Below are 48725 nucleotides of genomic sequence, written 5' to 3' on the forward strand. Positions count from 1 at the left end.
TTAGATATTTTATATTAAGATATTAAGTCAGTTAGTGGGCATGTTGATAGGTCTAATATTTCAGGTTTTATTTAAATAGGTTACATTGAACTATGGGGTAAAGAGGATGATCCGCAACATCATATCGAGATGTTTTAATTCACCAAATGATAGATAAAAGTGCGTATATTAATACTCCTGAATGAAATCATGAGGTTGTTAGATATTTACGCTAAGCGACGGTTGAAAATAAGCAAGACGTTTCTCTTTATTAAAAAACAAAAGAAGGGCTGTGATTTATGTCACAGTCCTTCTTTAATGACTTTATTAAGCGTCTTACTGTTTTTTTAATGCACATAAGGTAAAATTATCAAATGGAGGATTAAGATCAACTTTATTTTTCCTTTGGATCACTTGACTTGTTTTCCTTATTTTTTTTATCATTTTTATTACGATTGTTGCTTGAATTTGTGGGATCAACAGCAAATTTGTCAAAAAGGTCATCTAAACTTGTTTGACGGTTGACTTTTAAGCCCATATTCATTACCTTCTTTCTAAAGTTTCGCCCTTAGAATAACAGGTTTTGAGTAAAATTTCAATTGGAAGGAGGAGCCCAATGGCAACTGAACACATTGAAAATAAATTGAAATTACTTCCTGATTTACCAGGTTGTTATATGATGAAAGATATTAATAGCAAAATTATTTACGTTGGTAAAGCTAAAAATTTGAAAAATCGAGTACGGTCATATTTTAAAAGTTCACATGAAGGTAAAACAGCTCAATTAGTTTCTGAAATTCGTGATTTTGAAACGATTATCACTTCAACTGATAAAGAAGCGTTTTTATTAGAAATTACGTTAATTCAAAAGTATAAGCCTTACTATAATATTAAATTAAAACAGGGAACTGGCTATCCTTATATTAAAATTACCAATGAAAGGGATCCCCAATTAATTTTAGTCAGTCAAGTAAAAAAAGATGGTGGTTATTACTTTGGACCTTATCCAAATGTTTACGCTGCAACTGAGACACTAGAACTTTTAAGAAAAGTATATCCATTACGGCGATGCAATGGATACCAAAAAAGACCATGTTTGTATTATCATATGGGACAGTGTTTGGGAGCATGTTTTAAGGAAGTTCCCCGCGAAAAATATGATGCTCAAATTAAGAAAATTAAGTCCTTTTTAAACGGAAATGTTGGTCCAATCAAAAAAGTTTTACGTAAAAAAATGGAAAAAGCCTCTGCTGACATGGAATTTGAACGAGCAGCTGAATATCGAGATCAAATTAAATATATTGCAATGACAGTTGAAAAGCAAAAAATTATTTCAAATGATAATACTCCGCGTGATTTGTTTAATTTTTACATGGATAAAGGATGGATTTCAATTCAGGTTTTCTTTATTCGGCAAGCAAGATTAATGAAACGCGAAAAAAGACTCTTCCCGTGTGTTGACACTCCTGAATCGGAATTTACATCTTTTATTTTGCAGTTTTATAATCAAAAAAATCGCGTATTACCAAAAGAAATATTAGTGCCAGCAGGTGTTGATAAAAAGATTTTAAGTGAAATTATCGGTGTTCCAGTCCGGACTCCTCAACGGGGACAAAAACGAGATTTAATGCAAATGGCTCATAAAAATGCACGGTTAGTGTTAGAAGAAAAATTTAGATTACTTGAATTGGATAACCGTAAAACAATTGGTGCAATGAATGAAATTACGGATGCATTAGGTTTGTCTCATGGACATCGAATTGAGGCCTTTGATCACTCTCACATTCAAGGTCAAGATCCTGTTTCAGCGATGGTATGCTTTATTGATGGTCAACCTGATAAAAATGAATATCGTAAATATAAATTAAAGACCGTTGAACATGCCGATGAAGCTGCAAGTACACGAGAAGTAATTTATCGTCGCTATAGTCGCTTATTAAAAGAACATGCTCAATTACCAGATTTAATCTTGATGGATGGTGCTCAAATTCAAGTGGAAGCAGCCGTTGATGTCTTGCATAATCAACTTGGAATTGATATTCCTGTTGCGGGAATGGTCAAAAATGAACATCATAAAACAGCTGATTTAATGAATGAAGCAGGGCAAAAATTACAATTAGATCCTAAAAGTCAAGGCTTTTACTTATTGCAGCGAATTCAAGATGAGGTACACCGCTTTGCAATTACTTTCCATCGGCAATTGCATTCAAAAAATTCATTGGCTTCAAGACTTGAAAAAATTCCAGGAGTTGGACCTAAAACGCGCACTAAATTATTAAGAAATTTTCATTCTATTAAAAAAATTACCCAAGCAAATGTAGAGGATTTACAAAAGCTCGGGATCTCTAAAAAAGTAGCACAAACAATTAAATTAAGTGCAGAATCAATCGAAAATGGAAAAACGATGTAATTTTAATTAGAATTCATGGAAAATGTATGATACAATTTTAATCGTTGGCTTACAAATTTTAATCTTAATTGGATGGAGTGAAAAATTTGGAAAATAATAACACTGCTGCAAAGTTACGTTGGTATAACATTGCCTTACTTTCATTTACTGTTGTTTGGGGCTTTGGAAACGTTGTTAATAACTTTGCAAATCAAGGCCTTACGGTTGTATTTTCATGGATTTTAATTATGCTCCTTTACTTTGTTCCATATACTTTAATGGTGGGACAATTAGGTGCAACTTTCCAAAATTCAGGTGCAGGTGTAAGTTCATGGATTAATGAATTATTAGGAAGTAAGTGGGCTTATTTAGCAGCTTGGACATATTGGGTTGTGCATGTTCCTTATTTAGCACAAAAGCCACAAGTAATTATGATTAGTTTAAGTTGGCTTTTTAAGGGCAATGGAACATTTGTGAATGATACTTCTGCACTGGTTGTTCAAGGATTAAGTTTAGTAATGTTTCTTGGTTTTGTTTTATTAGCTTCACGTGGGGTTGATGCATTAAAGAAACTCGGAAATGTTGCGGGTGCTTTGCTATTTATTATGTCATTACTATTTATTGTTCTTGGAGTTAGTGCACCATTTATTGTACATACTCCAGTAGCAACTCCTGATATGACAAATATTCATAGCTACATTCCAAAATTTGATTTTCAATATTTAACAACAATTTCAATGTTAGTTTTTGCAGTTGGTGGATGTGAAAAAATTTCTCCATACATCAATAAAACACGCAATGCATCAAAAGAATTTCCTAAAGGAATGATTGCTCTTGCAATTATTGTTGCTGTTTCCGCAATTTTAGGATCAATTGGAATGGGAATGATTATTAACGCTAACCACATTCCAAACGACTTAATGTCAAATGGAGCATTTGAAGCATTCCAAATTTTAGGACAACATTATCATGTTGGTAATCTATTCATGTGGATTTATGCAATTACTAACACATTAGGTTCAGCAACTGCATTAGCAGTTTCAATTGATGCTCCTTTAAGAATGTTATTAGATGAAGGTGACGAACGTTACATTCCAAAGGTATTACTTAAAAAGAATAAAAAAGGCACATTTGTAAATGGATATAAGATGGTTACAATTTTAGTATCAATTATCATTATTGTACCTGCATTAGGAATCAAGGGAATGTCAAACTTATATAACTGGTTACTTAATTTGAATTCAATTTGTATGCCAATGCGTTATTTGTGGGTATTTTTAGCTTATATTCTCCTTGTAAAACAAATGGATAAATACAAATCAGATTACGTATTTGTGAAAAGTAAGCCAATCGGATACATCTTTGGTATTTGGGCATTTGTCTTTACTGCATTTGCATGTATTTTAGGAATGGTGCCAAAGGCTAACATGGTATCTGATTCATCGTCATGGTGGTTCCAATTAGGAATGAATATTATTACACCAATTGTTTTGATTGCATTAGGGTTAATCTTACCATTAATTGCAAAAAGAACTAATAAAGTTAATGAAGCTTAGTTAAAAAATGAAAGTACGATTGAGAAGTCGTGCTTTTATTTTTTTTAGAAAATTGATATAGTAAAAACGAATGAATCTGAATTCAAAAATTAATAATTTATATAATAGAAAGAGGAACAAGATGTTTGTTGATCAAGTCAAAATACAAGTAAAGGCTGGAAAAGGCGGAGATGGAATGGTTGCATTCCGACGTGAAAAATATGTTCCTAATGGTGGTCCAGCAGGTGGTGATGGTGGTCGTGGCGGAAGCATCATCTTAAAAGTTGATAAAGGCTTGCGGACACTAATGGATTTTCGTTATCACCGAATTTTCAAAGCTAAACCCGGTCAAAATGGAATGAATAAGAGTAAATATGGTAAAGCTGCTGATGATTTATACATTGATGTTCCAGAAGGAACAACTGTAACAGATGTTAATACTGGCGAAGTTTTGGGTGATTTAACTAAAGAAAATCAAGAATTAGTGGTTGCTCAAGGTGGTCGTGGTGGCCGGGGAAATATTCATTTTGCTAGTCCTAAAAATCCAGCACCTGAAATTGCTGAAAATGGTGAACCTGGCCAAGAAAGAGAGTTAAAACTTGAATTAAAAGTATTAGCTGACGTTGGTTTAGTTGGCTTTCCTTCTGTGGGAAAATCAACTTTACTTTCAACCGTAACTAGTGCCAAGCCTAAAATTGCAGAATATCATTTTACAACGTTAGTTCCTAATCTAGGAATGGTGCAACTAGATGATGGACGTGATTTTGTAATGGCAGATCTTCCAGGATTGATTGAAGGAGCTTCTCAAGGAATTGGATTAGGAATTCAATTTTTGCGACATGTTGAAAGAACGCGAGTTATCTTGCATTTAATTGATATGTCTGGCATGGAGCAACGCGATCCATTTGAAGATTTTCAAAAAATTAATGCGGAATTAAAGAAATATGATCCAGACTTATTAAAACGTCCCCAAATTGTAGTAGGAACCAAGATGGATATGCCAGATGCAAGTAAAAATTTGGTTGAATTTAAGCAGAAGTTAAAGACAGATGATTCATTAGAGCAAACGCCTCAAGTAATGGCAATTTCTTCATTAACACATCAAGGCTTACAAGAATTAATGACGGCTACTGCTAACTTGTTAGATCAAACTCCTCATTTTGAAACTAAAGCAGAAAAACAAATGCAAGTAAATCAAAATCAAGTTTATAAATTGGAAGAAGAGCCTGCCTTTACGATTACACGTGATGATGATGCTACCTGGGTATTATCTGGTAATAAGTTAGAAAAACTCTTCAAGATGACTAATCTTGAACATGATGAAAGCTTGATGCGCTTTACACGCCAATTACGTGGAATGGGTGTTGATGATGAGTTACGCAAACGGGGAGCTAAAACTGGAGATTTAGTGCGGATTAATGATTTTGTTTTTGAGTTTGTTGACTAAGCAAACTCAAGTTTTAAACCATTAATTTTAAAACCAAAAATAGGATATTTTCCAGTTGAAGTTTTAACAAATATTTTAGTGTGAGCAGGAAGTGGCTTACAAACCACTTTAAGTTCATTTAATTTTAACGCATGTGAATGCAAAGAAATCAAATATAAAGAATCTTCCTTTTTATCAAAGCGAATATTTGATATTGGAAGATTCTTTTTTTGTTCGCAGTAAAAACACTGATAATTTGGATTAAAATCAGCAGTTGCTTCAAGTAAATTTTTCACATTCAAAAAATCATCTCCAAGAAATTGTTGTTTTTAATATTTTAGATGATATGTAGACTTGAAGACAAGTGATTTGGATTTATTAAATAATTTATTCATTCTAGCTTTGTTTTTTAACATGAATGATAGTAAAATTATATATTGATATGAATTAGTTCACTAATTTTAGTGAACTTTTATTTTTTGAATTATATTTAAAAATGAGGGTTGATTTCATGGAATTAGAATTTTTAGGAACTAGTGCAGGCTCCCCTTCAAGATTCAGAAATGTAACTTCAGTTGCACTAAAACTTTTAGACGAGATCAATGAAGTTTGGTTATTTGATGTTGGCGAAGGAACGCAACATCAAATTTTAAAAACATCTATTCGTCCACGAAAAGTCACAAAAATCTTTATTACACACTTACATGGAGATCATTTGTTTGGTTTACCAGGCTTTTTAAGTAGTCGCTCATTTCAAGGCGCTGAACAAGCCACTCCATTAACAATTTATGGACCTCAAGGAATCAAGCAATTCGTTGAAACTTCGTTAAAAATTTCTCAAACGCACCTATCATATCCGTTAAATTATGTAGAGCTTGGAAATGAAGGAATTCTTTTTGAAAGTGATCGTTTTAAAGTTTCATTCAGATATTTAGATCACCGCATTCAAAGTGTAGGTTACCGAGTTGAAGAAAAAGACTATCCTGGTGAATTAATGGTTGAAAAACTACAACAAGAAAAAATTCCGGCTGGTCCAATTTATGGGCGAATTAAAGCAGGTGAGACTGTTACTTTACCAGATGGACGGGTAATTGATGGTAAAAATTATATTGGTAAACCTAAAAAAGGACGAACTGTAGCAATTTTAGGTGATACTCGTAAAACTCAAAGTATTAATCAATTAGCCCATAATGCGGATGTTCTTGTACATGAAAGTACTTTTGGTAAAGGCGAAGCTAAACTTGCACGTAAATATTATCATTCAACATGTATTCAAGCTGCTCAAATTGCTAAAGATGAGCATGTTAAAGAACTTTTATTAACGCATATTTCAGCACGATATGTTGGTCCCATGGTTAAAAAACTACAAAGTGATGCGCGAAGCATTTTTCCAAATACAAAAGTTGTTCGTGATTTTGATGTAATTAATGTTCCATTTACTGAAAGAGAGGACAATTAAGTGAGTTATCGTGATTTAAAAAATCTTGAAAATAAAATTGTGTTAGTAACAGGGGCATCAAGCGGATTAGGAGAACAAATTGCATATCAAATCGCTAAAAAAGGTGGAATTGTAGTTGCATGTGCTCGTAATTTAGAAAAATTGAAAAAAGTTGCAAAAAATTGTACAGAATTCAAGGGGAAAAAAGCATACGCAGTTCAATTAGATATGCAAAAACCTAATCGGATTGAACAAGTGGTTAATCAAGTTGAACAAGAAGTTGGGCCAATTGATGTTTTGATTAATGATGCTGGTTTTGGTTTTATGGAAAATGCAATTGATTTTGACATGAAAATTGCAGAAAAAATGTTTCGGGTAAATGTGTTAGGATTAATGTATATGACAAAATATACTGCATTGCAAATGGCTCACCGAAATCAAGGAGCAATCATTAATATTGCGTCAGTTGCAGGTAAAATTGCGACTCCTAAATCGTCAGTGTATTCGGCGACTAAAGCGGCTGTTTTAGGTTATTCAAATGCACTTCGATTAGAATTAAAACCATTAGGAATTTCGGTATTGACAGTTAATCCTGGACCAATTCGGACCAATTTTTTCAATACAGCAGATCAAAGTGGTGATTATTTAGAAAAAATAAATGGAGTTGTTTTAAATCCAGAACTGGTCGCTGAAAAAATTGTAAATACAATTGGAACAAATAAACGTGAATTAACATTACCAGCTATCTTTAAAGTTGCTAATTTAGGATATACTTTATTTCCTAAAGTAGGAGATTTTTTAACTGCAACAGTATTTAATAAAAAATAATTGTATATTAGGAGAGGATACAAATGAAAAAGAAGCTTAGTTTAATTGGAACAGTTGTCTTAATACTAGTGGTTGCTATTTTTTCAATTCTAAATATTCAAAATGTTTCGGTAAACTTTTTTGGCGCAAGTGTCAAAATGCCACTGGTTATTTTGATTATTTGTTCAGTACTTGTAGGTGTTTTAATTACGGTACTATTTACTTCGGTTTCGTCATTTAAAAATAAACGTCAAATTAAGCATTTGAATAATCGAGTAGAAGATTTGAAAAAACAAGTTGCAACTACAAATAATAAAGAAGCTAAAAAGGAAGAGTAATTAATTGATTGAGTCAAAATATCAATGGAAGTTAATTTCAAATAAACTTAACGGCGAGGAGCTTGAAGATTTGCATGAACGTACAGGCTTGTCGCCAATTATATTAAAAATACTTGGGCAACGTGAACTAACTTCATCACGTAAAATTCAAGCCTTTTTAAATCCAGATGGAAGTAATTTTCATGATCCATTTTTATTAAATGATATGGATACGGCTGTAGAACGGATTCAAACTGCGATTATGAATGGTGAAAAAATTTATGTGTATGGAGATTATGATGCAGATGGGATTACAAGTACAGCAGTAATGTATGAAACCTTGCTACAATTAGGTGCAGATGTATCATACTATGTTCCCAGTCGTTTTGAAGATGGATATGGTCCTAATTTGGATGTTTATAAGCAACTTCAAAATGAAGGCATGCAGTTATTAATTACTGTAGATAATGGTGTTTCAGGATATGATGAAATTCAATATTTACAAGAAAATGGGATTGATGTAATTGTAACAGATCACCATGAACCCCCTGAAAAAATTCCAAATGCCTTAGCAGTTGTTCATCCTAATCATCCTCAAAGTCAATATCCATTTAAAAAATTGGCAGGAGTAGGAGTAGCCTTTAAAGTCGCATGTGCTTTGTTAGAGGAAATTCCTCAAGAATTACTTGATTTAGTGGCAATCGGCACTGTTGCTGATGTGGTTTCTTTGACCGATGAAAATCGCGATTTAGTTTCATTTGGATTAAAACAACTACAAGTAACTTCGCGATTAGGATTACAAGCATTATACAAAAGTGCAGGAGTTAAAGCAGCTGAAATTACTAGCGATACAATTGGCTTTGCAATTGCTCCAAGATTAAATGCTTTGGGAAGAATTGAAGACGCTGCTATTGGAGTTCAGTTATTAACCACATTAGATGAAAGCGAAGCTAAAAAGTTAGCTGAAAAAACGCAAAAATTAAATGAACATCGCCAAGAATTGGCAGCACAAATTACTAAAGAAGCAGAAAAACAATTAGAAGATCAAACTCATAAAGTTAATATTGTATGTGGAAAAGATTGGCACGAAGGAGTTTTAGGAATTGTAGCAAGTCGTTTAGCTGAAGAAACGCAAAAACCGACAATTGTTTTGACCGAAAATGATGATCAAATATTGAAAGGTTCAGCGAGGTCAGTTAAAGGATTTAATTTATTTAAAGCCTTTGATTCACATCGAAAACTATTTGAAAGTTTTGGTGGGCACGAGTTAGCAGCTGGATTATCTTTAAAGAAGGAAAATCTAAGTGGCTTACAAGTAATTGCTGATCAAGAGGTTAATAATCAAGGCTTTGATCCAACGAAAAAGTCAACTTTAGAGATTGCAGAAAAAATTGATTCCGCGCAAATTTCTGCTGAATTAATTGAACAAATTGAGCAATTGGCACCATTTGGGACCGATAATAAGCGGCCTGTTTTTGAAATTGAAGGTATTAATCAGCCACAATTGAATTTTATGGGACAGCAAAATCAACATATAAAAATTGATTTTGAAGGTCAAAGTCAAAAAATTTCCGCTGTAAAATTCAATGTAGCTCAAAAACAAAGTACTCAATTGCAAAGTGAAAGTTTGAATGGAATAAAACTTTGCGGTGAGTTAGCACTGAATAAGTGGAGAGGAAAAATTAATTTACAAGTTAAGATTAAAGATTTAAAAACATCACAACAGTCGCAAATTAATTATGTTGATCAGCGCAGTACTAAATTAACTCAAGAAATGTTTAATGAACAAGATTTGTATGGATTTTTTGATGCTAAAATATTACAACAAGTGCAACAAAGCACTAAAAATAATATTCATACAGTTTTATTAACTGCTAATCCAGAAATTAAAGCAGATAAACTAGTGCTTGTTGATTGTCCTTCTTCAATTGAAATGTTTAAGGAAATAATAAATCAGTTGCATGTTAATCAAATTGTATTAAAATGTTATACGCAACATGATATTGCAATTCAAAAAATGCCAACGCATGCAGACTTTGGAAAACTATATCGATTTACAAGTACTCATCGTGATATTGATTTGGTCAACCAAGGTGAGCAACTTGCAAATTATTTACAATTTAATAAGGAATTAATGTTTTTCATGATTAAAGTTTTTATTGAAGTAGGCTTTGTAAAAGTTGAAAATGGGTTAATGACAGGGTTGCCTCAAAGTAGCCACGTTGATTTAACTCAAACAAAAGCTTATCAAGAAAGAATTAAGAAACAAGAAGCACAGAAAATATTTTTACATGCAAATACAAGTCAATTATTAAATTGGCTTAATGGCATAAATTAAGTTAGTTAATTAAGGAGAAATACAATGACTTTAGATTTACACAATTATGTAGCAAGTATTCCAGACTATCCTGAAAAGGGAGTTTTATTTCGTGATATTTCGCCATTGATGGCTGATGGACAAGCTTATCATCAAGCAACTGATGAAATTGTTCAATTTGCACGTAATAAGGGTGTTGAAATGATTGTTGGACCTGAAGCACGTGGATTTATTGTTGGATGCCCAGTTGCATTTGAATTAGGCGTAGGCTTTGCACCAGCACGTAAAAAAGGAAAGTTACCACGGGAAACAGTTAAGGCTGAATATGACTTGGAATATGGTAAATCAGCACTTTATATGCATAAAGATGCAATTAAACCAGGACAAAAAGTTTTAGTAACTGATGATTTACTTGCAACTGGTGGAACAATTCAAGCAACAATTGATCTTGTAGAACAATTAGGTGGAATTGTAGTTGGATGTGCATTTATTATTGAATTAAAGGATCTCCATGGACGTGACAAAATTAAAGGTTATGACATGTTAAGCTTAATGGAATACTAAATAATAATTGGTAAAAGTGGTTTTAGAAGTAACTATAAAGTATAATTTAATTATATTTTATGCTATGGCAAATAAGGCAAGGGGAGGTCACGATGAAAGAAAAATTACAAGCATTTTGGCAAAATAATATCGTGCGTTTTATTGCACGTACCATTTTTTACTTCGTAATTTTATTTGCTTTAGTTTATATGTATAGCTATAGTGGAATAGATCAACCGCATTTTATTTATAATGAATTTTAATTGGGAGATGTAAAAAATGGAAAAAAATTTAATTACCCAAATCGATCGGTTTGCAGTCGATCATCCAGATAAAGTAGTATACAACTATTTAGGTGAGACTAATACATATGGTGATTTGAAAAAATATTCTGATGCATTAGCTGCTTACCTTGTAAAAATGGATTTACCTAAAGATCAACCACTTGTTGTATTTGGTGGACAAACATTTGAAATGATTGCAACTTTTTTAGGAGTTGTGAAATCAGGACATGCTTATATCCCAGTTGATACTAACTCTTCTTTGGCAAGGTTAGAGTCAATTGATGAAATTGGGCGACCAGCTTTATACATTGAAGTTGAAGAATTACCAAAAGAAATGCAAACCAATAAGAAGATTGATCCGCGTAAATTAAATGATATTTTTACGCATGAATCCTTTTCAACAGAAATTGATGAGCATAACTATGTTAAGGGCGATGATAATTTTTACATTATCTTTACTTCAGGAACAACGGGAAAACCTAAAGGAGTTCAAATTAGTCACGATAATTTAGTGAGTTATGTAAATTGGATGCATTCTGATGACTTTGGAATCAAAAAAGAGGGAATTTGTTTATCTCAAGCACCATATTCTTTTGATTTATCAGTAATGGATTTATATCCCACTTTAACTTCAGGTGGACAACTAGCTGTTTTACCAAAGAAAACGACTGACAATTTCAAACAATTGTTTGAAACATTGCCTCAATTGCATGTAAATGAGTGGGTGTCAACGCCATCATTTATGGATATTTGTTTACTACAACCCACTTTTGATGAAGCTCATTTACCAGAATTAAGTCGCTTTTTATTTTGTGGTGAAGAATTAACCCATGCAACAGCAGCAAGTTTAAAACATCGTTTTCCACACGCACATATTTTTAATACATATGGTCCAACAGAAACTACTGTTGCGGTAACTCAAGTGGAAATTACAGATGAAATTTTAGAACAGTATCAACGATTGCCAATTGGTAAACCTAAAGATGATACTCGAATTGTTTTAGTTGATGAAAATACTCATGAGATTGGTGTTGGTGGTGAAGGTGAAATTGTCATCGTCGGACCAAGTGTATCAAAAGGATACATTAATAATCCTGAAAAAACTGAGAGTGCATTTTTAGAAGTTGAAGGACAAGCGGCATATAAAACAGGTGATTTAGGACAATTTGATGAGAATGGTCAATTGCTATATAAGGGAAGGTTAGATTTTCAAGTGAAATTACATGGATTTCGAATTGAACTAGAAGATGTTGACCATCATTTAGGCCAAGTAAGTTTAGTTTCACAAGCAACAACCGTTCCTAAATATGACAAAAATCATAAAGTTAGTCAGTTGATTGCCTACATTGTTCCTGAAGATAATAATTTTGAAGATGAGTTTAAATTGACGCAAGCAATAAAAGATGAACTTCAAGAAACGATGATGTCATATATGATGCCACAACGATTTGTGTATGTTGATTCATTGCCATTAACTCCTAATGGTAAGATTGATCGTAAATCATTAATGAAAGAGGTTAATGATCAATGATTAATATGCAGCCATATCAAAATCCAACATATTTCATTTTACTTGCGATCGGATTATTGCCGATAATGATTGGATTACTTTATGGGAAAAGATTTCGAACATATGAAACGCTGATTTCAATTGCGTTTTTAGTTTTAACATTTGGCGGAATTAAATGGCATCAAGGAATTGCATTAATTTGTTATGTAATCTTTGAAATATTATTGATTTATTGTTATTTCAGTTATCGGCAAAAGCACAATAAAACGTGGGTATTTTGCTTAGCAGTAATTTTATCGATTTTACCACTAGTAGTTGTTAAAATTACTCCAGCAATTGATTTTGGACGTAATTCAATTATTGCGTTTCTCGGAATTAGTTATTTGACATTTAAAGTCGTAGGAATGATTATGGAAATTCGTGATGGAATGATTAAAGAATTTCACCCATGGACGACATTTCAATTTGTCATCTTTTTCCCGACAATTTCGTCAGGGCCAATTGACCGCTATCGTCGGTTTGAAAAGGATTATAATTCAATTCCAGAGCGTGAAAAATACGTTAAAATGATCAATAAAGCGGTTCACTATATTTTTCTAGGATTTATGTATAAGTTTTTACTAGCATATTTCTTTGGTCAAATAATGTTACCAAAAGTGGCACATCTTGCTTTAATGAATGGTGGTTGGTCAGTGTGGACGTTTGCATATGGTTATGTTTATGCAATGGATTTATTTTTTGACTTTGCAGGGTATAGTTTATTTGCAGTAGCAACAAGTTACATTATGGGAATTGAAACTCCAATGAACTTTAATAAACCATTTATTTCACATAATATTAAAGATTTCTGGAATAGATGGCATATGACATTATCATTTTGGTTCCGTGATTATATTTATATGCGCCTTGTCTTTTTCATGATGAAGAAGAAATTTTTGAAGAGCCGAATTGCAATGGCTAATTTAGGATACTTAACTTTATTCTTAATCATGGGATTTTGGCATGGAATTGAATGGTACTATATTGCTTATGGATTATTCCAAGCATGTGCAATGATTATTTGTGATGCATGGCAAAGATTTAAGAAAAAACATCGTAAAGCAATCCCACATAATAAGTTTACTGAATGTTTTGCGATCTTTTTGACGTTTAATGTAGTCTGTTTTAGTCTCTTGATTTTCTCAGGATTCTTAAATAAACTATTTTTTATAAATTAATAAAATAAAAGTGAGGTAATTAACATGAAAGATCAAATTTTAGATATTTTAGCAGAAACTACAGGTAGTGATGAAGTAAAAAAAGACTTAGACGTTAATATTTTTGAAACAGGTTTATTAGATTCAATGGGAACTGTCCAATTCTTACTTGAACTTCAAAATCAACTAGGAATTGAAGTCCCAGTTTCAGAATTTGATCGTTCAGAATGGGATACGCCAAATAAAATTGTTGCGAAAGTTGAAAGCATGAAATAATGAAACTAAAAAAAGAACTATTTAAAATATTTGGGCCATTAATTTGTGCAGCGATTCTTTTAGTTGCGGTTTTGGTTTCACCATTTAATTTTCGTTCTTTTAGTTCAAAAACAATTCGTGAAGCAGCGATATCGCAATCAACGAATATTTTTAAGGGGACAGCAGTGAAACAAAAAGCGCTTGAAGAAGGTTATGTTCCTTTTATGGGATCATCAGAACTTTCCCGAGTGGATGCAATGCACCCATCGGTTTTAGCGCAAAAATATAAGCGAAACTACCGTCCATTTTTACTAGGAGCGGCAGGATCCCAATCTTTATCTCAATTTTGGGGAATGCAAGGAATTAACCAACAACTAAAAAATAAAAAAGTGGTATTTATTATTTCGCCACAATGGTTCGTTAAGCAAGGTATCAATAAAAATGCATTTGCAGTGTATTATTCAAATTTACAGGCGGTTACATGGTTAAAAACTGCTAAAGATACTTTAATGGATCGTTATGCTGCACGGCGTCTTTTAGATATGCCTTCATCACATTCTGATAAAATGATTGAACAATGTTTATTAGAAATTGCAGCGGGACAAAAATTGTCTAAAACGGAAAAGGTTTATTTAAATTTAAAATACAATGAACTTATCCATGAAGACCAGTTATTTTCAACAATTGGTATGAAAAATCGAGTAAGCAAAATTGATAATGCTGCCCAAAAATTACCATCAACATATAATTATCAAGAACTTGATAATATTGCATATCATTTAGGTGCAACTAATACAACTAATAATCCATTTAGTGTTGACAATACATTTTGGACTAAGCGGTTAAAGAAGCATGTTGGTAAGTTAAAAAATGAACAAGCTGACTTTAATTATGTTGCCTCACCTGAATATGGTGATTTTCAACTTGTATTAAATCAATTTGCTAAAGATAATACTAATGTTATTTTTGTTATTCCACCAATCAATGCCAAGTGGGCAAAATACACTGGATTAAAAATGTCAATGATTCAAGAGTTTAATCGTAAAATCAAGTATCAATTGCAATCACAGGGATTCAATAACATTGTTGATTTAACTAATGATGGAAAAGAACCATACTTTATGCAAGATACTATTCATTTAGGTTGGCGTGGTTGGTTAAAGATGGACCAAAGTGTTGATCCATTCTTATCAAATAAGCAACCTGAACCACAGTATCATATTAATAATTATTTCTATAATTCAAGTTGGCAAATGATGGAAGGTAAAAAGTTAGATAACTTTTTAAAAAAACATTAAAATGGAACAAATTAAAAGATAAGAGGTTGTGACATTGTCACAACCTCATTTTTTATAATGATTAATGTAAAAATTTATTTTGCCAATCAAGTTGGTAAGAGTGATCTTTGAAAATATAGAAAGCACCTAAAAAATTAGGATCATTGTTTGAAATTCCAGGATTAAAAAAATGTCGACTTGATTCAATTTCTCCACTCAAAGATGTTTTCGTAAAAACAGTTACTGACATTAAGTTATTTTGAAATGGAAATCCAGTATGAGGATCAAGAATATGATGATATAATTGCTGATTTTCAATGAAGTTTCGCTCATAAATTCCTGAAGTTACAACTGAGCAAGCAGGTAAAACAAAACTTTTAAAAGGATTTCCACGTGGTTTCCATGGATCTTGAATACCAATTCGCCATAAATGATCAGAGTGTTTTAAATTTTGTCCTAATGTAAGTAAATTTCCTCCAAGATCAATAATGCCGTGCTTAATGCCATAAGCATTCCAAAGCTGTTTTAGACGATCTGCAATGTAACCTTTGGCAATTCCACCTAAATCGAGTTGCATGCCTTTTTTTGTTAAAAAGATTGTTTGCTTTTGCAAATCAATTTCGATTTTAGTAGGATCAGTTAAAAGTAAATCATGAGAAATTTGAGTAGAAGAGGGGATATGTGCAGTTTTAAACCCAATATTCCATTCTTTTACTAAAGGCCCAATTGCAACATTATAGCCAAAGTTTTCAAGACTAACTTTTTTAGCGCAATCAATTAAATCTATTACTGAACTAGAAACTTGAACCGGCTTAACTCCTGCAAATTGGTTAATTTGACTAATTTCAGAATTAGGCAAATATATTGAAAATAAGTTTTCAAAGTAAGTAATTAAGTGTTGTGAAAGCTCAAAAATAAATTGAGAATGGGCTTCAAAAACAGTTAAAGTAATGTTTGTACCTAATGCTTTAAAGTGTGAAGTATATTTTTGATTCAACAATAAACGCTCCCTTAAAGTTCTGATGCACCTGAAATTGCATCATCATCGGTATTTAAGTCACTAATTTCTTTTTCGATTTTAGAACGATATTTTTCTAGTTGAGGATTAGAATAGTGAAATTGAGAATGTTCTTTTGATGTTAATTGATCATTAGTTGATTCAATAAATCCGCCAAATTTAAATTTATTAATGATTTCAGTAACTTCAGTTGTAATTTGAAGACATCCCAAATAGCTGTTATTATTATCATTAATTGCAATGAATTGCAAGTTAAAATAACGATCATCAATCTTAATTGCACGTTCAATTTTACTCTTTTTTCCATGCTTTAAATTTTCCAAAATGTCAAACATGGATGGTAAATTGGTGAACTCAAGTGTGGGAGAGACACGTTGATTTAATTTACCATAATGGGGGGTTAAAGAATTAGTAATAAAAATCAATTTGCCATTCGGATTAATGAACCGGATTTCAAATGGAAATTGATTGACAATTTGTGTTAATTCAGTTAATTTTAATGAGCCATGTTGAAATTTAATTGCTTGATTTTCCAAATTAATATTTTCCATTTCTCCACTCCAGTATATAATTTAATCAGTAATGTTTTCATCAATTTAGATGGTTCGTTTCGTTGTTTTGTGATAACATGTATAAAGTATAGTTCAGAAATTATATTATGCTGTTTAAGCAATAATTTCAATGAATTTTATTTAGGATATTGGAATCAGAATTAAGTGACGGTGAATTCTTTTGAAAATTTTTAAAAAGAAGCATAGCTTTTCAAAAAATAGTCGGAACCGAAATACAGGCAGTATCCCTTTTCGGTTAAATTTTCTGTTTGTAATTGTATTTTTTCTATTTGCAGCCCTAATTATTCAACTCGCCCATTTGCAAATTATTGATGGGAAGAAGTATGCATATGAAGCTTCAAATAGTAACACTCAAACAGAAACTAAAAATGTTCCTCGGGGAATGATTTATGATTCTTCAGGAAAATTATTAGTATCCAATGATGCTACTACGGCAATTACATATACAAAACCACTTTCTGTTACATCAGATCAAATGTATAATGTTGCCAATAAATTAGTGAACTATATTTCAGTTGATACTTCTTCACTGACACCAAGTATGCAAATTGAATATTATTTAGGAAATCAAAAGAACGAAGATCAAGTTGTTAAGCATATTAGTGGCGCTGATTCAATGAGTGGAAGTGCTTTATATGATAAAGAAGTTAGTTATGTGAAAAAACATAAATTAGCTGATAATTTAAGTGATAAGCAAAAGCAAGCAGCGGTCTTATTTAATAAAATGAACGGTGCATATTCATTATCAACGATTATGCTTAAATCTTCAGATGTTTCTGCAGTTGAAATGGCTCAAGTTGGTTCACATTTATCAGAACTTCCAGGAGTTAAAATTGGAACTAACTGGACAAGAAGTTATCCTGGTGGTGATTCTATTAAGAGCATTGCAGGAACAGTTACAACCGAAAAACAAGGCTTACCAAGTGACCAGATCAACACTTTACTTGCCGAAGGATATTCAAGAAATGATAGTGTTGGTTCAAGTTACATTGAATCTGAATATGAAAATGTTTTAAAAGGTGATAAGGAAATCATCAAAGTAGAAACTCAAAATAATAAGATTATTAAAGAAATTAAGCAATATGGTGGCAAGCCTGGAGATGATATCCAGTTAACTATCAATGCGAAATTCCAAGAAGAAGTTCAAAAAATTATCAAAGATGCTGAAACAAGTGCGGCTTCATCCAATCCATATGTTCCAGGAGCATATGCAGTTGTAATGAATCCAAAAACCGGAGCAGTTTATGCACTTGCAGGCGTTAGTCGAGATATTAAAACTGGCAAGATCTCAGAAAATGCAATTGGTGCAATTAACCAAACTTATGTAATGGGATCAGTAGTAAAAGGTGCGATGGTAATGGGAGCATTACAAGATGGTGTAATTACCCCAACCAATAATACTTTAGAAGAACAACCAATTAAAGTTGCTGGTACAGCTGCTAAAACTTCATGGTTTAATAAAAATGGGGCAGCCAATATGTCATTAACTGCTTCTGAAGCGTTAGAAGTATCATCAAACACTTATATGATGCAACTTGCAATGAAAGAAGCAGGTATGACATATCATTCTGGAATGTCCATTGCAGGAATGCCAACTTCAATTTTTACCAAATTACGTGACAACTTTAAACAATATGGTTTAGGTGTGAAGACAGGAATTGATCTTCCAGGAGAATCAGCTGGGTTTGAAGGGCCTTCAACGAAAGCTGATATTGGTAAGGCACTTGACTTATCATTTGGTAACTATGATTCATATACAACATTGCAGCTTGCTCAATATATTTCAACGATTGCTAATGGCGGTTATCGTTTACAACCACACGTATTAGAATCAATTCATGAAAGTGGTACAGATGGCAAGATGGGTAAAACAGTTTACCAATTTATGCCAAATGTATTGAATGTAGTAACAGCTTCTCAAGATCAATGGAATGTTGTTAAGAATGGTTTATATTTAGTAATGCATGGTAATAATCAATATGTAACTGGTAAATCATTAAGTAGTGTTAAACCAGAAATTGCAGGGAAAACGGGGACTGCGCAAACATATTACGAAAATAATGAAACTGAAACTTTAAGTGCAGTTTCATATGCTCCATATAATGATCCACAAGTCGTGGTAGCTGTTGCATTCCCAGGAATGGCTGCAAGTACTGAAAGTAAAGTTAACTTGGAAGTTACTAAGAAAATTTATGAAGCTTATTGGAAATATGTCCAATCAAGTGATGGATTTAAGTAAAAAATAGTTATAAAAACAGAGGTTGTAATTAACAGTGCAACCTCTGTTTTTAGTTTAACAATACTTGATTATAATAGTGTAAAGTAAAATCCCTTAACAAATCTAAAAAAGTTGTGGAATTATCTTTGAAAAGATGATATTATATTAACGTTGAGGGTTTCAATCCTTTTTATTAGACAGATTAAAAAGTTGGAGGTTAATTCAATGCGTGTAAATATTACATTAGAATGCACTGAATGTGGTGAACAAACATATTTAACAAGTAAAAACAAACGTAATAACCCAGATCGTTTAGAACTTAAGAAGTATTGCCCACGTTGCCATAAGGAAACATTGCATCGTGAAACAAAATAACAACAGGATCAAACCCTGTTGTTTTTCTTTTAAGGAGCCATCCCATTTTGGGGTGTTTTCTTATCTGATAAGATGTAATCGGTGTCAATTGAGATAATTATGGAGGAAGTAAGTGTGGAAAATAAACGTCCGCGCATGACAATTACATTAATTACAATTAATGTTGTGATATATATTTTAATGCTGATTGCTGGTGGCGCTAGTAATATTAACGTTTTGCTTGAATTTGGAGCAAAAGATAATGGGTTAATTATTGCTGGACAAGCTTGGCGCTTATTTACTGCAATGTTTGTGCATCTAAGTTTGCAACATATTGTACTAAATATGGTAACGCTTTATTTTTTAGGTGCTCAAATTGAATGGCTTTTTGGTCCCATTCGCTTTATCATAATTTATGTATTAAGCGGAATTGGTGGTAATATTGCAAGTTTTGCGTTTAACCCAGCAATTTCTGCTGGAGCTAGCACAGCTTTGTTTGGACTTTTCGGTGCATTTTTAATGCTTGGAGAATCATTTCGAAATAATCCATACATTCACTCAATGGCAAAACAATTTCTCGTATTAGTAATTTTAAACTTAGTGTTTGACTTAATGGGAAGTTCAATTGATATTTGGGGACATTTAGGTGGATTAGTCAGCGGATTTTTATTGGGTTATATTGTAAGCGTCCCACGACTTGGAAAAGTTAAAATTAGCAAACGAATTATTGCATTTATTGCTTTAAGTTTAGTTTTTGTTTTAGGATACTTAAAAGGGATGCGTGTAATTTAGCTTTAATGATAAAGAGGAGATGTTTCTTTGCATACTTATTATGATGTACAGCAATATTTAAAACAGTTTGGCGTTTTTATTTATGTTGGTAAAAGACTATGGGACATTGAACTAACAGCAATTGAGCTTGATAATTTATATAAAGCAGGCGTGGTTGATAAAAAAACGTTTTTAAAAGCAAAATTAGTACTTGAAAAGGAACATCGCGAAGAACAAAAACAAGAAGATGCAAAAAAGCATCGTAACTAGGAGGAAAATAGATGGACAAGAAATTAATCGGTGTTGATCTTGGCGGAACAACAATTAAGTTTGCAATTATGACAACTGATGGTGAAATTCAACAACGTTGGAGTATTGAAACAAATATCTTGGATGAAGGTAGTCATATTGTTCCTGATATTATTGAATCAATTAACCATCATTTATCTATGTATGAAATGAAACCAGAACAATTTGTTGGGATTGGAATGGGAACTCCAGGAACAGTTGATTTAGATAAGGGTACAGTTATTGGTGCTTATAACTTGAACTGGAAAACTGTTCAAAACGTTAAAGAAGAAATTGAAAAAGGCACTAACATCAAGTTTGCAGTTGATAATGATGCCAATGTTGCTGCTTTAGGTGAACGTTGGAAAGGTGCTGGTGAAAATGCAGATGATGTTGTTTTCATTACTCTTGGTACAGGCGTTGGTGGCGGAATCGTTGCTAATGGCGAACTTATTCATGGAATGGGTGCCGGTGGTGAAGTTGGTCACATCAATGTACATCCAGGTGGATACTTATGTACCTGTGGTAACCGCGGTTGCTTAGAAACATATGCTTCAGCGACTGGAGTTGTTCGCGTAGCACATGATATGGCAGAAGAATATGCTGGTAATTCTAAATTAAAACAAATGACTGATGATGGTGAAGAAGTTACATCTAAGTTAGTTTTTGATTTGGCAAAAGACAATGATCCATTGGCTAAAATGGTAGTTGATCGCGTATGTAACTATTTAGGTTTGGCATGTGCAAACTTGGCAAGTACATTAAATCCATCATCAATTGTAATCGGTGGTGGGGTTTCTGCAGCAGGGCACTTCTTGTTAGATCAAGTTAAAAATTATTTCAATGACTATGCATTTCCAACAATTAAGAATACAACTCAAATTAAATTAGCTCAATTAGGTAATGAAGCCGGTGTAATTGGCGCAGGTTCATTAGCTTTAAAATTTATGGACTAATTTAAGGAGGTTTTTGGAGTGTTACTTGGTAATGTGAATTCAGTTTGGTTTTGGATTAACTTAATTTTAATTCTGATTTTACTTTGGATGATTGGAAACCAAATTGTGATTTTTGTTCGAAGTAGACGAGCTGCAAAATTAATTGACAATGAAGAATTCAAAAAAGGAATGCGGCATGCTCAAATTGTAGATGTACGTGAGGAGGATTCTTTTAAAGCGGGACATATTTTAGGTGCACGTAATATTCCTTTTTCACAATTTAAAATGTATATGAGTGGAATTCGTAAAGATATGCCTGTTTATTTGTATGATCAAGGTAAAACATTAAGTTTACGTTGTGCAATTATGTTAAAAAAAGATGGCTTTAAAGATATTTATGTTCTTAAAGGCGGCTACAATAAATGGGATGGCAAGAAAAAGAAAGCATAAAAAAAGCTTGACGAAAGTCAAGCTTTTTTTATTTTTAACGTTGGTGTGCTGAACGACTTTTACGTAAAGCACGACGACGATGTTCTTCTAAAATTGCTTCACGTTCTTCCATAGGTTCAACAACTGTCTTTTTGAATGCATAAACCGCACCAGCTACGATGCCAACTGTAGTTGCGATTCCTGTAAAGAATCCTTTGCCAAATGATTTCACAGTAGTTCCTCCCTTATCTTTTGATATACTATTATTATGAATGATAATTTCTAAAAATTCCAGATAAAACTTTTAAATTTTATTTGAGATGGTACAATTATTAAGATATAAAATTTAATGAATGAAAAGGAGCGTCTTTAAAATGGCGCAAAAAATTTTGATGATCGTTGGCCCAACTGCGGTTGGAAAAACAGCATTATCAGTAAAAATTGCACAAAAATTTAATGGTCAAATCATTTCAGGTGATTCCATGCAAGTTTATCAAAAACTTGATATTGGAACTGCTAAGGTAACAGCAGAAGAAATGCAAGGAATTACGCATTACATGTTAGATGAAATTCCTGTAACGCAGCGCTTTTCTGTTGCTGATTTTACAAATAAAACTAAGAAATTGATCACCGAAATTAGTTACAAAAAAGCTTTACCAATCTTGGTTGGAGGAACTGGATTTTATTTACAATCATTAGTAGATGATTTTCACTTTGGGAAAGATCAATATTCAAATGAAAAAGTTCGAGATGAGTTGCATCAGTTTGCACTTGAAAATGGACAACAAAAATTATGGGATAAATTAAATCAAATTGACCCAGATGCAGCCCAAAAGATTCCAGTAACAAATGAACAACGAGTAGTCCGCGCATTAGAAGTATATTTAAAGACAGGACAAAAGTTTTCAAAGCAAAATGATCAATCAAATGATGATTATGACTTTTTAATTATTGGATTAAATACTGATCGCCAATTACTTTATCAACGAATCAATTTACGGGTTGATCAAATGATGGATCAAGGATTATTGAAGGAAGCTCGTTATTTGTATGATCAAGGTGGATTAAAATTGCCAGCGGGAAAGGGAATTGGGTATAAAGAATTTTATCCATATTTTGAAAATCAATGTTCATTGAAACAAAGTATTGATAAGGTAAAACAAAATTCCCGCCATTATGCAAAACGTCAATTAACGTGGTTTCGCAATAAAATGGATGTACAATGGTTTGATTTAGTTCAAAACTTCGATGAAGATTATTTAAAAGTTAATCAGTTAGTTACCGAATGGTTAAAACGCTAAGGAGAATAAAAATGACAAAGTGGGTTGAAAGATTTCCAAAAGATTTACAAGAAAAGGTTGCTCAAGTGGATCAAATGATTGCGCCTAAATTAGCAGAAATTGATGAAATTGTATTACATAATCAGCAAAGAGTACTTGAGTTATTTCGGAAGCACCATGTTGCTGAGGAAGATTTAGTTGGCTCAACTGGATATGGATATGATGACATTGGACGTGAAAAATTAGAAGCAATTTTTGCAGATTATTTTAAATGTGAAGATGCACTAGTAAGACCACAAATTGTTTCTGGGACACATGCAATTTCAACGGCACTATTTGCGGCTTTACGTACTGGAGATACATTGTACTATATGACAGGAATGCCATATGATACGATTCAACAAGCAATTGGAATTGCAGGTGATAATCCAGGATCAATGAAAGAATTTGGAATTAATTTTGATTATACTCCATTAAAAGATGGTAAAGTGGATTATCAAAAAGTAGCAGAAAAATTAAAAAATGATCCAACTATTAAGGTTGTAGCAATCCAACGCTCACGTGGATATGCTACCCGGGATAGTTTTACTGTGGCTGAAATTAAAGAAATGACTGCTTTTGTTAAGGAAATTAATCCTAATGCAGTTGTATTTATTGATAATTGCTATGGTGAGTTTACAGAAAAAGATGAACCAACATTCTATGGTGCGGATTTAATGGCAGGTTCAATGTTTAAAAATGCAGGTGCAGGTGTTGCTAAAGCGGGAGCGTTTTTAGTTGGACGTCATGATTTAATTATGCAAGCTGCTTCAAGACTGTTTGCACCAGGTCCAGGTAAAGGAGAAGGTGCTACTTATGGGTATCAACGCGATTTTTATCGTGGCTTTTTCCTTGCTCCACATACAACGGGTGAAGCGGTTAAAGGTGCAGTTTATACAGCAGCATTATTAGAACAAATGGGAGCAAAGGTTTCGCCTAAATGGGATACTGTTCGAACTGACTTAGTTCAAACTGTAATTTTCCATGATCAAGATGCAATGATTCAATTTTGTGCAAGCATTCAACATAATTCGCCATTAAATGCATTTGTTGATCCGATTCCAAGTGAAATGGATAACTATGAAGATAAAGTCATTATGGCTTCGGGTAGTTTTGTGGAAGGGTCAACTATTGAATTATCAAGTGATGGTCCACTTAGAGAGCCATATGCACTGTATATTCAAGGTGGCTTATCATATGCGCATGTTAAAATTGCGATAACCAACGCTGTAAATGAGACATATTATAAAAATAAATAATTGATGTAATAAAATGTTACATAAATCATTGACATTGAATTTTAATGTTGTTATTATTTCACATATAGAGAGGAGGGTTGTTATGAAAGAAAAAGAACTACGTCGTTCATTAGCTGTATTACCAATTGGAACAGTGATGAAATTGACAGATTTAACTGCCCGTCAAATTCGTTACTACGAAGAGCAAAAATTGGTGATCCCAGAAAGAAATGAGGGGAATCGGCGAATGTACTCTTTAAATGATATTGATAAATTACTAGAAATCAAAGACTATCTTGCTGAAGGGTTGAACATGGCAGATATTAAAGAAATGTACAAACGCAAAGCTAAAGAAGAAGCTGAACGTAAAGAAAAGTTGTCTAAATCATTATCTGATAATGATGTACGGCGAATTTTACATGATGAGTTTATTGCGATTGGCGGTTTTAATCGACATAGTAAATCTTCCATTCGTAACAACAAAACTCTCTAACTCATTTAAAAGGAGCCTAATATAATGGTAAAGCATAACTATACAAAAGACGATATTCGTCGGATGGCAGAAGAAGAAAATGTACAATTTTTACGGTTAATGTTTACGGATTTATACGGAACAATTAAAAACGTTGAAGTTCCAATCAGTCAATTAGAAAAGTTATTAGATAATAAATTGATGTTTGATGGTTCTTCAATTGATGGATTTGTTCGTATTGAAGAAAGCGATATGTGGTTGTATCCAGATTTATCAACGTGGATGACTTTTCCTTGGGGAAATGAACATGGTAAAGTTGCGCTGTTAATTTGTGAAGTTTATAATTCTGACCGCACACCGTTTTTAGGCGATCCTAGAAATAATTTAATTCGGGTTTTAAATGAAATGAAAGAAGTTGGCTTTACTGACTTTAATATTGGACCAGAACCTGAATTTTTCTTATTTAAGTTAAATGAACATGGGAAACCAACGACACATTTAAATGACAATGGAAGTTATTTTGATTTAGCTCCTGTAGATATGGGAGAAAATTGTCGACGCGATATTGTTTTAGAACTAGAACGCATGGGCTTTGATGTTGAGGCATCTCATCATGAAGTGGCTCCTGGTCAACACGAAGTTGATTTCAAGTATGCAGATGCTTTACATGCATGTGATAATATTCAAACTTTTAAATTAGTAGTAAAAACAGTTGCACGTAAACATGGATTACATGCAACGTTTATGCCAAAACCTTTAGATCGAATTAATGGTTCAGGAATGCACATTAACATGTCCTTAATGAAAGGAAAAGAAAATGCATTTTTTGATAAAAACGGTAAGAAAGAATTATCACAAGAAGCTTATTATTTCTTAGGTGGATTGTTAAAGCATGCTCGTAGTTTTACAGCAATAACTAATCCAATTGTAAATTCATATAAGCGTCTAGTTCCTGGTTATGAAGCTCCTGTATACGTTGCATGGTCAGGTAAAAACCGATCCCCATTGGTACGAGTTCCAATGGCACGGGGATTGTCTACACGATTAGAATTAAGAAGTGTAGATCCTTCAGCTAATCCGTACTTGGCAATTGCTGCAATTTTGGAAGCTGGTTTAGATGGCTTAAGGAATAAAATTGAACCACCTGTATCAATTGATCGTAATATCTATGCAATGGATGATAAAGAACGAGAAGAAAATGGAATTAAAGATTTACCATCTACTTTGCATAATGCATTAAAGGAATTGAAACGAGATGATGTCATCCAAGACGCACTTGGTAGTCATTTATATAATAACTTTATGGAAGCTAAGACTCTTGAATGGGATGCATATCGACAAGAAGTTTCTCAATGGGAACGCGATCAATATTTAGAAATGTATTAAAATAAAAATTAATAAAGGACTGTGATGCAAATCATGGTTCTTTTTGATTTTTTCTTAATTATTTAGAGAGTTTTTTCGTATTGATCAGATAATTATGAAATCTTAATTAGAAAACGCGCTTTCATTTGAAATATACTTGAAATATCTTTGTTTAAAGTGAGATAATGGTATATAAATTAATTAGAGGAGACTGATTATGCCAAAACGTGGAATGCTCATTGTTCTTTCAGGACCATCTGGCGTTGGTAAGGGAACTGTAAGAAAAGAAATTTTTTCGCAAAAAGATAATACATTTCATTACTCTGTTTCAATGACAACCCGGCAAATGCGTCCCGGTGAAGTTAATGGAAAAGATTATTATTTTGTATCAAAAGAAGAATTTGAACAAGAAATCAAAAATGGCGGAATGCTTGAATACGCCAAATATGTTGACAACTATTATGGCACGCCTTTAAAATATGTAAATGAGATGTTAGATCAAGGAAAAGATGTTTTCCTTGAAATTGAAGTTAAAGGTGCAATGCAAGTTCGGAAAAAAGTTCCAGACGGATTATTTATTTTCTTAACTCCTCCAGATTTAATGGAGTTACGACAACGAATTATTAATCGGGGAACGGATGATTTAGAAACCATTGATAAGCGGATGGAAAAGGCTGTCAGTGAAATTGAAATGATGCAAAATTATGACTATGCAGTTGTTAATGATGAAGTTTCTAAGGCTGCTGAAAAAATTCAAACAATTATTCGAGCTGAGCGTTGGCGCGTAAAACGATTCTTACCAGATTATAAAAAACAACTTGGTTTAGATAAAAAATAAAGTAGGAGATGTTTGCTGATGATTTTATATCCATCTGTTGATAAGCTTTTAGAACATGTTAATTCACGCTATTCTTTAGTAATGTTAGCTGCTAAGAGAGCTCATGAATTAGACGAAGGTGCATTGCCATTATTAAGTGATTATAAATCAGACAAAAGTGTTGGCAGAGCACTTGAAGAAGTAGAAGCTGGCAAGTTAACTATTAAAGGCGAAAAATAATTATAGTATCAAGATAAGTTTGGAGGTTGTGACATTTGTCCGACCTCTTTTCTCATATTATTGACTAGAAAGGATTTAAAGTATGAGCCATCCTAAAATTGCAATTTACATTACAGGCGGAATTGCAAGTTATAAAGTTACTCAATTAGTCCGATTATTTAAAAAGAATAATGCTGAAGTTCGAGTTGCAATGACAAAGAATGCCCAAAAATTTATTACACCAGTAACATTGGCAACTTTGTCACAAAATGAAGTGCTTACAGATTTTACAACTGCATTTGAACAAGGAAAGTTTATCCCCCATATTGAACTTGCTAAATGGGCAGATAAGTCCATTATTGTCCCCGCAACTGCTAATATGATTGGTAAACTTGCAAATGGAATTGCAGATGATTTAGTTTCAAGTGCTTTATTAGCAACACCAAATTCAAAATATTTAGTTCCTGCAATGAATGATGAAATGTGGGATAATCCCGCAACACAACGTAACATTAATACTTTGAAACATGATGGCTATCATATTTTAGAACCCGCAACTGGTTTTTTAGCAGAAGGCTATAATGCTAAGGGCAGAATGCCAGAACCACTTGAGATTTATCAGTGGATTACACAAAATAAAGTTAGTGAAAATCAACTAAAAGGGAAAAAAATTTTAGTTACAGCTGGAGGCACGCAAGAATCAATTGATCCAGTTCGCTATATTGGAAATCGTTCTAGTGGAAAAATGGGAATTCAAATTGCAAAAAAAGCTCGTGACATGGGAGCGCAAGTAACTTTGATTGTCGGAACAACTACTCAAAAGATTCCAGCCGGAATAAATGTAATTCAAATAAGAACATTTAATGAGTTACAAACGCAATTAATGGCTGAATTTAAATTAAATGACATTTTAATTATGGCAGCAGCAGTGTCTGACTATCATGTTGAACATGTTCAAACTGAAAAAATTAAGGCTCAAGATAATGACGAAGTGACTTTAAAATTGGTTCGTAATCCTAACTTGCTAAAAATGTTGAGCGAAACTAAGCACCGACAATTAATTATAGGATTTGCTGCTGAAACAGAACATTTATTACAAAATGCAGAAAAGGAATTAGCAGATAAGAAGATTGATATGATTGTTGCCAATGACGTTTCACGAAAAGATATTGGTTTTGGCAGTGATGAAAATGAGGTTTACTTTATTTTACCAGCAAAAAAGCCTAAAAAAATTGCGAAAGCGTCAAAAGCTAAAATTGCAAGTGAGATTTTAATTGAAGTCGTGAATTTATTAAAGAAAGAGGAAGATTAAAATTAATCAATATGCAAAAGTAATTGTTGATGTCCCCGCAATGCAAACCAACCATCCATTTACTTATAAAATTCCTGAAAAATTTCAATCAATTTTAAAAATTGGAATGCGTGTGGTAGTTGGATTTGGAAATGGTAACCGAAAAATTCAAGGATTTGTAATTGATTTATGCAATGAATATAACGGAAATTATCAATTAAAATCAATTGTTGACCTCCTTGATTTAGAACCAGTTCTTGGAAAAGAAGCGTTAAAACTTGCAAACTGGATGGTTGAACGTACCTTCGCATTTAAAATTAAGTGTTTGCAAGTAATGTTACCAAGTGCATTGCGTGTAAGTTATCGTAAAACGATTCAAGTTGATCCTCATTTTAAAGATGATCCAACGGTTCAAAATTTATTTAAAACTCAATTAGAAGTTGATTTTAAACCGGAAAATTTTACAGCAAAAGAATTGCGTCAACTTGAAAAATTGCGTCATGAAGAAAAAATCAAGATTGTCTACCATGTAAAAAATAAAACAGAAGCTAAAAGTATGCTAGCTTTTAAAGCGCAAATGTCAGTTGATCAACTAAGAGAAGAAAAGGATGGACTAAAGAAAAATGCAACTAAACAGTGTCGTTTACTTGATTTTTTAATTACTAATCATGAGCAATCTTTTTTTCAAGCAGACGTTGTGCGGGCATATAATTTTACGACCGCAGATTTAAAAAAGGCAGAAGAAAAAGGGTGGTTATATCGCTTTGAAGCGGAAAAATACCGTAATCCATATGATATAACTAAAGTTGAACCTAGTTTTCCCCGCAAGTTAAAACCTGAGCAACAAGTTGCAGTCGATAACGTTAACCAAGTGATTGAACAAAATGAAGCTCAAACTTTTTTACTTGAGGGAGTTACAGGAAGTGGGAAAACAGAAGTTTATTTGCAAATTATTCAACATGCACTTGATCAAGGTAAAACGGCATTAATGTTAGTGCCAGAAATTTCATTAACACCTCAAATTGTAAAACAGTTTAAAGCGCGTTTTGGTGACCAAGTGGCCTTACTTCACAGTGCTTTATCAGATGGTGAGCGGTATGATGAATGGCGACGAATTCAAAAAGGACAAGCTCAAGTAGTTGTTGGAGTTCGTTCAGCCATTTTTGCACCGTTAAAAAATTTAGGGGTAATCATCATGGATGAAGAACATGAAAATAGTTATAAGCAAGAAGATATGCCACGGTATCATGCACGAGATGTAGCTATTTGGCGAAGTCAATATCATCATTGCCCGGTGGTTCTTGGAAGTGCTACTCCTAGTTTAGAATCACGTGCACGAGCACAAAAGGGTGTTTACAAATGGCTACGCTTAACTAAGCGCATTAATGGTAAAGCTTTACCTCAAGTTCATTTAGTAGATATGCGTATAGAAGCTAAAATGGCAATTAAACCAGATGTTTCACAACCGTTAAAAAATGCAATTGAAAATAGGCTTGCTAATCACGAGCAAGTTGTATTAATGTTAAATCGAAGGGGATATTCATCCTTTTTAATGTGTCGTGAATGCGGAGAAGTGATTAAATGTCCTAATTGTGATATTTCACTCACATATCATCGTGATACTAACTCGTTAAAATGTCACTATTGTGGCCATGAAGAAGCGGTTCCTCGGATTTGTCCGCACTGTCAAAGTGATCAATTACGTTACTTTGGAACTGGGACTCAAAAAGTTGAAGATGAGTTAACTAAACTTTTTCCAAATGCACGAATTTTAAGAATGGATGTTGATACAACTCGCCGAAAAGGTTCACATGAAAAAATTCTCCAACAATTTGGAAATCATGAAGCTGATATTTTATTAGGAACACAAATGATTGCTAAAGGTCTTGATTTTCCAAATGTAACGCTTGTAGGAGTTTTAAATGCAGACACGACATTAGCATTACCCAATTTTCGTTCAAGTGAACAAACATTCCAATTACTTACTCAAGTAAGTGGACGGGCAGGAAGAGGTCAAAAAAATGGAGAAGTTTTGATTCAAACATTTAATCCGGATCATTATGCAATTCAATTTGCTAAAAAACAAGACTATGAAGCATTTTTCAAAAAAGAAATGCAGATTCGTCATCAAATTGGATATCCACCTTATTATTACACAATTCAAATTGTTGCTAGCTATCCAAATGAAGCAGATGCTGCACGGAAAATGTTTGAAATTCAAGGTGAGTTATTAAACTGTGTTTCGTCTAATGCAGTAATTTTAGGGCCAACTCCTAAATCAATTGTTCGGATTAATAATCGTTATTATTATCAACTGATTATTAAATATAAAAAAGAACAGTTACTCGAAGATTACTTGCAAGAATTAATGATGGAAAGTCAAAAAGAAGAAAAGAGTGGATTAAAACTAATAATTGACCGTGATCCAATTAATTTTATATAAGGAGCGTTTTATTATGACATCAGTAGTTTTTATGGGAACTCCCAAATTTGCTGCCAATATTTTAGAAGGATTAATTAAAAGTGATTATGATATTAAAGCTGTAGTTACTCAACCGGATCGAAAAGTGGGACGTAAACATGTTCTTACTCCAACTCCAGTAAAAGAAGTTGCACTTGAGCATCAAATTGAAGTATTGCAACCGGAAAAATTAAGCGGTAGTGATGAATGTCAACAAATTATTGCAATGCAACCAGATTTAATTATCACAGCAGCTTTTGGTCAATTTTTACCAACCAAATTAATTGAATCTGCAAAAATCGGAGCAATTAATGTTCATGGCTCACTTTTACCTAAATATCGTGGAGGAGCTCCTATCCAATACGCAATTATGAATGGTGACCAAGAAACTGGCGTATCAATTATTTACATGGTTAAAAAAATGGATGCAGGTGACATTTTAGCCCAAGCTTCAATGCCAATTGAAAATAATGATGATGCAGGGACAATTTTTGAAAAGATGAGTTTCTTAGGGAGAGATACCTTATTAAAGATGCTTCCGGATTTGATTGCAGGTAAAATTACGGCAATTCCTCAAGCAGAAGATCAAGTTGTTTTTTCACCAACAATTAAGTCAAGTGAAGAACAACTTCAATTATCTCAAACTGCTCATCAACTTGATTGGAAAATTAGGGCATTACGACCTGCTCCAGGAGCTTATTTTAAAGATTTTAATGGAAAAAGAACTAAGTTATGGGATATTACGGTCTTAGATGAAAAAGCGGAGCAAAAAGCCGGTACAGTTGTTGCAGTGAATAAGCATGAATTAAAAGTTACAGCGGCAGAAAATTCAGTTTATCAAATTAATCGATTACAAGTTGCTGGAAAACCTCAAATGGATATTACATCTTATTTAAATGGAATTGGTCAAGGAATTAAAGTAGGACAGGTTTTAATTAATGAGTAAGATAAAAAATACACCGCGTTACATTGCATTAGAATTATTAGTAAAAATTAGAAAACAAAAAACATATTCAAATTTAGGTTTAAATCAAGCAATTCAAAAGAATCAATTATCGCAAAAGGATGCAAGTTTACTAACAACACTTGTATATGGTGTTTTACAGCACCGGCTAACACTTGAATACTGGTTAAAACCCTTTATAAAAAATCCTAAAAAAGTGGACTTATGGGTTAATGAATTATTGATTCTTTCGCTTTATCAGATGGAATATTTAAATAAAGTTCCAACACATGCAATTTTTAATGAGGCAATTGAGATTGCTAAAGTTAAAGGACATGCAGGTACACGCAAATTTGTAACCGGAATTTTACATGCAATTAAACGCAAAGGGTTAGCTAATTTTGAAGATCTACAAGGAAATGAAAAATTAAGTGTTAAGTATAGTGTTCCTACTTGGATTATTCAAAATTTAGAAGAAAGTGTGGGGACACAAAAAACATTTTCGATTTTAGAATCAATTAATCAAAAACCACATGATAGTTTAAGAGTAAATAGTGCAAAGTTGAATTCAATTGAATTAACCTCACTTTTGCAACAAGAAGGAATTGAAGTTCAACCAAGTGAAATTGCTTTAAATGGATTAGTTGCTCAAAAAGGACATCTAGCTGGAACTAAAGCATTTGAAAACGGTGATTTTATTATTCAAGATGAAAGTGCGATGCTAGCGGCTGAATCAATGGATATTCAATCCGGTCAAATTGTACTTGATGCTTGTGCGGCTCCGGGTGGAAAAACCACTCAAATCGCTGCTGATTTAAAAGGATTAGGTAAAGTATATGCCTTAGATATTCATGAACATAAGGTTCAACTAATTAAGGACAATGCTCAAAGATTAGGTGTAAGTGCTGTTTTAAAAGCACAGGCTTTAGATGCACGCAATGTTGGTCAAGTTTTTGAAGCAAAAACATTTGATCAAATTTTAGTGGATGCTCCTTGTTCAGGAATCGGATTAATGCGGCGAAAACCAGAAGTTAAGTATGAAAAGACGTTTGCAGATTCACAAAAATTAGCTCAAATTCAATTAGCGATTTTGAATGCAGTTGCACCAATATTAAAATGTAATGGAAAATTGACATATAGCACCTGTACAATTTTGAATACTGAAAATCAAAGTGTTATTAATCAATTTTTGGCTCAACATCCGGAATTTGAGCAAGTTAAAACGAAGACTCCTAAAAATGTAAAAGAAAAGCGCAAGGAATTAGGATTAACAATTTATCCTGATGATTTTGACACGGATGGCTTTTTTATTGCAACGTTAGTTAAGAAGTAGGTGAATAAATTGGAGTATGCATTTCAAACTGATATTGGAAAAGTCCGAGTTGTAAATGAGGATTCAGTTGGCTTTATTAAAAACAAAAATAACTTGTATTTGGGGTTAGTTGCAGATGGCATTGGTGGTAATCAAGGTGGCGATGTCGCCTCGGCAATGATTACTAGTCACTTAGGATATTTATTTGAAAATTCAAATTATAAAACAATTGAGCAAGCCTATATGTGGCTTCAACGGCAACTGCAAGTTGAAAATGATCTTTTGATTCAAAAGGGCAAACAGTATACTGATCTTGAAGGAATGGGAACTACATTAGTATGCCTGCTTGCAGCTAATAAAAGTTGTATTATTGCAAATATTGGTGATAGTCGTGGATATCGTTTTCGGAATGGAAAATTAATTCAAATTACCCAAGACCATTCTTTAGTGAATGCCCTTTTAAAGGAAGGAGCAATTACACGTGAAGAAGCGCAAAACCATCCGCAAAAAAATGTAATTGTGCGAACTTTAGGAATTAATCATGATGCCCAAATGGATCGATATACTTTGTCAGTTCAACCTAATGACATTTTTTTACTATGTACGGATGGACTTTCTAAATTGGTAAGTAGTCAAGAAATTACTGAAATATTGAATACAAATGATTCATTAGAACAAAAATGTGCCATGTTAGTATCAAAGGCACGTGAAAAAGGTGGAACAGATAATATTACAGTTTTGCTTACAACAACTCGAAAAGGCGGTGATCCTGAATGCGCGTAGGTTATATTGTTGATCATAGATATAAAATACTGCGCTCATTAGGTGAAGGTGGGATGGCCAATGTTTATGAAGCTGAGGATTTAGTTTTAAAGCGTAAAGTTACGTTAAAAATGCTACGGTTGGATTTGCAAGATGATCAAAAGGCAATTGATCGTTTTCATAAAGAAGCAAATTCCTTAACACGTTTGGATAATCCACATATCGTTAAAATATATGACTTTGGGAATGAATTAGGAATTCCTTATCTTGTAATGGAATACGTAAAAGGGATGGACTTAAAATCTTATTTAAGAAAGAATTATCCATTATCCTTTGAAAAAGTTGTTGATATAATGGAACAGATTTTATCAGCGGTTGCTAGTGCTCATAAAATTGGGATTATTCATCGTGATTTAAAACCGCAAAATATTTTAATTGATGATTTTGGTAAGGTTAAAGTAACAGATTTTGGAATTTCAATTGCAGCAATGGAATCAGCTACGCTGACAAAAACTAATACGATGGTTGGTTCGGTTCATTATATTTCACCAGAGCAAGCACGTGGATCAATTATTACCAAGCAGTCTGATATATATTCACTTGGAATAATTTTATTTGAACTTTTAACAGGACAAGTTCCTTTTCAAGGAGAAACGGCTGTTTCAATTGCAGTTAAGCACTATCGAGAAAATTTACCTTCAGTGCGCGAATTAAATCCTAAAATTCCACAATCACTTGAAAATATTGTTTTACGAGCAACAGCTAAAAATTTAAAAGATCGATATCAAAATATAGAAGAAATGAAGGCAGATTTGCAAACGGCATTGCTTCCAATTCGAGCAAATGAACCTAAATGGGAAATTCCAGAACTTGCAGATGAGGAAACTAAAACGATTGAACTTTTGTCTTCTACACAATCTAAGGCTAAAATTAAGCAGAGTCAAAATAAAAAGCAACGGCATAACCAGCATCCAATTGCATTTACAGTTGGTTTAGTTGCAATTATTGTTTTAATTATGATTTTTATTGGCTCAATAAAAGTGCAAGTTCCAGATTTACGTGGGATGAATGTCAAAGAAACTAAGGAAGTTTTACTTAGTAATAATTTAAAATTAGGAAACAAAAAGTATAAATATAATAATAGCTATCCTAAAGGGCAAACAATCAGTAGTGATCCTTCCCGTGAAACAACAGTAAAACGTAATTCTAAGGTAGATATTATCGTGTCTAAGGGTCCTAAAAAGATAATTTTTGGCTCATATGTTGGGCAAGATTATAGTGCTGTAAAGAAAAAGTTATCTAAAAAAGGCGTTTGGGTAAATCAAAATTTAGTTTATTCAAATGAATACCCTAAAGGCCAAATTATCGGACAAAATGTTGATGCAACTTCTAAAGTGAATTTATATCAACTTCCAGTAACTTTTACTGTTAGCAAAGGAGTTAAAACTTTTAAAATTCGTGATTTTTCAGGATATACGCAAAAAAGTGTAGAAGATTATGCACAAGAACATGATTTGACAATTGTTTTTGAGCAAGAATATTCAAATTCTGTTCCTGAGGGATTAGTTATCTCTCAAGATCCTAAAAGTGATACTAAAGTAAAAAGTGGCTCTCAAATTACAGTAACGCTTTCAATGGGACCAGCACCAAGCTATTAAGTAAAAAATGAACTGGACTTAAATGATCACATTTGAGAAAATTAAAATATACAAAAGAAAGGATCGAAGCATTTGAAAGGCCAAATTAGGCAGTCGTTAAGTGGGTACTATGATGTAGTCACAGAAGACGGACAAGAAATTCGTACTCGGGCTCGCGGAGTATTTAGAAAGAAAAAACAATCTCCTCTTGTAGGAGATTGGGTTGATTTTAAAGTTGAAAATAGTGAAGGATATTTACTTAAAATTGAAAAACGAAAAAATCAATTAGTACGTCCACCAGTTGCTAATGTTGACGCAGCAATTATTGTGTCTGCATGTGTGCAACCTGATTTTTCAAGTAATTTGTTGGATCGGCAATTAATAATGTTAGCAGCTAATCAGATTCAACCGCTTTTGTACTTTTCAAAAGCAGATTTGTTAAATCAAGAAGATTGTCAAAAAATGCAATCAATAATTGAATATTATGGTAAATTTTATCCAGTTCAAGTTAATACTGAAAAAAATAATTTACTGAATACACTTCATGATCAAGTTATTGTTGTAATGGGACAAACGGGTGCGGGTAAATCAACTTTACTAAATGAATTAAATCCCAACTTGAAATTAGAAACAGGGGAAATTTCAAGGGCATTAAGTCGTGGAAAACATACAACCCGTAAAGTAACTTTAATGCCAATTGGAGAAAATTTAATTGCAGATACTCCGGGCTTTTCATCCTTTGATATTTTAGAAGTAACTAAGGAAGAATTACCTAACTTTTATCTTGATTTTGTGAAATACCGTGATCAATGTAAATATCGCGGATGTTTACATGTGAATGAACCACAATGTGCAGTAAAAAAAGCTGTTCAAGAACAGTTAATTTTACAATCAAGATATGATAATTATTTACAATTTCATAATATGATTTTAAATCGTAAACCTAAATATTAAATAAAAAGAAATGGGGAATCGTAATGGAAATTGCGCCTTCAATTTTAAGCGCAGATTTTAGAAACTTAATGGATCAAGTTAATCAAGTTGAAAATGCTGTGAAATATCTTCACATTGATATTATGGATGGACATTTTGTAGATAATCTTTCTTTTGGTCCAATGATCGTTGAAGCAATTCGAAATGATAGTCGGTTGAAGTTTGATTGTCATTTAATGGTAACTGATCCTGAAAAGTATGTACCTATGCTTGTTAAAGCTGGGGCTGATATTATTGGGGTTCACGTAGAGGCAACTTCTCATATTCATCGTGTAATTGATTTAATTAACCGTTCAGGAAAAGAAGCAGAAGTTGTTATTAATCCAGGAACTCCAGTTTCACTAATTAAGCCATTGTTAAGTGAAGTTCAATCGGTTTTAGTAATGACAGTTGATCCAGGAGCTGGTGGTCAGAAGATGATTATGCAATGTTTGGAAAAAGTTACTGAACTAAAACAACTTAGAGAAACTAATGGATATGACTATCGGATCGAAGTAGATGGGGGAGTCAATGAAGCGACTATTAAAGAAGTTGCTAACGCAGGTGTGGATGTGGCAGTTGCAGGTTCATATGTTTTTAATAGTGCTAATCCTAAAGGACAAGTTGAAAAATTAATGAAAGTAAGTCAGTTAAATGAAATTTAAAGTGTTAACGGGTGGTCCTAATCATTTAATTCCGCAAAATATTTTTCATGAAAAACAAGCTACTTGGGTAGGTGTAGATTATGGCGCAGTTCGTTTAGTTGAACATGGAATTGAACCTTTTTTAGTAATTGGTGATTTTGATTCTGCTAATAAAATAGAATTAAGTGAAATTGAAAAGAAAAGCCAAAAATTAATTTATCGACCGCTCAAAGATGATATTACCGACACAGAATTAGCATTGCGATATTTAATTAAAAATTATCATTCAATTGATGAGATTGAAATTTATGGAGCAACGGGTGGCCGCTTAGATCAACTCCTAGCTAATTTATTAATGATCTTAAAGCCAATTTATCAAGATTACGTTGAAAAAATAAAAATTGTTGATCAACTAAATCAGGTTTCGTTTTATCTGCCAGGAAAACATCAAGTCAAAAAAGATAAACAAATGCAATATTTAGCGTTTATACCACTAACAAAAGTAGATCAACTAGAACTTCCAGATGAGAAATATCAATTAAAAGCAACTGACTTTACATTTCCAATTTCATTATCAAGTAATGAGTTTATTGGAGAAAAAGCAAGCTTTAGTTTTAAAACTGGAATTGTAATGGTTGTTCAAAGTAAAGATTAGTTCAAATAAAAAACAGGTTTCAAATGAAACCTGTTTTTTCGTCTTTAATTAAACACGAGTAACTTTACCTGATTTTAAGGCACGTGCAGAAACCCAAACTTTTTTAGGCTTACCATCAACTAAGATGCGTACTTTTTGCAAATTTGGCTTCCAGCTACGGTTTGTTTGGTTTAAAGCGTGTGAACGTTTCTTACCAAATGTTGTTTTACGGCCTGTAACAAAGTCTTTAGCCATTGAAATTCTCTCCTTTGTCTATATTCGATCTTAAATAAAGAATCTTTACTTACTAGACTAAATTATCATAGAAATTGAGTTAATGCAAGATTTTTCTGTAAAGTAAATTAACTTGTCAGTACATTTCTAAGATTTTGTGGTATCATAATTAGGTATTATTTGTTATACTGGATAAAATTAATTGACTTTTTTTTCAAAATTGCGTGTGATACAATGGCGATAAATGTCATAAGTTATAAAGGAGGCAAATTGTCATGGCAGTGAAGATTCAAAACCAACTAGGAAAGATCGATATCAGTAATGATGTAATTGCAACTGTAGTCGGCGGTGCTGCAACTGAGATTTTTGGGATCGTTGGAATGGCAAGTAAGAATCAAATTCGTGACAACTTGAATGAAATTCTGAAACGTGACAATTATTCAAAAGGAGTAGTTGTTCGCCAAACTGAAGAAGGCATTGTAATTGACGTATACATTATTGTCGGATATGGCACAAAAATTTCAGAGGTTTGCCGAAATGTCCAAGAAAAAGTAAAGTATAATCTGGACTCAATGCTCGGAGTAACAGCTCAAGCAGTTAACGTAATCGTTCAAGGTGTAAAGGTAATTGAAGATTAACGTTAGGGTACCAAGGAGGATTTTAAAGATTGAAAGTTTCAAAAATTACTGAAAATGAATTTCGCAAGATGATTGCTGTAAGTTCTAATCGTTTGAATAGCAACGCTAATTTTATTAATTCATTGAATGTTTTCCCAGTTCCAGATGGTGATACAGGAACAAATATGAGTCTTTCATTTGCAAGTGGAGCAAAGTATGTTTCTGAATCGACCTCAACAAATGTGGGCGAATTAGCTCAATCTTTAGCTAAGGGATTGTTAATGGGTGCTCGTGGAAATTCTGGGGTTATTTTGTCTCAAGTATTTCGTGGATTTAGTAAAAATATCGCTGAAAAGCATGATTTAACGCCTCAAGATTTAGCAGATGCAATCGTTGCGGGAGTTCAAACTGCATATAAAGCTGTAATGAAACCTCAAGAAGGAACTATTTTAACAGTTGCACGTAAAGCAGCAGAAGCAGCAAGTAAAGTTGCTAAAAATTCAGATGATTGTGTAGAAGTGATGGAAGCTACATATAATGCAGCTGAAGAAGCCTTAAAAACAACTCCTGATTTACTCCCAGTTCTTAAGGAAGTTGGCGTAGTAGATTCAGGTGGACAAGGATTAACATTTGTTTATCAAGGTTTCTATGATGCTTTATCTGGAAATGTGCGTGATGAACAAGAATATCAACCAACGCCTGCTGATATGGAAGATATGGTTAATGCAGAACATCATAAAAGCGTTCAAAGTCAATTAAATACAGAAGATATTCAATACGGTTATTGTACTGAAATCATGATTAAATTAGGTGCAGGACGTTTAGTTGATGAAGAATTTGATTATGATACTTTCCGCAAACACTTGTCACAAATTGGAAACTCATTATTGGTAATTGCTGATGATGAAGTTGTTAAAGTGCATGTTCACACAGAACAACCAGGTAAAGTTTTAACTTATGGTCAAAAATTTGGATCTTTGATTAAAGTTAAAGTTGATAACATGCGTTTACAACACGAAACAATTCTTGAAGAAGATAAAGAAGCTGAAAGACAAGAAGAACAAAATAATCAAATTGCAGGTGATTATGGCATTATCGCCGTTGCTTCTGGAGATGGAATTGCTAAGTTGTTTAAGAGCCTAGGTGTAACTAAGATTATTCAAGGCGGTCAAACAATGAATCCAAGTACAAAGGATATTGTGGATGCAATTAATGCAACTGGTGCTAAAAAAGTATTAGTTTTACCAAACAATAAAAATATCTTTTTAGCAGCTGAACAAGCAGCAGATGTGGCAGATGCGGATGTTAAAGTTATCCATACTAAGACGATTCCTCAAGGCTTAAGTTCGCTATTAAACTTCAATGCTGAAGCAAGTTCTGAAGAAAATGTTGAAGCAATGGAAGAAGCAATGGGGGATGTTGTTTCAGGCCAAGTAACAATTGCTGTACGAGACACAACAATTGATGGTCAAGAAATCAAAAAAGATAACTACATGGGAATTGTAGATGGTACAATTAAAATCACTGATCCAGATTGCAAGAAAACTACAGTTGAAATGATTAAGTCAATGGTTGATGATGATAGTGAAGTTATTACGCTTATTTATGGGGCAGATGCTAACGAAGATGAAGCCCAAGCCATTGCTGATGAAATTGAAGACTGGAATGATGATTTAGAAGTTGAAATCCATGAGGGTGATCAGCCGGTTTACCCATATTTAGTTTCTGTTGAATAAAAGCATAAGCTGATTAGTTCAAAATGGAATTGGTCAGCTTTTTTGTGTAGGAAGGGAGGATATAATGGAACGTCAAAAAAGATTAAGTGATCCAATCACCGCTTTAAAAGGAGTGGGACCGAAAAAGGCAATTGCACTTAATAAGTTAGGGATCAATACAGTTGAGGATCTTTTGAATGACTATCCTTTCCGATATGATGATTTAGCAGTTAAAGAATTATCTGAAGTAAGTGATCAAGAAAAAATTACGCTAAAGGGAACAGTTGCTTCTGAACCTGCATTGGTGCGGTTTGGACGTAAAAAAACGCGTTTAAACTTTAGATTACTTGTTGAAAATCAAGTGATAATGGTGACTTTTTTTAATCAGCCATATTTAAAAAGTAAAGTTCAATTAGGTAATTCAATTGCTGTTTATGGAAGATATAATGCATTACGACAAAGTTTTACTGGAATGAAGATTATTCCTGTGGGACAACAAAATGATTTTACAGGAGTATATCGTGCTTCTAAAGAAATTAACGCTAACCAAATAAAAAAATTAGTGGAAGTTGCATTTAATGAGTATTCAGATTTAATAGTTGATATTGTGCCAACTTCAATTCGAAATAAATATCGATTAGAAAATCGCAAGCAAATGGTGCACGATATGCATTTCCCACAAAATAATCAGCAAGCTAATTTAGCTAGAAGATCTGCTATTTTTGAAGAGTTTTTCCGCTTTCAAGTTGGTTTACAAAAATTAAAGAAAGACGATAAAAAAAATCAAGGCATTGTAATTCAATACGATAATCAAAAGTTAAAAAAATTTATTGCTGAATTGCCATTTGAACTGACGAATGGGCAGAAAAGAGTGGTTAATGAAATTTGTCGAGATTTACGTGAACCAATCAGAATGAATCGGTTATTACAAGGTGATGTTGGATCAGGAAAAACAATTGTTGCTGCTATTGCAATGTATGCTGCAGTTACTGCTGGCTATCAAACTGCTTTGATGGCACCTACTGAAATTTTAGCTCAACAACATGCTGAAAAATTAAGTAAATTATTTGCCTCATTTAATGTTAATGTCGGTTTAATGACAGGTACCACTGTAAGTAAAATTACTGCTAGAAGGGAAATGTTGAAACATTTAAAAAACAATGATATTCAAATTGTAGTTGGAACGCATGCATTGATTCAAGATGATGTTGAATTTAATAACTTAGGGCTAGTTATTACTGATGAACAGCATCGTTTTGGTGTTAATCAGCGAAAAATACTGCGGCAAAAAGGTAATAATCCAGATGTATTGGCAATGACAGCAACGCCAATTCCACGAACATTGGCAATCACAAGTTATGGCGAAATGGACGTATCAATAATTGATGAACTTCCTAAAGGAAGGCGTCCAGTTGAAACGAAGTGGATTAAACCAAAGCAAACTAATGATGTATTAAAGTTTATTCGACAACAACTTGATGATGGTGCACAAGCTTACGTAGTTTCACCTTTAATTGAGGAATCTGAAATGTTAGATTTGCAAAATGCACAAGAAGTTTATGAGCAACTTCAACAATATTTTGGAAATAAATATCGGATTGGATTACTTCATGGTAAGTTAAAACCAAATGAAAAAGAAGTGGTTATGCAAAAATTTAAAGAGCATCAGTATGATGTTTTAGTTTCAACAACTGTAGTTGAAGTCGGTGTCGATGTTCCGAATGCTTCAACAATGATGATTTTAAACGCTGACCGTTTTGGATTGGCACAATTACATCAACTTCGTGGTCGGGTTGGACGAGGTAGTCGCAAATCTTATTGTTTTTTAATTGCAGATCCTTCAAGTGATTATGGAAAAGAACGAATGAAAACCATGGTAAATACTGTTGATGGTTTTGTAATTGCACAGCGTGATTTAGAATTACGTGGTCCAGGTGATGTATTAGGAACAGCGCAAGCTGGGTTACCAGAATTTAAAGTTGGTGATCCTGTTCGTGATTTAAAAATTTTGCAAATTGCCCAACAAGAAGCAGCTGCAATTATTAATGATCCACAAATGGAAAGTAAGCAAGAAAATCAAGAGTTAATCAAATATTTAAATCGTAGAGTTGACTTTAAGACTAATCTTGATTAAAGAAAGGAAGAATGAAATGAAAATTGCTGTAGATGCAATGGGTGGAGATAATGCTCCTCAAAGTGTAGTTGAAGGGGTCGAAAAGGCCCGAAATGAATTTAAAGATGTGGAGTTTATTTTATTTGGAAAGGTTGATCAAGTAAAACCATTAGTTAAAGATCCAACGCGAATTACTTTTGAACAAGCTGATGAAGTAATTGTAATGAATGATGAACCAGTTAAAGCAATTCGCCGTAAGAAAAATTCTTCACTTGTTTTAGCAGCTAAGGCAGTTAAAGAAGGTCGGGCAGATGCGTTATTTTCATGTGGGAATACGGGTGCATTGCTTGCAGCTGGATTATTATTGATTGGGCGAATCAAAGGTGTAGAACGTCCAGGTTTATTGTCAACTTTGCCAGTAATTTCTGCAAATCAAGGTGGCTTTAATTTGCTAGATAGTGGTGCAAATGCAGATAATAAGCCAGAATATTTATATCAATTTGCATTAATGGGTAAATATTATGCACAAAGTGTACGCGGAATTGAAAATCCACGAATTGGATTATTAAACAATGGAACTGAACCACACAAAGGTAGTAAATTAACTCAAGCAGCCTATCAATTAATTAGCGCAGATAAATCTTTAAATTTTGTTGGCAATGTTGAATCACGCGACTTAACTACTGGTGTATGTGATGTAGTGGTAGCAGATGGCTTTACAGGAAATGCAGTATTAAAATCCATTGAAGGAACTGCTTCAGCAGTAATGCATTTGCTTAAAGATAGTATTAAAGAAGCTAATGTGATGGGAAAACTAGGTGCATTAATGCTCAAACAAAGTTTAAATGGAATTAAAGATCGGATCAATCCTTCACGTTACGGCGGCGCAGTCTTACTTGGTGTAAAAGCTCCTGTTGTAAAAGCCCATGGATCAAGTGACGCAATTACGGTATACTATACTATGAAGCAGATTAGAACTATTTTAAATGAAGATTTGCTTGATAAGTTTGAAAAAACATTCCAAACAGAGCAAAAACAAGAAAAATAACTTATAAAAAGTAAGTTTAATGTTATAATGTTTTCAAACGTAGAATTAATTAAAGAAATGAGGAATTTAGGATGACACAACAAGAAATTTTTAACAAAGTTAGCGACATTATGGTAGACCATTTTGAAATTAAAAAAGATGATATCACAATGGATTTGGATTTCAAAAAAGATTTAGATGCAGATTCAATTGATTTTGTTGAATTTATTCTTGATTTAGAAGATGCATTTGGCGCTGAAATTCCTGATGAAGATGCTGAAAAACTTAATACAGTTGGCGATGCAGTTAACTATATTGAACAACATAGTAAGTAAATTAAATGAGGTTGTGATTGAGTCACAACCTCATTTTTTTACCTTAATAAATATTATATTTATCTAGGGTTATGCCATAATTATATTAACAACTATGATATAATAATAAACTGGTAGAAGTAGATACATTTTAATGATCAAGGAGAAATGCTTTGATAATTGGATTAGCACAACATTTAAAAGAAAATTACGGAATTGAAATTAATGAAATGAAGTATTATGATGCTGCATTTACACATAAATCATATGTTAATGAGCATCCTAAAGAACATTTACAGTATTATGAAAGAATTGAATTTTTAGGTGATGCAGTCATGCAACTATGCGTGTCTGAATATTTATATAAACGTTTTCCAGAAATGCCAGAAGGAAAGTTATCACGACTAAGAGCAGCAATGGTTTGTGAAGACAGTTTTAGCAAATTTGCAAAGGAATGCCATTTTGATGAATTTATTCGTTTAGGAAAAGGTGAAGAAAAAAGCAATGCACGCCAACGCGCTTCACTTTTATGTGATATTTTTGAAGCTTTCATTGGAGCATTATATTTAGATAAAGGAAAAGCAACGGTTGTTAGATTTATTAGTGAAGTTGTTTTTCCAAAATTAGATATGGGTTGGTTTAACACCTTTTTTGATCATAAAACTGCATTACAAGAAGTTTTACAAAAAAATGGAAACTGCAATATCGAATATCATGAAATTTGGGGAAAAGGTCCAGATAACGATCGCACTTATAAAATGGAAGTTTTATATAACGGTGAAAAAATTGGCGAAGGAATTGGACACACTAAAAAAGCCGCTGAGCAAGCAGCTGCTTTTGAAGCATTAAAAAAATTAGAAACTAAATAAGTGGAGGTTGAATGTAATTGAAGTTAAAATCATTAACAATCAATGGTTTTAAGTCTTTTGCTGATAAAACAAAAATTGATTTTCAACCTGGAATTACAGGAATAGTTGGTCCCAATGGAAGTGGTAAAAGTAACATAATTGAGGCATTAAGATGGGTTTTAGGAGAACAGTCAGCTAAAAGTTTACGTGGAGGCAAGATGCCTGATGTCATTTTTGCAGGTTCAGCTAAGCGCGCTCCATTAAATCGAGCTGAAGTAGAAATTCAATTTGATAATTCAGATCATTTTTTAGAAAATCAACCTGATAATTTAGCAATTACGCGAAGAATATACCGTAGCGGTGAAAGTGAATTTTTACTTAATGGGAAAAAAGTTCGTTTAAAAGATATTATTGAGTTATTCATGGATACAGGATTAGGTAAAGAATCTTTTTCTGTAATTTCTCAAGGTCGCGTTGAATCTATTTTTAATAGTAAACCAGAAGATCGTAGAGTTTTAATTGAAGAAACCGCTGGTATTTTAAAATATAAAAAAGAAAAAGAAAAGGCTCAAAAAGAACTTAAAGAAACAGATGATCATTTAAATCGAGTGGTTGATATTTTAACGGAACTTAATCGCCAAAAAGAGCCACTTCAAGAACAAGCTAGTATTGCTAAAGACTATTTGGAACAAAAAAAGCAATATGATCACTATCACTTGAATGCACTGGTACTTGAGATTCAACAATTAAGAATGAAAAAAGGGCAACTTGATCAAAAGTTGGCAGAAAATAAACAAATTCTTGCAAATTATAAAAAGCAAGCAGAATTGCAAGATGATCAAACAGCGAAATTACATCAGCAACAACAAGATGTGGAACATCAATTAGATGATGCTCAAGCGCAATTAGTTACTTTAACTCAGCAAAAAGAAAGGCTTGAAGGGCGCAAGAGCATTTCTGAGCAACAACATAAATTTCAAAAAGAAAAACAAATTGATTTAAAGAAACGATTAGATGCAAGTCATCAAGATCTTGCTCAAATCGAACAAAAGCTACCAGCAATGCAAGCTCAAGTAAAAAAACTAGAAAATCAAAAAATTGAGCTTGAAAATAAAATTAATGAAATTAAAAATAATCAAAAATTAGCACCTGACGAATTAGAAAGTGAAATTCAGAAGTTACGTAATTTAATTGCAAATAATATTCAAGAACAAGCGAAACTAGAAAGTAAACTTACAGTTAAGCAAGATGATACTAGAAAAAATGCAACTTCATTGAAAAATTTGCGGATAGTTCAAACTAATCTTACTGATGAATTAACATTAAATCAGGAAAAGTTAGTTCCTCAACTTGAAAAGTTAAAAGCGATTGATGCTAAAATTCATCAAGAAGAAGAACACAGTGCTGCTTTGCAAAATCAAAAAACGCAATTAAATCAAAAAATTGATACCCAACGGCAACAATGGTATCAAGCAAGTGAAATTATGCAAAAAGCACAAGCACGGTTAGAGGCATTGAAAAGTATTGAGGAAAACTATTCAGGATACTATCAAGGCGTACGTGAAATTTTGAAACATAAAAATATGTTTACTGGAATTGAAGGATCAGTTGCCGAATTGATTAATACTGATTCAAAATTTGCACTAGCAATTGAAACTACGTTAGGAGCACAATTACAAAATATTTTAGTTGAAAATGAGCAAGTAGCTAAAAAATGTATTCAATTTTTAACTAAAAAACGTCTAGGAAGAGCAACTTTTTTACCAATGAATATTATTAAAAAGCGCTTTTCAAATGATCAATTGATTAATCAAGTTAAAAATGAGGACGGTTTTTTAGGAATTGCAAGTGATTTAGTAAATTACGATTCAAAATATCACTCAGTTATTCAAGCATTACTTGGAACGACAATTATTGCTGAAAATATTGATAAGGCAACTGTCATTGCAAATAAGATTAATCATCGGATGAAAATTGTGTCATTAAATGGTGATGTGATTAATCCAGGAGGTTCAATGACAGGGGGAGCAAATCGGAATTCACAAAATGGTCTACTGAAGAAAAAAGAAGAAATGCTTCAACTCGAAAAACAACTGCAAACAATGAAAGTCAAATTAGAGCAGTTGGAAAAAAGTGGGCAAAAAGATAGATTGCAATTAGTCGAAGTTGTTGAAAATAATCAAAAAATAACAAATACATTGAATCAAATGTATGACACACAAAAGCAATTGCATCATCAAGTAGATAAACAGCAATTAAAGGTCAAGCGGTTAAAACAAGAGTTAACTGATTATGATGAACGAATTGCTGATTTAAATACAACTGAAAGTACACAAGCAATTGATCAAATTAAGCAGCAATTAAGTGAACTAAGAAATGCGACAAAAGAAGCTGAAACTCAATTAAATGAAAAACAAAAATTTAGCGAAAATGCACGTGCAATGCAAATTGAAATGACTGTTCACTTAAATGAACTGCAACAAGATTTACTTACAGTAACGGAGAAATTGACAGCTGTTAAAGTTCAATATAATGAAGTATTATCTCAACAAAAGCAATTGCAACGTGCAATTAAGCAACTAAGTAATCAGTTGACTGAAATTCAAGATCAGCAATCAGAAAATCAATTGCAGGGTGTTGAATTAGAAACTAAGCGTAAAGATGTTTTGAAAAAACATGCTGAATTAACTGAAAAAGTAGATGCACTTCAACAAAAACGACAAAAATTGCATGTAAAAGTTGATAGTGCCGAATCAGAATTAAAACGTGTTAATGAATTACAACAAGCAACTTATGATGAACAACGTCAGCAAAGTCTTCAAAATGGGAAAATAACAACTAAACTTGAGCAAGATTTAGATACCTTAACTGAAACTTTTGCAATGTCATTTGAAAAGGCACAAAATCAAGCGACCGAAACAAATTTAGCGGATGTTCAAAGACATATGAAATTATTAAAACGTGGAATTGATGAACTTGGTACAGTTAATTTGGCAGCAATTGATGAATTTGAGCGAATTAATGAACGGTTTGAATTTTTAAATGCACAGCAAGTTGATTTGAATGCAGCTAAGAATACTTTACTGCAAAGTATGAATGAGATGGATTCAGAAGTTAAGAGACGTTTTAAAACAACTTTTGATCAAGTCGCACAAGCATTTGCTGAACTTTTCCCACAAATTTTTGGTGGAGGTAAAGCATACTTAAGCTTGACTAATCCAGAAGATTTACTTACAAGTGGGATTGAAATTATGGCACAACCTCCAGGTAAAAAAACACAACGTTTAAGTCTTTTATCTGGTGGAGAACGCTCGTTAACTGCAATTACTTTACTCTTTGCATTATTAAAAGTACGTCCAGTACCTTTTGCAATTTTAGATGAGGCCGAAGCTGCATTGGATGATGCAAATGTATCACGTTATTCACAATACTTAAAACGATTTGATGATGAAACTCAATTTATTGTGATCACCCATCGGAAAGGGACGATGATGCAAGCCGATGTTTTATATGGTGTTACAATGCAAGAATCAGGTGTCTCTAAAATGGTTTCAGTGGCACTAACAGACGTAATTTGAGAAGGGATGATGTTTAATGGGTTTATTTGATAGATTAAAAAAGGCCTTTGGATTTGAAGAGGAAGAAAAGCAAAGTGAACAAGCAACTTCGAATGAGCAAGTTACTTCAGATAAAGAAGAACAAGAATCAAAAGAAAATGATGAGTTAAAAGAAACACAACAAACCGATAAAATGCTTGACAATGATTCAGAAGGTTTCCAAACTGAGGAAACAGAAACAGAAACAGAAACAGAAACAGAAACAGAAACAGAAACAGAAACAGAAACAGAAACAGAAACAGAAACAGAAACAGAAACAGAAACAGAAACAGAAACAGAAACAGAAACAGCAACAG

General features: G+C 32.9%; 48 protein-coding genes and 1 pseudogene (1 of these 49 only partly in view). 43 read left to right on the forward strand and 6 right to left on the reverse strand.

What is annotated here, in order from left to right:
* Nucleotides 1–18, forward strand: partial view of a hypothetical protein gene (locus ACWCL1_RS03875; protein WP_454545604.1) — the end only. 480 nt of this gene lie to the left of the window's left edge; the window shows 18 of its 498 coding nt (coding positions 481–498); its start codon lies beyond the left edge, outside the window; the stop codon is at nucleotides 16–18.
* Nucleotides 19–373: 355 nt separating this feature from the next.
* On the opposite strand, the gene ACWCL1_RS03880 is transcribed toward ACWCL1_RS03875, so the two are convergent.
* Nucleotides 374–517, reverse strand: coding sequence for an SPJ_0845 family protein (locus tag ACWCL1_RS03880; protein ID WP_454545605.1), 144 nt, complete (start codon nucleotides 515–517; stop codon nucleotides 374–376).
* Nucleotides 518–595: 78 nt separating this feature from the next.
* On the opposite strand from ACWCL1_RS03880, the gene uvrC reads away from it, so the two are divergent.
* The 3 genes from uvrC to obgE all read left to right on the forward strand — a co-directional run bounded on the left by uvrC (nucleotide 596) and on the right by obgE (nucleotide 5350).
* Nucleotides 596–2389: an excinuclease ABC subunit UvrC gene (gene uvrC / locus ACWCL1_RS03885; RefSeq protein WP_454545606.1), complete on the forward strand. Its 1794-nt coding sequence runs from the start codon at nucleotides 596–598 to the stop codon at nucleotides 2387–2389.
* Between the two features lie 86 nt (nucleotides 2390–2475).
* Nucleotides 2476–3924, forward strand: coding sequence for an APC family permease (locus ACWCL1_RS03890; RefSeq protein WP_454545607.1), 1449 nt, complete (start codon nucleotides 2476–2478; stop codon nucleotides 3922–3924).
* A gap of 121 nt (nucleotides 3925–4045) precedes the next feature.
* Nucleotides 4046–5350 carry a GTPase ObgE gene (gene obgE, locus ACWCL1_RS03895; protein WP_454545608.1) on the forward strand — a complete coding sequence of 435 codons (1305 nt, stop codon included), beginning with the start codon at nucleotides 4046–4048 and terminating at the stop codon, nucleotides 5348–5350.
* Here the strand turns inward: obgE and ACWCL1_RS03900 are convergent.
* Nucleotides 5347–5625, reverse strand: a complete 279-nt coding sequence (locus ACWCL1_RS03900) for a hypothetical protein (protein WP_454545609.1) — start codon at nucleotides 5623–5625, stop codon at nucleotides 5347–5349. The genes obgE and ACWCL1_RS03900 overlap by 4 nt on opposite strands.
* A gap of 215 nt (nucleotides 5626–5840) precedes the next feature.
* On the opposite strand from ACWCL1_RS03900, the gene rnz reads away from it, so the two are divergent.
* From rnz to dltD, 10 genes are all read left to right on the forward strand, one after another.
* On the forward strand, nucleotides 5841–6788 hold the full coding sequence (gene rnz / locus ACWCL1_RS03905) for a ribonuclease Z (RefSeq protein WP_454545610.1): 948 nt from the start codon (nucleotides 5841–5843) through the stop codon (nucleotides 6786–6788).
* Entirely contained in the window at nucleotides 6789–7595 is an 807-nt protein-coding gene (locus ACWCL1_RS03910; RefSeq protein ID WP_454545611.1) for an SDR family NAD(P)-dependent oxidoreductase, read from the forward strand. It abuts the gene before it with no gap.
* A gap of 23 nt (nucleotides 7596–7618) precedes the next feature.
* Nucleotides 7619–7912 carry a LapA family protein gene (locus ACWCL1_RS03915; RefSeq protein WP_454545612.1) on the forward strand — a complete coding sequence of 98 codons (294 nt, stop codon included), beginning with the start codon at nucleotides 7619–7621 and terminating at the stop codon, nucleotides 7910–7912.
* Nucleotides 7913–7916: 4 nt separating this feature from the next.
* The gene (recJ, locus tag ACWCL1_RS03920; protein WP_454545613.1) at nucleotides 7917–10229 is read left to right on the forward strand and encodes a single-stranded-DNA-specific exonuclease RecJ; all 2313 of its coding nucleotides are present in this window, start codon (nucleotides 7917–7919) and stop codon (nucleotides 10227–10229) included.
* Between the two features lie 24 nt (nucleotides 10230–10253).
* On the forward strand, nucleotides 10254–10772 hold the full coding sequence (locus ACWCL1_RS03925; protein ID WP_454545614.1) for an adenine phosphoribosyltransferase: 519 nt from the start codon (nucleotides 10254–10256) through the stop codon (nucleotides 10770–10772).
* A 92-nt stretch (nucleotides 10773–10864) separates the two neighbouring features.
* Nucleotides 10865–11014, forward strand: coding sequence for a teichoic acid D-Ala incorporation-associated protein DltX (locus ACWCL1_RS03930; RefSeq protein ID WP_454545615.1), 150 nt, complete (start codon nucleotides 10865–10867; stop codon nucleotides 11012–11014).
* Nucleotides 11015–11030: 16 nt separating this feature from the next.
* Complete coding sequence (gene dltA, locus ACWCL1_RS03935) at nucleotides 11031–12566, forward strand: D-alanine--poly(phosphoribitol) ligase subunit DltA (RefSeq protein WP_454545616.1); 1536 nt, start codon at nucleotides 11031–11033, stop codon at nucleotides 12564–12566.
* The gene (gene dltB, locus ACWCL1_RS03940) at nucleotides 12563–13762 is read left to right on the forward strand and encodes a D-alanyl-lipoteichoic acid biosynthesis protein DltB (protein WP_454545617.1); all 1200 of its coding nucleotides are present in this window, start codon (nucleotides 12563–12565) and stop codon (nucleotides 13760–13762) included. Before dltA ends, dltB begins: the two co-directional genes overlap by 4 nt.
* A 24-nt stretch (nucleotides 13763–13786) precedes the next feature.
* A complete protein-coding gene (gene dltC / locus ACWCL1_RS03945) occupies nucleotides 13787–14017 on the forward strand; it encodes a D-alanine--poly(phosphoribitol) ligase subunit 2 (RefSeq protein ID WP_454545618.1) in 231 nt (76 codons plus the stop codon).
* Complete coding sequence (gene dltD / locus ACWCL1_RS03950) at nucleotides 14017–15294, forward strand: D-alanyl-lipoteichoic acid biosynthesis protein DltD (RefSeq protein WP_454545619.1); 1278 nt, start codon at nucleotides 14017–14019, stop codon at nucleotides 15292–15294. The genes dltC and dltD overlap by 1 nt, the downstream gene beginning before the upstream one ends.
* Before the next feature lie 61 nt (nucleotides 15295–15355).
* On the opposite strand, the gene ACWCL1_RS03955 is transcribed toward dltD, so the two are convergent.
* Both ACWCL1_RS03955 and ACWCL1_RS03960 read right to left on the reverse strand, forming a co-directional pair.
* Nucleotides 15356–16270, reverse strand: a complete 915-nt coding sequence (locus tag ACWCL1_RS03955; protein ID WP_454545620.1) for an FAD:protein FMN transferase — start codon at nucleotides 16268–16270, stop codon at nucleotides 15356–15358.
* Between the two features lie 14 nt (nucleotides 16271–16284).
* Nucleotides 16285–16842 carry a hypothetical protein gene (locus tag ACWCL1_RS03960; protein ID WP_454545621.1) on the reverse strand — a complete coding sequence of 186 codons (558 nt, stop codon included), beginning with the start codon at nucleotides 16840–16842 and terminating at the stop codon, nucleotides 16285–16287.
* Nucleotides 16843–17023: 181 nt separating this feature from the next.
* Here ACWCL1_RS03960 and ACWCL1_RS03965 point away from each other — a divergent pair, with 181 nt between their 5' ends.
* The 6 genes from ACWCL1_RS03965 (at nucleotide 17024) to ACWCL1_RS03990 (ending at nucleotide 21879) form a co-directional block, all read left to right on the forward strand.
* Complete coding sequence (locus ACWCL1_RS03965; RefSeq protein WP_454545622.1) at nucleotides 17024–19102, forward strand: peptidoglycan D,D-transpeptidase FtsI family protein; 2079 nt, start codon at nucleotides 17024–17026, stop codon at nucleotides 19100–19102.
* A gap of 204 nt (nucleotides 19103–19306) precedes the next feature.
* Nucleotides 19307–19456, forward strand: coding sequence for a 50S ribosomal protein L33 (gene rpmG / locus ACWCL1_RS03970; protein ID WP_454545623.1), 150 nt, complete (start codon nucleotides 19307–19309; stop codon nucleotides 19454–19456).
* A gap of 135 nt (nucleotides 19457–19591) precedes the next feature.
* The gene (locus ACWCL1_RS03975; RefSeq protein ID WP_454545739.1) at nucleotides 19592–20227 is read left to right on the forward strand and encodes a rhomboid family intramembrane serine protease; all 636 of its coding nucleotides are present in this window, start codon (nucleotides 19592–19594) and stop codon (nucleotides 20225–20227) included.
* 27 nt (nucleotides 20228–20254) lie between these two features.
* Nucleotides 20255–20476, forward strand: a complete 222-nt coding sequence (locus ACWCL1_RS03980) for a YqgQ family protein (protein ID WP_454545624.1) — start codon at nucleotides 20255–20257, stop codon at nucleotides 20474–20476.
* Nucleotides 20477–20487: 11 nt separating this feature from the next.
* Entirely contained in the window at nucleotides 20488–21450 is a 963-nt protein-coding gene (locus ACWCL1_RS03985) for an ROK family glucokinase (RefSeq protein WP_454545625.1), read from the forward strand.
* Between the two features lie 18 nt (nucleotides 21451–21468).
* On the forward strand, nucleotides 21469–21879 hold the full coding sequence (locus ACWCL1_RS03990; protein WP_454545626.1) for a rhodanese-like domain-containing protein: 411 nt from the start codon (nucleotides 21469–21471) through the stop codon (nucleotides 21877–21879).
* A gap of 34 nt (nucleotides 21880–21913) precedes the next feature.
* On the opposite strand, the gene ACWCL1_RS03995 is transcribed toward ACWCL1_RS03990, so the two are convergent.
* On the reverse strand, nucleotides 21914–22090 hold the full coding sequence (locus ACWCL1_RS03995) for a DUF3042 family protein (protein WP_454545627.1): 177 nt from the start codon (nucleotides 22088–22090) through the stop codon (nucleotides 21914–21916).
* Nucleotides 22091–22232: 142 nt separating this feature from the next.
* Between ACWCL1_RS03995 and miaA the strand changes: the two genes are divergently transcribed.
* The 15 genes from miaA to ACWCL1_RS04070 all read left to right on the forward strand — a co-directional run bounded on the left by miaA (nucleotide 22233) and on the right by ACWCL1_RS04070 (nucleotide 37965).
* A complete protein-coding gene (gene miaA, locus ACWCL1_RS04000; protein ID WP_454545628.1) occupies nucleotides 22233–23159 on the forward strand; it encodes a tRNA (adenosine(37)-N6)-dimethylallyltransferase MiaA in 927 nt (308 codons plus the stop codon).
* A gap of 11 nt (nucleotides 23160–23170) precedes the next feature.
* Nucleotides 23171–24436: a methionine gamma-lyase family protein gene (locus ACWCL1_RS04005; RefSeq protein WP_454545629.1), complete on the forward strand. Its 1266-nt coding sequence runs from the start codon at nucleotides 23171–23173 to the stop codon at nucleotides 24434–24436.
* An 82-nt stretch (nucleotides 24437–24518) separates the two neighbouring features.
* Nucleotides 24519–24908, forward strand: coding sequence for a MerR family transcriptional regulator (locus ACWCL1_RS04010; RefSeq protein ID WP_454545630.1), 390 nt, complete (start codon nucleotides 24519–24521; stop codon nucleotides 24906–24908).
* 24 nt (nucleotides 24909–24932) lie between these two features.
* Complete coding sequence (glnA, locus tag ACWCL1_RS04015; protein ID WP_454545631.1) at nucleotides 24933–26273, forward strand: type I glutamate--ammonia ligase; 1341 nt, start codon at nucleotides 24933–24935, stop codon at nucleotides 26271–26273.
* Between the two features lie 196 nt (nucleotides 26274–26469).
* Complete coding sequence (gmk, locus tag ACWCL1_RS04020; protein WP_454545632.1) at nucleotides 26470–27090, forward strand: guanylate kinase; 621 nt, start codon at nucleotides 26470–26472, stop codon at nucleotides 27088–27090.
* Nucleotides 27091–27108: 18 nt separating this feature from the next.
* Nucleotides 27109–27309, forward strand: a complete 201-nt coding sequence (gene rpoZ, locus ACWCL1_RS04025) for a DNA-directed RNA polymerase subunit omega (RefSeq protein ID WP_454545633.1) — start codon at nucleotides 27109–27111, stop codon at nucleotides 27307–27309.
* 82 nt (nucleotides 27310–27391) lie between these two features.
* A complete protein-coding gene (gene coaBC / locus ACWCL1_RS04030) occupies nucleotides 27392–28600 on the forward strand; it encodes a bifunctional phosphopantothenoylcysteine decarboxylase/phosphopantothenate--cysteine ligase CoaBC (RefSeq protein WP_454545634.1) in 1209 nt (402 codons plus the stop codon).
* A 1-nt stretch (nucleotide 28601) separates the two neighbouring features.
* Complete coding sequence (gene priA / locus ACWCL1_RS04035) at nucleotides 28602–31022, forward strand: primosomal protein N' (protein ID WP_454545740.1); 2421 nt, start codon at nucleotides 28602–28604, stop codon at nucleotides 31020–31022.
* A gap of 13 nt (nucleotides 31023–31035) precedes the next feature.
* Entirely contained in the window at nucleotides 31036–31986 is a 951-nt protein-coding gene (gene fmt, locus ACWCL1_RS04040) for a methionyl-tRNA formyltransferase (RefSeq protein WP_454545635.1), read from the forward strand.
* Nucleotides 31979–33316 carry a 16S rRNA (cytosine(967)-C(5))-methyltransferase RsmB gene (gene rsmB, locus ACWCL1_RS04045; protein WP_454545636.1) on the forward strand — a complete coding sequence of 446 codons (1338 nt, stop codon included), beginning with the start codon at nucleotides 31979–31981 and terminating at the stop codon, nucleotides 33314–33316. Before fmt ends, rsmB begins: the two co-directional genes overlap by 8 nt.
* A gap of 9 nt (nucleotides 33317–33325) precedes the next feature.
* Nucleotides 33326–34078: a Stp1/IreP family PP2C-type Ser/Thr phosphatase gene (locus ACWCL1_RS04050; RefSeq protein WP_454545637.1), complete on the forward strand. Its 753-nt coding sequence runs from the start codon at nucleotides 33326–33328 to the stop codon at nucleotides 34076–34078.
* Nucleotides 34069–35715, forward strand: coding sequence for a Stk1 family PASTA domain-containing Ser/Thr kinase (gene pknB / locus ACWCL1_RS04055; RefSeq protein WP_454545638.1), 1647 nt, complete (start codon nucleotides 34069–34071; stop codon nucleotides 35713–35715). The genes ACWCL1_RS04050 and pknB overlap by 10 nt, the downstream gene beginning before the upstream one ends.
* 72 nt (nucleotides 35716–35787) lie before the next feature.
* Complete coding sequence (gene rsgA, locus ACWCL1_RS04060; RefSeq protein ID WP_454545639.1) at nucleotides 35788–36648, forward strand: ribosome small subunit-dependent GTPase A; 861 nt, start codon at nucleotides 35788–35790, stop codon at nucleotides 36646–36648.
* Nucleotides 36649–36671: 23 nt separating this feature from the next.
* Nucleotides 36672–37331 carry a ribulose-phosphate 3-epimerase gene (gene rpe / locus ACWCL1_RS04065; RefSeq protein ID WP_454545640.1) on the forward strand — a complete coding sequence of 220 codons (660 nt, stop codon included), beginning with the start codon at nucleotides 36672–36674 and terminating at the stop codon, nucleotides 37329–37331.
* A complete protein-coding gene (locus ACWCL1_RS04070; protein WP_454545641.1) occupies nucleotides 37321–37965 on the forward strand; it encodes a thiamine diphosphokinase in 645 nt (214 codons plus the stop codon). The genes rpe and ACWCL1_RS04070 overlap by 11 nt, the downstream gene beginning before the upstream one ends.
* Before the next feature lie 48 nt (nucleotides 37966–38013).
* Here ACWCL1_RS04070 and rpmB read toward each other — a convergent pair whose 3' ends face one another.
* A complete protein-coding gene (gene rpmB, locus ACWCL1_RS04075) occupies nucleotides 38014–38199 on the reverse strand; it encodes a 50S ribosomal protein L28 (RefSeq protein ID WP_004047397.1) in 186 nt (61 codons plus the stop codon).
* 254 nt (nucleotides 38200–38453) lie between these two features.
* Here rpmB and ACWCL1_RS04080 point away from each other — a divergent pair, with 254 nt between their 5' ends.
* From ACWCL1_RS04080 to ACWCL1_RS04115, 8 genes and pseudogenes are all read left to right on the forward strand, one after another.
* A complete protein-coding gene (locus ACWCL1_RS04080; RefSeq protein WP_454545642.1) occupies nucleotides 38454–38816 on the forward strand; it encodes an Asp23/Gls24 family envelope stress response protein in 363 nt (120 codons plus the stop codon).
* Between the two features lie 29 nt (nucleotides 38817–38845).
* On the forward strand, nucleotides 38846–40531 hold the full coding sequence (locus ACWCL1_RS04085) for a DAK2 domain-containing protein (protein WP_454545643.1): 1686 nt from the start codon (nucleotides 38846–38848) through the stop codon (nucleotides 40529–40531).
* Between the two features lie 64 nt (nucleotides 40532–40595).
* Nucleotides 40596–42644 (forward strand): ATP-dependent DNA helicase RecG, encoded by a 2049-nt coding sequence (recG, locus tag ACWCL1_RS04090; RefSeq protein WP_454545644.1) that lies wholly within the window; start codon nucleotides 40596–40598, stop codon nucleotides 42642–42644.
* A 16-nt stretch (nucleotides 42645–42660) separates the two neighbouring features.
* A complete protein-coding gene (plsX, locus tag ACWCL1_RS04095) occupies nucleotides 42661–43671 on the forward strand; it encodes a phosphate acyltransferase PlsX (protein ID WP_454545645.1) in 1011 nt (336 codons plus the stop codon).
* A gap of 71 nt (nucleotides 43672–43742) precedes the next feature.
* Nucleotides 43743–43985 (forward strand): acyl carrier protein, encoded by a 243-nt coding sequence (gene acpP / locus ACWCL1_RS04100; RefSeq protein WP_454545646.1) that lies wholly within the window; start codon nucleotides 43743–43745, stop codon nucleotides 43983–43985.
* A 152-nt stretch (nucleotides 43986–44137) separates the two neighbouring features.
* On the forward strand, nucleotides 44138–44833 hold the full coding sequence (gene rnc / locus ACWCL1_RS04105) for a ribonuclease III (RefSeq protein WP_454545647.1): 696 nt from the start codon (nucleotides 44138–44140) through the stop codon (nucleotides 44831–44833).
* Between the two features lie 17 nt (nucleotides 44834–44850).
* Nucleotides 44851–48390 carry a chromosome segregation protein SMC gene (gene smc, locus ACWCL1_RS04110; RefSeq protein ID WP_454545648.1) on the forward strand — a complete coding sequence of 1180 codons (3540 nt, stop codon included), beginning with the start codon at nucleotides 44851–44853 and terminating at the stop codon, nucleotides 48388–48390.
* A 16-nt stretch (nucleotides 48391–48406) separates the two neighbouring features.
* Nucleotides 48407–48725: pseudogene (locus ACWCL1_RS04115) on the forward strand (hypothetical protein); the annotation flags it as partial.

Source organism: Ligilactobacillus sp. LYQ135 (assembly GCF_053711055.1).

Coding starts and splice junctions, on each gene's coding strand:
- ACWCL1_RS03880 (WP_454545605.1), bottom strand. CDS start 517: ATGGGCTTAAAAGTCAACCGTCAAACAAGTTTAGATGACCTTTTTGAC.
- uvrC (WP_454545606.1), top strand. CDS start 596: ATGGCAACTGAACACATTGAAAATAAATTGAAATTACTTCCTGATTTA.
- obgE (WP_454545608.1), top strand. CDS start 4,046: ATGTTTGTTGATCAAGTCAAAATACAAGTAAAGGCTGGAAAAGGCGGA.
- rnz (WP_454545610.1), top strand. CDS start 5,841: ATGGAATTAGAATTTTTAGGAACTAGTGCAGGCTCCCCTTCAAGATTC.
- ACWCL1_RS03915 (WP_454545612.1), top strand. CDS start 7,619: ATGAAAAAGAAGCTTAGTTTAATTGGAACAGTTGTCTTAATACTAGTG.
- ACWCL1_RS03925 (WP_454545614.1), top strand. CDS start 10,254: ATGACTTTAGATTTACACAATTATGTAGCAAGTATTCCAGACTATCCT.
- ACWCL1_RS03930 (WP_454545615.1), top strand. CDS start 10,865: ATGAAAGAAAAATTACAAGCATTTTGGCAAAATAATATCGTGCGTTTT.
- dltA (WP_454545616.1), top strand. CDS start 11,031: ATGGAAAAAAATTTAATTACCCAAATCGATCGGTTTGCAGTCGATCAT.
- dltB (WP_454545617.1), top strand. CDS start 12,563: ATGATTAATATGCAGCCATATCAAAATCCAACATATTTCATTTTACTT.
- dltC (WP_454545618.1), top strand. CDS start 13,787: ATGAAAGATCAAATTTTAGATATTTTAGCAGAAACTACAGGTAGTGAT.
- dltD (WP_454545619.1), top strand. CDS start 14,017: ATGAAACTAAAAAAAGAACTATTTAAAATATTTGGGCCATTAATTTGT.
- ACWCL1_RS03960 (WP_454545621.1), bottom strand. CDS start 16,842: ATGGAAAATATTAATTTGGAAAATCAAGCAATTAAATTTCAACATGGC.
- rpmG (WP_454545623.1), top strand. CDS start 19,307: ATGCGTGTAAATATTACATTAGAATGCACTGAATGTGGTGAACAAACA.
- ACWCL1_RS03975 (WP_454545739.1), top strand. CDS start 19,592: ATGACAATTACATTAATTACAATTAATGTTGTGATATATATTTTAATG.
- ACWCL1_RS03985 (WP_454545625.1), top strand. CDS start 20,488: ATGGACAAGAAATTAATCGGTGTTGATCTTGGCGGAACAACAATTAAG.
- miaA (WP_454545628.1), top strand. CDS start 22,233: ATGGCGCAAAAAATTTTGATGATCGTTGGCCCAACTGCGGTTGGAAAA.
- ACWCL1_RS04005 (WP_454545629.1), top strand. CDS start 23,171: ATGACAAAGTGGGTTGAAAGATTTCCAAAAGATTTACAAGAAAAGGTT.
- ACWCL1_RS04010 (WP_454545630.1), top strand. CDS start 24,519: ATGAAAGAAAAAGAACTACGTCGTTCATTAGCTGTATTACCAATTGGA.
- glnA (WP_454545631.1), top strand. CDS start 24,933: ATGGTAAAGCATAACTATACAAAAGACGATATTCGTCGGATGGCAGAA.
- gmk (WP_454545632.1), top strand. CDS start 26,470: ATGCCAAAACGTGGAATGCTCATTGTTCTTTCAGGACCATCTGGCGTT.
- rpoZ (WP_454545633.1), top strand. CDS start 27,109: ATGATTTTATATCCATCTGTTGATAAGCTTTTAGAACATGTTAATTCA.
- coaBC (WP_454545634.1), top strand. CDS start 27,392: ATGAGCCATCCTAAAATTGCAATTTACATTACAGGCGGAATTGCAAGT.
- fmt (WP_454545635.1), top strand. CDS start 31,036: ATGACATCAGTAGTTTTTATGGGAACTCCCAAATTTGCTGCCAATATT.
- rsmB (WP_454545636.1), top strand. CDS start 31,979: ATGAGTAAGATAAAAAATACACCGCGTTACATTGCATTAGAATTATTA.
- pknB (WP_454545638.1), top strand. CDS start 34,069: ATGCGCGTAGGTTATATTGTTGATCATAGATATAAAATACTGCGCTCA.
- rpe (WP_454545640.1), top strand. CDS start 36,672: ATGGAAATTGCGCCTTCAATTTTAAGCGCAGATTTTAGAAACTTAATG.
- ACWCL1_RS04070 (WP_454545641.1), top strand. CDS start 37,321: ATGAAATTTAAAGTGTTAACGGGTGGTCCTAATCATTTAATTCCGCAA.
- rpmB (WP_004047397.1), bottom strand. CDS start 38,199: ATGGCTAAAGACTTTGTTACAGGCCGTAAAACAACATTTGGTAAGAAA.
- ACWCL1_RS04080 (WP_454545642.1), top strand. CDS start 38,454: ATGGCAGTGAAGATTCAAAACCAACTAGGAAAGATCGATATCAGTAAT.
- recG (WP_454545644.1), top strand. CDS start 40,596: ATGGAACGTCAAAAAAGATTAAGTGATCCAATCACCGCTTTAAAAGGA.
- plsX (WP_454545645.1), top strand. CDS start 42,661: ATGAAAATTGCTGTAGATGCAATGGGTGGAGATAATGCTCCTCAAAGT.
- acpP (WP_454545646.1), top strand. CDS start 43,743: ATGACACAACAAGAAATTTTTAACAAAGTTAGCGACATTATGGTAGAC.